Source organism: Flavobacterium sp. Sd200, from assembly GCF_009826935.1.
GTDB lineage: Bacteria > Bacteroidota > Bacteroidia > Flavobacteriales > Flavobacteriaceae > Flavobacterium.
This window is the reverse complement of sequence record NZ_WUMN01000009.1, coordinates 57,672-107,523: the sequence shown is the minus strand read 5'-3', so window position 1 is coordinate 107,523 and position 49,852 is coordinate 57,672. Positions and strand designations below refer to the sequence as shown.

The 49,852-nt window shown below is 40.1% G+C and carries 39 protein-coding genes (1 of these 39 running past the window's edge); 11 read left to right on the top strand and 28 right to left on the bottom strand.

The genetic code is table 11. From position 1 onward, the window contains the following. The 7 genes from GR160_RS17795 to pdxA form a co-directional block, all read right to left on the bottom strand. Window positions 1-1,626, bottom strand: a 1,626-nt coding sequence (locus tag GR160_RS17795) for a choice-of-anchor Q domain-containing protein (protein WP_305038396.1), incomplete at its 3' end; no start/stop codon positions are given. A gap of 384 nt (window positions 1,627-2,010) precedes the next feature. Further along, window positions 2,011-3,363, bottom strand: coding sequence for an acetyl-CoA carboxylase biotin carboxylase subunit (gene accC, locus GR160_RS17790; protein ID WP_160751251.1), 1,353 nt, complete (start codon window positions 3,361-3,363; stop codon window positions 2,011-2,013). Between the two features lie 91 nt (window positions 3,364-3,454). After that, entirely contained in the window at window positions 3,455-3,943 is a 489-nt protein-coding gene (accB, locus tag GR160_RS17785; RefSeq protein WP_160751250.1) for an acetyl-CoA carboxylase biotin carboxyl carrier protein, read from the bottom strand. 26 nt (window positions 3,944-3,969) lie between these two features. Then, on the bottom strand, window positions 3,970-4,968 hold the full coding sequence (locus tag GR160_RS17780) for a beta-ketoacyl-ACP synthase III (protein WP_160751249.1): 999 nt from the start codon (window positions 4,966-4,968) through the stop codon (window positions 3,970-3,972). Window positions 4,969-5,134: 166 nt separating this feature from the next. Continuing rightward, the gene (gene rpmF / locus GR160_RS17775) at window positions 5,135-5,329 is read right to left on the bottom strand and encodes a 50S ribosomal protein L32 (protein ID WP_160751248.1); all 195 of its coding nucleotides are present in this window, start codon (window positions 5,327-5,329) and stop codon (window positions 5,135-5,137) included. A gap of 9 nt (window positions 5,330-5,338) precedes the next feature. Next, window positions 5,339-5,881, bottom strand: coding sequence for a DUF177 domain-containing protein (locus GR160_RS17770; protein ID WP_160751247.1), 543 nt, complete (start codon window positions 5,879-5,881; stop codon window positions 5,339-5,341). 122 nt (window positions 5,882-6,003) lie between these two features. Next, on the bottom strand, window positions 6,004-7,071 hold the full coding sequence (gene pdxA / locus GR160_RS17765; protein ID WP_160751246.1) for a 4-hydroxythreonine-4-phosphate dehydrogenase PdxA: 1,068 nt from the start codon (window positions 7,069-7,071) through the stop codon (window positions 6,004-6,006). A 54-nt stretch (window positions 7,072-7,125) separates the two neighbouring features. Between pdxA and GR160_RS17760 the strand changes: the two genes are divergently transcribed. Next, the gene (locus tag GR160_RS17760) at window positions 7,126-7,716 is read left to right on the top strand and encodes a riboflavin synthase (protein WP_160751245.1); all 591 of its coding nucleotides are present in this window, start codon (window positions 7,126-7,128) and stop codon (window positions 7,714-7,716) included. Between the two features lie 516 nt (window positions 7,717-8,232). Here the strand turns inward: GR160_RS17760 and GR160_RS17755 are convergent. After that, window positions 8,233-17,409 carry a T9SS type B sorting domain-containing protein gene (locus GR160_RS17755; protein ID WP_160751244.1) on the bottom strand — a complete coding sequence of 3,059 codons (9,177 nt, stop codon included), beginning with the start codon at window positions 17,407-17,409 and terminating at the stop codon, window positions 8,233-8,235. Window positions 17,410-17,826: 417 nt separating this feature from the next. Here GR160_RS17755 and GR160_RS17750 point away from each other — a divergent pair, with 417 nt between their 5' ends. Together GR160_RS17750 and GR160_RS17745 are read left to right on the top strand one after the other, a co-directional pair. After that, window positions 17,827-19,089 carry a putative DNA modification/repair radical SAM protein gene (locus GR160_RS17750; protein WP_160751243.1) on the top strand — a complete coding sequence of 421 codons (1,263 nt, stop codon included), beginning with the start codon at window positions 17,827-17,829 and terminating at the stop codon, window positions 19,087-19,089. A 180-nt stretch (window positions 19,090-19,269) separates the two neighbouring features. After that, window positions 19,270-20,046, top strand: a complete 777-nt coding sequence (locus GR160_RS17745; protein ID WP_160751242.1) for a TIGR03915 family putative DNA repair protein — start codon at window positions 19,270-19,272, stop codon at window positions 20,044-20,046. A 4-nt stretch (window positions 20,047-20,050) separates the two neighbouring features. Here the strand turns inward: GR160_RS17745 and GR160_RS17740 are convergent, their stop codons facing one another. Continuing rightward, window positions 20,051-23,104 carry an RNA-directed DNA polymerase gene (locus GR160_RS17740; RefSeq protein WP_160751241.1) on the bottom strand — a complete coding sequence of 1,018 codons (3,054 nt, stop codon included), beginning with the start codon at window positions 23,102-23,104 and terminating at the stop codon, window positions 20,051-20,053. A 172-nt stretch (window positions 23,105-23,276) separates the two neighbouring features. On the opposite strand from GR160_RS17740, the gene GR160_RS17735 reads away from it, so the two are divergent. Together GR160_RS17735 and GR160_RS17730 are read left to right on the top strand one after the other, a co-directional pair. Continuing rightward, complete coding sequence (locus tag GR160_RS17735) at window positions 23,277-24,581, top strand: cytochrome ubiquinol oxidase subunit I (RefSeq protein ID WP_160751240.1); 1,305 nt, start codon at window positions 23,277-23,279, stop codon at window positions 24,579-24,581. A gap of 3 nt (window positions 24,582-24,584) precedes the next feature. Next, window positions 24,585-25,610: a cytochrome d ubiquinol oxidase subunit II gene (locus tag GR160_RS17730; protein WP_160751239.1), complete on the top strand. Its 1,026-nt coding sequence runs from the start codon at window positions 24,585-24,587 to the stop codon at window positions 25,608-25,610. Between the two features lie 166 nt (window positions 25,611-25,776). Here the strand turns inward: GR160_RS17730 and GR160_RS17725 are convergent, their stop codons facing one another. From GR160_RS17725 to GR160_RS17700, 6 genes are all read right to left on the bottom strand, one after another. Further along, window positions 25,777-26,193: a response regulator gene (locus GR160_RS17725; RefSeq protein WP_237421248.1), complete on the bottom strand. Its 417-nt coding sequence runs from the start codon at window positions 26,191-26,193 to the stop codon at window positions 25,777-25,779. Between the two features lie 183 nt (window positions 26,194-26,376). Further along, window positions 26,377-26,766 carry a hypothetical protein gene (locus GR160_RS17720; protein WP_160751237.1) on the bottom strand — a complete coding sequence of 130 codons (390 nt, stop codon included), beginning with the start codon at window positions 26,764-26,766 and terminating at the stop codon, window positions 26,377-26,379. A gap of 19 nt (window positions 26,767-26,785) precedes the next feature. After that, a complete protein-coding gene (locus GR160_RS17715; protein WP_160751236.1) occupies window positions 26,786-27,283 on the bottom strand; it encodes a hypothetical protein in 498 nt (165 codons plus the stop codon). Window positions 27,284-27,384: 101 nt separating this feature from the next. Then, window positions 27,385-27,951, bottom strand: a complete 567-nt coding sequence (gene pth, locus GR160_RS17710; protein WP_160751235.1) for an aminoacyl-tRNA hydrolase — start codon at window positions 27,949-27,951, stop codon at window positions 27,385-27,387. 468 nt (window positions 27,952-28,419) lie between these two features. Beyond that, complete coding sequence (locus GR160_RS17705; protein ID WP_160751234.1) at window positions 28,420-29,379, bottom strand: OmpA family protein; 960 nt, start codon at window positions 29,377-29,379, stop codon at window positions 28,420-28,422. Between the two features lie 35 nt (window positions 29,380-29,414). Further along, window positions 29,415-30,176, bottom strand: a complete 762-nt coding sequence (locus GR160_RS17700) for an exodeoxyribonuclease III (protein ID WP_160751233.1) — start codon at window positions 30,174-30,176, stop codon at window positions 29,415-29,417. 205 nt (window positions 30,177-30,381) lie between these two features. Between GR160_RS17700 and GR160_RS17695 the strand changes: the two genes are divergently transcribed. Beyond that, window positions 30,382-32,325: a M1 family aminopeptidase gene (locus GR160_RS17695; RefSeq protein WP_160751232.1), complete on the top strand. Its 1,944-nt coding sequence runs from the start codon at window positions 30,382-30,384 to the stop codon at window positions 32,323-32,325. Between the two features lie 14 nt (window positions 32,326-32,339). Here the strand turns inward: GR160_RS17695 and GR160_RS17690 are convergent, their stop codons facing one another. The 7 genes from GR160_RS17690 to GR160_RS17660 form a co-directional block, all read right to left on the bottom strand. After that, the gene (locus tag GR160_RS17690) at window positions 32,340-33,683 is read right to left on the bottom strand and encodes a deoxyguanosinetriphosphate triphosphohydrolase (RefSeq protein WP_160751253.1); all 1,344 of its coding nucleotides are present in this window, start codon (window positions 33,681-33,683) and stop codon (window positions 32,340-32,342) included. A gap of 122 nt (window positions 33,684-33,805) precedes the next feature. Further along, complete coding sequence (locus GR160_RS17685) at window positions 33,806-34,030, bottom strand: hypothetical protein (protein WP_160751231.1); 225 nt, start codon at window positions 34,028-34,030, stop codon at window positions 33,806-33,808. A 39-nt stretch (window positions 34,031-34,069) separates the two neighbouring features. Then, window positions 34,070-34,570, bottom strand: coding sequence for an RDD family protein (locus GR160_RS17680; RefSeq protein ID WP_160751230.1), 501 nt, complete (start codon window positions 34,568-34,570; stop codon window positions 34,070-34,072). A gap of 29 nt (window positions 34,571-34,599) precedes the next feature. Further along, window positions 34,600-35,112, bottom strand: a complete 513-nt coding sequence (locus GR160_RS17675) for an RDD family protein (RefSeq protein ID WP_160751229.1) — start codon at window positions 35,110-35,112, stop codon at window positions 34,600-34,602. An 80-nt stretch (window positions 35,113-35,192) separates the two neighbouring features. Continuing rightward, window positions 35,193-37,628 carry a ribonucleoside-diphosphate reductase subunit alpha gene (locus GR160_RS17670; RefSeq protein ID WP_160751228.1) on the bottom strand — a complete coding sequence of 812 codons (2,436 nt, stop codon included), beginning with the start codon at window positions 37,626-37,628 and terminating at the stop codon, window positions 35,193-35,195. A gap of 87 nt (window positions 37,629-37,715) precedes the next feature. Beyond that, window positions 37,716-38,693, bottom strand: coding sequence for a ribonucleotide-diphosphate reductase subunit beta (locus tag GR160_RS17665; RefSeq protein WP_160751227.1), 978 nt, complete (start codon window positions 38,691-38,693; stop codon window positions 37,716-37,718). Between the two features lie 367 nt (window positions 38,694-39,060). Continuing rightward, on the bottom strand, window positions 39,061-39,651 hold the full coding sequence (locus GR160_RS17660) for a DUF3109 family protein (protein WP_160751226.1): 591 nt from the start codon (window positions 39,649-39,651) through the stop codon (window positions 39,061-39,063). A gap of 296 nt (window positions 39,652-39,947) precedes the next feature. Between GR160_RS17660 and GR160_RS17655 the strand changes: the two genes are divergently transcribed. From GR160_RS17655 to GR160_RS17645, 3 genes are read left to right on the top strand one after another with little or no spacing between them, the layout of a single operon-like run. After that, the gene (locus GR160_RS17655; RefSeq protein WP_160751225.1) at window positions 39,948-40,541 is read left to right on the top strand and encodes a MarC family protein; all 594 of its coding nucleotides are present in this window, start codon (window positions 39,948-39,950) and stop codon (window positions 40,539-40,541) included. A gap of 60 nt (window positions 40,542-40,601) precedes the next feature. After that, complete coding sequence (locus tag GR160_RS17650) at window positions 40,602-40,802, top strand: hypothetical protein (RefSeq protein WP_160751224.1); 201 nt, start codon at window positions 40,602-40,604, stop codon at window positions 40,800-40,802. 4 nt (window positions 40,803-40,806) lie between these two features. After that, on the top strand, window positions 40,807-41,415 hold the full coding sequence (locus tag GR160_RS17645; RefSeq protein WP_160751223.1) for an FAD-dependent oxidoreductase: 609 nt from the start codon (window positions 40,807-40,809) through the stop codon (window positions 41,413-41,415). Between the two features lie 64 nt (window positions 41,416-41,479). Here the strand turns inward: GR160_RS17645 and GR160_RS17640 are convergent, their stop codons facing one another. After that, entirely contained in the window at window positions 41,480-42,406 is a 927-nt protein-coding gene (locus GR160_RS17640; RefSeq protein WP_160751222.1) for a magnesium transporter CorA family protein, read from the bottom strand. A gap of 262 nt (window positions 42,407-42,668) precedes the next feature. Between GR160_RS17640 and GR160_RS17635 the strand changes: the two genes are divergently transcribed. Together GR160_RS17635 and GR160_RS17630 are read left to right on the top strand one after the other, a co-directional pair. Then, window positions 42,669-44,438 carry a 1-deoxy-D-xylulose-5-phosphate synthase gene (locus GR160_RS17635; protein ID WP_160751221.1) on the top strand — a complete coding sequence of 590 codons (1,770 nt, stop codon included), beginning with the start codon at window positions 42,669-42,671 and terminating at the stop codon, window positions 44,436-44,438. 44 nt (window positions 44,439-44,482) lie between these two features. Beyond that, the gene (locus GR160_RS17630) at window positions 44,483-45,439 is read left to right on the top strand and encodes a DUF3078 domain-containing protein (protein WP_160751220.1); all 957 of its coding nucleotides are present in this window, start codon (window positions 44,483-44,485) and stop codon (window positions 45,437-45,439) included. A gap of 51 nt (window positions 45,440-45,490) precedes the next feature. Here the strand turns inward: GR160_RS17630 and mgtE are convergent, their stop codons facing one another. The 5 genes from mgtE to GR160_RS17605 all read right to left on the bottom strand — a co-directional run. Next, entirely contained in the window at window positions 45,491-46,843 is a 1,353-nt protein-coding gene (gene mgtE, locus GR160_RS17625) for a magnesium transporter (RefSeq protein ID WP_160751219.1), read from the bottom strand. Then, on the bottom strand, window positions 46,833-47,612 hold the full coding sequence (gene rsmA / locus GR160_RS17620) for a 16S rRNA (adenine(1518)-N(6)/adenine(1519)-N(6))-dimethyltransferase RsmA (protein WP_160751218.1): 780 nt from the start codon (window positions 47,610-47,612) through the stop codon (window positions 46,833-46,835). Before rsmA ends, mgtE begins: the two co-directional genes overlap by 11 nt. Window positions 47,613-47,663: 51 nt before the next feature. After that, window positions 47,664-47,984 (bottom strand): DUF4286 family protein, encoded by a 321-nt coding sequence (locus GR160_RS17615; protein ID WP_160751217.1) that lies wholly within the window; start codon window positions 47,982-47,984, stop codon window positions 47,664-47,666. A 22-nt stretch (window positions 47,985-48,006) separates the two neighbouring features. Next, window positions 48,007-49,098 (bottom strand): hypothetical protein, encoded by a 1,092-nt coding sequence (locus tag GR160_RS17610; RefSeq protein WP_160751216.1) that lies wholly within the window; start codon window positions 49,096-49,098, stop codon window positions 48,007-48,009. 198 nt (window positions 49,099-49,296) lie between these two features. After that, a protein-coding gene (locus GR160_RS17605) for a heavy-metal-associated domain-containing protein (RefSeq protein ID WP_160751215.1) crosses the window boundary here: on the bottom strand, window positions 49,297-49,852 show its 3' portion. The gene runs 14 nt beyond the window's last position; only the last 556 of its 570 coding nucleotides appear in the window; its start codon lies beyond the right edge, outside the window; its stop codon occupies window positions 49,297-49,299.

Here is a 49,852-nt window from a genome sequence, read left to right as displayed (position 1 = left end):
TAAATCTGTGCCCGTTGCGGTTAAGTTTGCAACTGTTGAACTACCGCAAAATATTTGTGCAGAAGCTGTAGGTGAAGAGGCTGAACACGGAGTACCTTGAACTTCATAAGCCCCGATGTCAACAGTTCCTTCAAAATTTCTTGAATCACCAGCCAGATCAGTAGTAATTTCTGAAAGATCTGGCGTTGCACCTACCTCATAGTAGGCATTGCTACCTGCATTTATTACAGAACTTGTACCCTGGGGCACATAATTACCTGTGGAAACATTAGTAAACAGTGGATCGGCATCTATATTATTACCTCCATTAGTACCTAAATTATTCCATCCTGAACTGCTGCCCTGTACCAAACTATAATTAAAAACAGGGGTTGAACCCGAATTATAAATATTTGTACCTGTAGTAGCAGTATTTCCATAAATGATGCTGTTCCTGACCTTTGGAGAAGAGCCTGTTTCATTATATAATCCACCTCCGCGACGGTAACCGGTTCCGTACCCGGAGCCACTAAATGTACCGTTATAAATAAGAGTTGTATTGGTAATTGTTGGAGAAGACTGATAATTATAAATACCTCCGCCATAGCCACTGCCTCCGGCAGAACCATCGCTATCGCCCATTCCATGATTATCAATTCCGTTCCCTCCTTCTGCATTGTTACCAGCTATAAGGCAATTGGTTATTACAGGTGAAGAAGCATCATTATAGATACCTCCGCCCAGACCATCTCCTCCTGAGTCATATTGGCTACCTTCATAACCAATTGCATTATTTCCGGTGATTACAGTACTGGTAACTAAGGCAGAGGAATTGTAATTGTTTATACCCCCACCAAACATTGCCGTATTTAATGAAACAGAACTATTTAAAATAGAAGGAGTAGAATTATAATTGCTTATTCCGCCCCCGGAGCCTGCTTTGTTATTTTGTAATGTACTTTTTATAATTAACGGAGACGATGATGAGTTATATAAACCTCCGCCGTCACCTGCAGAATTTAAAGTTATGATGATATTTGAAATAAGAGGGTTTGAATTATTAATACTTATACCCCCACCGGAGCCTCTTGAAACAGCAATACCATTAATAGCGAGTGAATTTGAGCCCGATGCATTGCCTCCTTTTACCGTAAAGCCATCTAATACGGTATTGTTATTTATTACACCGTTATTTCCTGCTATAACAACAACATGGTAAGCATTTTCCGATGTGCTGAGATATGCATAAGGATTATCGTTATCATTAAAATCTCCGCTCAAAACACTTTCATTGGCGGTGATGGTCAAATCCCGCTGGGTTATCGCATTTTCGGTTCCGGCAAATCCTCCATAAATTTTTACACCCTCTTTTAATACAAAAGCATTATCTCTGTTATTTAGCGTAACGGTATTTATATCGTTTGCCGCACGGTTTGGCTTATAAATTCCACCTGCAATCCAGATTTGGTCTCCTGATGATGAAATGTTGATCATAGCCTGCAAATCATTCCCGGCATTTGCCCAGCTTGTTCCATCAGCAGTGCCGAAGGCCGATTGTTTTACATATCTTATCGTTTGCCCAAAACCACTTATTCCTACAAAAAGGAATAAAATCAGTATTGCTGATCTAAGTAAATTTCGCTCCATACCCAATATCTTAAAAATTGATCTGCCCAAGATATTGGAACGTCTTACAAAAAAAAATACCTATATGTAGGTATTTTTTAGATATTTGAAACCCATTGTAAACCTTACGTGTTTACAAGTAATTTGCTAAAAATTATTGCTAATAAACTAGTTAAATAAAACACAATGTTATTTATTTTTTAAATAAAACCCAATATGATTTCGATATTCACAACAACCAAAAATAGCACACTTAATTCCTGTTAAAAATAAAAATTCTTAAACCGCATTTCGAGCTCAAAAAAGTGAGAAAAAACTCGGCCTTTTGAGTAGAGGTTAGGTTTCTAAATTTTACCGAACTTTATTAAAAAACCGAACCCGACCAAAAGGCCGGGTTCTTATATTTTATTCTTCTACGCGTTCGTTCATTTTAAACGACTCCATAAACTTAGTTGTGTAGTTTCCGGCAACATAATCCGGCTCATCCATCAATTGTCTGTGGAACGGTATTGTGGTTTTAATACCTTCAATTATAAACTCATCAAGTGCGCGTTTCATTTTGCTTATAGCTTCTTCCCTTGTTTGGGCAGTAGTAATAAGCTTAGCTATCATAGAGTCATAATTTGGCGGAATAGTATAGCCACTATATACGTGTGTATCAAGCCTTACACCATGACCACCCGGCATGTGCAGGGTTGTAATTTTGCCCGGCGATGGCCTAAAGTCGTTATAAGGGTCTTCCGCATTGATACGGCATTCTATAGAGTGCATTTGCGGCAGATAGTTTTTACCGCTAATAGGCACACCTGCTGCAACAAGTATCTGCTCACGGATCAAGTCATAATCAATAACCTGCTCTGTAATAGGATGTTCTACTTGTATACGGGTATTCATCTCCATAAAGTAGAAGTTTCTGTGCTTATCTACAAGAAACTCTACAGTACCGGCACCTTCATAAGCAATAAACTCAGCAGCTTTTACAGCAGCAGCCCCCATTGCATCACGAAGTTCATCGGTCATGAACGGAGACGGTGTTTCTTCAGTAAGTTTTTGGTGACGTCTCTGTACAGAACAATCCCTTTCAGACAGGTGACAGGCTTTTCCAAAAGAATCACCAACAACCTGAATCTCAATATGGCGTGGCTCTTCAATAAGCTTTTCCATATACATCCCATCGTTTCCAAAAGATGCAGCAGCTTCCTGTTTTGCACTGTCCCATGCTTTTCTAAGCTCTTCCTGTTTCCAAACGGCACGCATACCCTTACCCCCACCTCCGGCAGTAGCCTTTAGCATTACAGGGTAGCCAAACTCAGCCGCCAGGCTTTCTGCCTGCTCATAAGAATCAAGAAGACCGTCACTGCCCGGCACACAAGGCACTCCGGCAGCTTTCATGGTAGCTTTTGCAGTAGCCTTGTCGCCCATTTTATCGATCATTTCGGGCGAAGCACCAATAAATTTAATACCGTGCTCTTTACAAATACGGCTAAAACGTGCATTTTCAGATAAAAATCCGTAACCAGGGTGAATGGCATCGGCATTTGTTATCTCAGCAGCAGCTATAATGTTAGATATTTTTAAATAAGAAAGGTTGCTGGGCGGCGGGCCTATACATACAGCCTCATCGGCAAATTTTACGTGCAGGCTGTCGGCATCGGCAGTACTGTAAACCGCTACGGTTTTGATGCCCATCTCCCTACAGGTGCGAATTACGCGAAGCGCAATTTCTCCCCTGTTTGCAATTAATATTTTTTTAAACATCGGTCAGACTATTTTAAATTATAAATTTTGAATTTTAAATTATTTTAAACACTCACTTGTAAGCATTTAAAATTCATTAATTTAAAATAATTTACGATGGGTCTACAAGGAATAAAGGCTGGTCATATTCTACAGGAGATGCATCATCTACAAGTACTTTTACGATCTTACCAGACACTTCAGATTCTATTTCGTTAAAAAGCTTCATAGCCTCAATAACACAAACTACGTCTCCTTTAGATATAGTACTTCCAACCTCTACAAAAGTAGGTTTGTCCGGAGATGGTTTTCTATAAAGAGTACCAATGATTGGCGATTTGATAACCAGGAATTTAGAAGTATCTTCAGCAGCAGGAGCCTGTGGTGCAGCGGCTGCAGGTTGTGGTGCAGCAGCTATTGCAGGAGCTGCAGGCTGTGCAGATGGCAATTGCTGTATATATGTTGTAGTTGTAGCTTCGGCAGCACTTGCCTCCGTAGTAGTTTTTATGGTGATCTTAAAATCATCCATCTCTAATTTAACTTCTGTAGCACCGCTCTTGGCTACAAATTTTATTAGGTTTTGAATTTCTCTGATATCCATACTTCAGTTTTTATATTGTAGTTTGTTTAGTTCTTGTTATAGGCCCATTTAAGGTATATTGAGCCCCATGTAAAGCCACCGCCAAAAGATGCAAATATAATATTGTCGCCTTTTTTAAGCAGGTGTTCATAATCGCTAAGCAATAGTGGTAAAGTGGCACTTGTAGTATTGCCGTAGCGCTCTATATTTATAAGTACTTTGCTTTCATCTACTCCCATACGTTGGGCAGTAGCATCTATAATGCGCTTGTTAGCCTGGTGTGCAACAAGCCAGTTTACATCGTCGTGGGTCAGGTTGTTTTTTTGCATTATGCGCTCGCTTACATCGGCCATATTGCTAACAGCATATTTAAATACTGTTTTACCATCCTGAAAAACATAATGTTGTTTGTTATCAACCGTTTCGTGACTTGCAGGAAGTATAGACCCACCTGCCTCAATTTTAAGAAACTCACGACCAATTCCGTCGCTCCTTAATATTTCGTCCTGAAGGCCAAGCCCCTCTTCATTAGGCTCAAACAACACCGCTCCGGCACCATCGCCAAAAATAATACAGGTTGCCCTGTCTGTATAATCTATAATAGACGACATTTTATCTGCCCCTATTAAAAGTACTTTTTTATAACGGCCGCTTTGCACGTATGCAGCAGCAGTACTCATGCCATATAAAAAACTGGAACATGCCGCCTGCAAATCATAGGCAAAGGCATTTACAGCACCTATTTTGGTTGCCACATATACGGCAGTAGCCGCAACTGGCATATCTGGTGTGGCAGTTGCCACAAGAACAGCATCGATATCGGCCGGGTTTGTGCCTGATTTTTTTAGTAAATCCTCTGCTGCTTTTATAGCTAAAAATGAAGCTCCCTGATTTTCTTCTTTTAGAATGCGCCTCTCCTTTATACCTGTACGGGTGGTTATCCACTCGTCGTTAGTATCTACCATTGTTTCCAGCAACTTATTTGTAAGCACAAAATCCGGCACGTAGGCTCCAACGGCAGTAATGGCAGCTGTTATTTTACTCATAAAAATAGTATATCTATCCGTTTCGGGTCAAAAAAGCCCAAAAAGTGGTGGAAATTACAAAAAAATTACAATATACAGGCAATAAACCGTGGTAAATTGCAAAAAAGGGTATTTAACAAAAAAACTCCCACCAAGTGAGAGTTTTTACCCTTTACTTTCCGGTAAATTATGCCTCAGCTACTGCCTTGTCGATAACTACCTGACCACGATAGTACATTTTACCTTCATGCCAGTAAGCCCTGTGGTATAAATGCGCTTCTCCTGTTACAGGACATGTAGCAATTTGAGGTACAGCGGCTTTATAATGCGTCCTTCTCTTATCTCTTCTTGTTTTCGAGGTCTTTCTCTTAGGATGTGCCATTTTACTATATTATTTATTATCCGTTAATAGTTTTTTTAAACTGTCCCACCTAGGGTCAGTACTTTGTTCTTCGTTTTTATCTTTATTCTGCTCTTTTGGAGCCAGTTCTTCAAGCCTGTTTAAAACATCTGCATTATCACCGCTCTTTAAAGAAGGATTAATCCTTTTTAATGGAACAGAAAGCACGATCATCTCATATATATACTGAGATACATCTACCTGATACTCTCCATGAGGCAGTATAAGCATCTCATCATTATCATCATTAAACTCTTCACCAAACTTAACAATAAGATCAAGCTTGCCTTTAATAGGCAAATCAAAATCTTCATTGCTTATATCACAAGGCACATTAACCGTACCTTTATGCTTAAAGCTCAGCTCCATCATGGTGCTTTTTTTATCTAAAACCATTTTTACCTTAACGCTTACATCATTATAATCGTCAAAGTTAAAGGTCTCAAAGAACTTTTTATCAATATCAAACTCAAACTGGTGTTTTCCCTGCTTTAACCCCACAAAAGGGATTAAAAATTCCTTATTCACTTTCATCGCGATTCCAGTTATTTTAACCGTTATTTTTATTGCCTGCCGCAGTTATTACAACCGCAACTTGTTTTAGTACAACAGTTTTGAGCGTGCAAAGATATAAAATAATTGCAAACTACAGACTGTTATGAATATTTTTTTGATTCTTCCTGTTTTTCCCTTATTTTCAAAGGGTTCGCTGTTAGCTGGGCATACTCTGCGCGATTATGGTAAATATCTAAACCAAGGTACAACGCTTCTTTAAAAGAATTATGGTCCGCCTCGCCTTTCCCCGCAATATCATAGCCTGTTCCATGATCCGGAGAAGTACGTATTCCATCCAGCCCGGCAGTATAGTTTACGCCATTCCCAAAAGAAAGTGTTTTAAAAGGTATTAACCCCTGGTCATGATAAGCCGCTATAATAGCATCATAGTTTTCATATTGCCCACTTCCAAAAAAGCTATCTGCAGAAAATGGACCAAAAACCATTACCCCTTCCTCAAACAGTTTTTTAAGCGCCGGCTTCACCACCACATCATCTTCTTTACCGATAACACCATTATCACCACTGTGAGGATTTACGCCTAACACCGCTATCTTTGGTTTACTGATTTTAAAATCGCGCTTAAGCGAAGTATTTATGGTAAGTATCTTTTTTCGGATAAGGGCTTCTGTTAAATGTGCCGAAACCTCATTAACCGGAATATGATCTGTCAATAAACCAACCCGTAAATTATCTTGAACCATAAACATAAGTGCATCGCCTTTTAATTCCTGGTCTAAATAATCAGTATGTCCCGGAAATTTAAAATCTTCGCTTTGTATATTATACTTATTAATAGGCGCCGTTACCAACACATCTATCTTTTTCTCTTTTAGCGCAGCAACCGCTTCAGTAAATGACTTGATGGCATATTTGCCCACCGTCTCGTCATTTTGGCCAAAGCTAACATTAACCCCTTCCTTCCAAACATTAAGCACATTCAGCTTGCCCGGAACCAACTGGTCGAGCGCATCAATACCATGTAAATTAGCCGTTAGGTGCAACGCCTTTTTTATAAACGACAACACCTTTACATTGCCAAAAATTACGGGTGTGCAAAATTCGAGCATGCGGGGGTCTTCAAAAGTTTTAAGCAATACCTCCGGTCCAATGCCGTTAAGGTCGCCTATAGATATTCCCACAATTACATTTTCTGCCTGTTTTGTCATAATGCCTGTTTATTGCTTAATTTTGTACCCTACAAATTTAGTAAATTAATCAGCATGTTCACAGGAATAATCGAAACTGCCGCAAGCATTACACAAATAGAAAAAGATAACGAGAATATACATTTTACTTTAACCTGCCCCATTGTACAGGAACTTAAAATAGACCAAAGCCTGAGCCACGATGGTGTATGCTTAACAGTAGTTGCCCTTTCGCCCGACACCTATACTGTTACAGCTATCAAAGAAACCCTTGAAAAAACCAACCTTGGCAGTTGGTCTGTGGGTGGAGAGGTAAACCTTGAGCGCGCCATGAAACTGGGCGACCGTTTGGATGGACACATAGTACAGGGTCACGTAGACCAAACCGGAATCTGCCTCAGTGTAGAAGAAGCCGGAGGGAGCTGGTACTACACCTTTGGCTATGCCACCGCGCAAAATAACATTACCATAGAAAAGGGGTCGATAACCGTAAACGGTGTGAGCCTTACAGTAGTGAACAGCAAAGCAAACGAGTTTAGCGTTGCTATTATACCTTACACTTACGAGCATACAAACTTTAAACACATAAAAGCCGGAACAGTTGTAAACCTTGAGTTTGATGTAGTAGGCAAATATGTAGCCCGACTGCATGCCCTGCGCAACTAAACAACCTTTTACATACCAATTATAACCAAGCCTCACAATTGTGGGGCTTTTTCTATGGAGCTTCACCTAAGCGCATCTTTTAAACCATGTTCCTGCCATTGGCTATATCCTTTCGTTGCACTACAGGGATGCCGCCTCTGTCAGGGCTAAACAACCACTGTAGGCATTCACTATACTTTGGGAAACACTAAACGAGAAATAATGCCAATTATGATTATACTTTAGCCTGTCATGTTGATATTTAATTTCTCGCAAAGGCGCAGAGGCGCAAAGATGTAAGTTCGATTAAGGTTCTTAAGCGGCTTGACAGCCGCCTGGAATGAGAATATCACCACAGAACTTTGCGCCTCTGCGCCTTTGCGAGACAATTTAATCAGACTGTTTTATATCAATAAGTGTTATAACTACACAACAGATATGAAAAGCCCAAGCATTAAACAACAATAATCAACCATACTAAAAAAACAACAAGGGCAGCCGTTTGGCTGCCCTTGTCTATATAAATCAAAAACCTGATTATCGTTTCAACGCAAAGTGAGCTTTGTACTCTCTTGTTGTGTTTCCTTCAGGGAAGGTAACTGTAAACCAGTAGTCATCTGCAGGAAGCGGTGCACCGTTAAAGGTACCATCCCATCCTTCGCCTTCTTCAGGGTTACTTGCAGGGCTTAGCTGTTTGATCAGTTTACCAAACCTGTCGAAGATGAATATCTGAGATGACGGGAAGTTAGCAAGCCCCCTCACATTCCAGAAGTCATTATAACCATCTGCATTTGGTGTAAAGAACTTAGGATAGTCAATAGTACTTACATTTTCGATAGGGTCAGTAATACATGCATCTATACCGGCAGTAATATCACGGATATAAATCGTATGATAACCAATACCTACATTAGTAAATACGTTAGAGTTTTGCCAAGGGCCATTCTCATACATACTAAACTGATAGTCGCCAAAGCCTTCAACCAGCACAGTAATACTTTGGTTTTCAGCAAAAGCATTGCTCACCACATAACCATCATTAATTAAGCTTGCAGGACCAGACTTAGTAACTTCAAACCCAGGAGACGGTAGCGATGGACAGAAATTAGTACCAGGACCAACTACTTCAACTGTATATATACCGCTTTCAGTAACACTTAAAAACTCATTAGTTTCTCCCGGCATAGCTACACCATCAAGATACCATTGGAATGTATATCCATCAACCGACAAATATTGTGTTCTCATATCCACAGAGTTGTAAACAGCACCTGTAACAAAATCCACACAACTAATATTCCTACCATCAGCACTTGTTATAACCGGCTCTGGAAGCATTTCGATTATAATATCGAAGCCAACATAAGCAGGACATCCATAAGGATATTGGTTATTTCTTATCTCAGCCCATACATCTGTTACACTTGTTGTAGTAAACGGAATTGGGAATGCATTTGTACCCGCAAGAGCATCCAGTTCACTTGGATAAAGTGTAACATCATAGTTTCCAACAGGGCCCTGAGTGCCTACAATTTGTCCAGCTATAACCGCTAGGTCTGCAGCATCAATTACAGTCTCACCATCGTTATCACCATCTCTATCACATTTAGTATACAGATTATTATCTAACGGATTAGCAATTGTTTGTGGCTCTACCGAAAGTAACAGTACTCCTGTATTTACACAACCCGTAATAAGATTCTCTGCTTGTACGTATATAGGTTGACTAGGAACAACCGTATTAGTAAAACTATAAGACAAAGACGGATTTCCTATTCCCGGAGGCACCATATTAGGATCATCAGCATAATAACGCACTGTATAATCTGCAAGGTTTACACCAGTACCTAATATTACATAACGATAGTTGTCAAGGTCAAACGTAGCTATTCCTGTAAAGTTGGTTTGGCATATTCCATAAGGCTCTAACGGGTTAACAAATGGTAACGGGTTAACAATAAGTGGTAACTCTACCGTTTGGAAACATGTTGGGTCGTTAGGCTGTGTTGGAGCTATCTCTACACGTACACCTACCGTAGTAGTTCCACTCAAATAGTTTTGCGCTTCAGCAAGCGTTAGCTCGTTCTCATCATCATCGGCATCAGCTTTAGTTGGGTAATATCTAAGTATATAGTTGCCATTATCCCTTATATCTACAGCAGCCTCTGTAAGATCAAATACCTCTTCAAGGTCGCCCGGATTATTAATATCACACTTCTCTAACGCATCTGGTGTAAAGTTTGGCGTTGGCAGAGGGTTAACCCTTATAGTAAGCGTTGTAAAGCTTTCACAGCCAAATATTGTTGTTACCTTAACCTGTAATGTCTGAGGGTTAACAACGTTGGTATAAGTCTCTGGATTAGTAATCGGCGTGTTAGAGTTCAGGTCTGCAATGTTAGCGTAGTAAGTAACTACATTATCCTGCCCTTGTCCTGTTGCACCCAATATCTCCTCATCTTTATCTCTAAGATTAAATTCAGTTCTACCGTCATTTGGCAATGCTTCATCACACAATACTAGTGCAGTAGGACGAGCCACATCTACAGGAGTATCTACTCTTAGTTCAAAGCTTGTAATACTGTAACAGTCAAATCCAGGGTTTTCTATACGAACCCAAATAACCTGACCATTAAAGCCTCTAAACCTTTGTGGGGTTACAATAACCGGAGTACCGTCGTTAGCATACTGCTCGCTTGCAAAGTAGCGAATGATTATTGCAGGGTTCATACCCGGTTCGGCAAGTATAACAGCATTTTGTTGCGTTAGGTCAAACTCAGCAAAACCATCCTGATCGTCGCTGTCGTTATCATCACAATCCCTTAGATCATCAAGATCCGGCACCTGCGGAGCAGGAGTAACCACAAGGTCTAACCTGTACACAATAGATAAACAGCCCGTTCTTGTATCCTCTGCCCTCACCCATATAGTTTGAGCAAACGGATTTTGGTTGATATAATTAGCTGTATCTACTATTCTTGAATTAGGACTGTCATTTATAGCACCTACCTCTGTATGGTAGAAATGCACTACAATATTAGGACCACCCACACCAATCATGTCTGCAACAAGATCGTCAAGGTTAAAGTTACCATAGCCATTACCGTCCGTATCACATATTGTAAGATCGGCAGCAGTTGGCACTGTAAGGGTAGGCAATGCCTCCACACGAATGTCTAAAATCACAATTCTGTAACATCCGCTGTTTACATCAGTAACCCTTACAAAGATACTCTCAACACCCGGCGAAGTATTATTTCTATACGTTTCAGGATTGGTTATCTCATCTGTAGCCAGCTCATCGTCAGCACCAATAAATGTGTGGTAGAAGTTTACACGAACCCCGTTAGCACCACCTGTAATTTCGTCAATTTTGGTAGTAAGGTCAAATTCTTCTATCTCATCACCAGGAGCATTCTCATCACATACCGTTAAAGGCTGTGGTAAGTTAGCAACCGGCATTGGGTTAACAATAAGTTCAAGCACGGCAATATCATAACAGCCTGTTGTAACATTGGTAACCTTAACAAATACTGTTGTGCTTACTGTAGTAAACGTAGCAGGATTTGGTATTGGAGTGCCTGTTGCAGATTCAGCATCCGCACGCGATGTAAAGTAAGTTACATTATATTGTGGCGGAGCCTGGGTTGCACCCAACACATCAGCCTCAACAGATGTAAGGTTAAATACACCAATAAGATCGGTATCATCAACACCGTTATCACATACTTCCAATGGATCAAGGTCATTTGCAATAGGCCTTGGGTTCACTGTTAATTGCACCGGAGTAATGCTATAACAATCTACAGGAAGAGTCGAAGTCAACCTTATGTAAAGTGTTTGGTTTACTGCCGTAACATTTCTGTAATTAGTAATTTCTGCACCTGTAAGTGCCCTTACATTAAACTCAGCATCCTGTTGAGTTTCATGTATTGTTGCAGCAACATCAGGTTGCGTACCAAGAGCCTCGGCAATTGCTGCCGTAAGATCGAATTCACCCCAACGGCTATCATCATCTAAAGCACACACAACAACCGGAGAAGGCGTTATAGCCACAGGTCTGCGCACAACTATAAGCTCAAAACTTGTTTCGTCCTGGCATGCAGGTGTTGTACTCGTTTCACCGTTAATATAGATCCTTGATACCGAGTTTGTAAGTGGAGTACCTGGAGCAAGCATTGTACCTGTTCTTCCAGTACCTGTAAAGTATTCACCTAACGGCAATATAGGAAGTACATAAGTTTCGCATGCATAGGTAGGATCCTGGAATGTAGGAACCTCAATACTGTGAATATTCACGGTATAAGTATCTTCGCTAAAACACTGGTTGTTGCCGGTGTAAGCATACACATAGAACGTTTCTGTTCTTGTAGTATTACCAGTTGCTTCAAACCTGTCTCCTACGTTTAAAACAGTACCGCCTCCATTAGGTCCACCAGGGCGAGTATAATAATCGTAGGTAACATCTGTATCACCATGAGGCAATGCAGGCAGTGCAGGTAATGTATAATCAAAACATACCTCCTGATTAGGCACATCCGGCACAGCAGGAGTACGGTATATTGTTATAGGCACCACTACAACGCTTTCACATTGGAACCTACCGGTAAGCTGTTGATATATGTAAACATTAACCGTTTTTTGGTTTATGTTATCATCGGCAGGAGAGGTAAAGTTTACGGTATAACCTGCAGGCAGGAAATTACCGGTATTACCTGTACCGCTCGGATCAGTTAAATAATAATGCTGTATAAAAGTAGGACCATTCTGGTCAATTGGATTACCCGAAGCACCATTAGCAGGCAGGGTAAAACTGTCACATGCTGTGATTCCAGGCTGACCAGGCTGTAGTATAGTATCTGCATTAGCAGAATATATATTAATAGTAAAACTACTCTCACTAAAACATGTCGGCTCGTTAGCGTTAGGAGACGGCGCATAGATATAAACAGTTTGGCTGCCAGAGCTAAACGTTGTACCTACAGGTATAACACTTCCACCACCATTAGCTTGGCTATCCGACTGATAAGTAACACCCGGCAATAATGCACCAAGAGTATAGCTATCACAAGTTTCTACGTTAGAGAAACTGTTTATAGCTGGAGGACCGGTAACAACAACATCAAAAGTTGCCTGGGCAGCACAATTTGGCAATGTACCGGTTTCAGCATACACATAAACTGTTTTTGTAACCACAGTACCAGCAGGAGCTGTTATAGGGAAATTGATATCTATAGGAGTACCGGCACCATTAGGTTGCTCATAGTATGCACCAACAGTAAGAGCTGGAAGATAGTATTCCTCACACACACTTATATTGCTAACCGAAGCCAATACAGGAGTATTGTTTATGGTTACCGTAAAGAACGTATTTGCAGTACATGCCGCTGCAGAAGTAATATAGAAATATACATCCTGCGTAGCATTAATAGGTGTACCCGGCATTATTTCTGTATTGCCTGCACCCGGACCTCCGGCAGCAGTATAATAGTGCTGACCCGGCAATAGTGCAGGAAGTATATATTCGTCACACTCTGTAACGTCAACCGGAGCATCCGGGTTAACAGTTATCTGGAATGGAATTTCAGTACTACAGTTAACTGCACCACCAGTTTGAGCATATATGTATATTAACTGGGTTGCATTTATTACAGTAGTTGCAGGTATTGGCACACCCTGACCGTCTGGCTGTGGATAATAAGCACCAGGACCGGTAAGCGCAGGAAGCGTATAGCTGGTACAGCTGTAGGCCTGAGCTACGCCATTAGTATCTACAGGTTCCGGAGCAATAACATTAGGAGCCGGAGCTATTATTACATCAAAGAATTTCTCGTCAGAACAAATAGGTGATGTACCCGGTATTTCTGCATAAACATATATTCTTTGAGCTGTATCTATAAGAGTACCTACAGCCATTTCTACGGCACCGTTACGAGGCCCGCCAGACCTATCATAATACTTACCTGTTGTTAATTGAGGTAGTACATAACCAACATTCTCACAAACCGTCTGATCGGTAACATTGTCAACATGAACCTGGTTAATGGTAACCACGAACGATCTTTGAGAAGGACATTGTGTATTATTGTTATGTACAAATATTGTAGTAGTCCTGTCCACAACATAACCCGCACTAATCGGTGTCTGTCCTCCGGCAGGTCCTCCGGTAAGCAGATAGTAATCTCCACTAAAACCAGCAGGCAATGAAGGCAAAACATAACTGTTACAAGCAGTTACAGGAGGAAATACGTTTGGAACTATAGCAAACGGAGTTATATTAACCATAAAGCTGTTATTAGCAGTACAGTTTGGCCCTTCGGTAGGAACATACACATAAACCCTCTGAGTAGCTGTGATTGCATTATTTGTATTTATAGGATCTACACCATTTGGCTGATTAAAATATCTGCCTACAGGTAATGCAGGCAACCTGTAGCTACCACAAGTAGTAACATCTCCAGGAGCCAGGCTAACGTTAGGATCTAATATTGTGACCTTAAACTGTTCATCTGCTGTACAGTTAGGAGTAGTACCAACACCACCCGTTTCTACATGAAGATATATATCCTGAGTAGTTGTTATTACCTCATTATCTCCCAATAGATTACCAGTACCGTCAGCACCTGTATAATAGTGCCCTCCGGCCTGTGGTGTAGGAAGCGTATAAGGTCCACATGAATAAAGGTCATCAATAGGAGTAATAACCGGTAATGGGAAAATATTTACCTCAAAGAAATCCTGAGCCGAACATGTTCCATTAGATGCATATACATAAATACGTGTATTTTGTGTAATTGCAGTACCGGCATTGATCCTGTCTACACCATTTGGCTGCCTGTAATAGTTACCTGTAGGTAACGCAGGCAATATGTAGCGTTCACATTGGTTTTGATCCGGACCGGCATCAATAGTAGTATCGATAATTGTAACTCTGAAAGATGTGGTAGCTCTACAGCCGCTGGCATTAGGAGCCGTTGTAGCGTATAAGGTAACACTTTGAGTTATTACGTCAGTTGGCTGGTATTCAATACCTGTTGCATCGGCAGTTGTAAAATAAGTTATGCCAGGACCAAGATTCGGCAATGTATAGCTAAGGCAATAATCGCCCGGGGCTATAACCGGAGCCGCTGGTAATGGGTTTATAGTTACCTGAAAGTTTGCTTCATTTGTACATGCCGGATTTCCAGGCAGTGAAGCATAAACATAAATACGTTGTGAAGAAGTAATTTGTGTGCCAGCCGCAATTGCACCAACCCCACCAGTATTGCTAAAATACCCTCCTGTGGTAAGCGCCGGAAGCGTATATGGACCACATGAAGTTATAGGCCCCACAGGATCTAAGGTAGTATTAGTTACTACAACCCTAAACCTGTTTTCTGCAAAACATGATCCGTCAGGATTTGCCTGATAAACCCATATATCCTGTGTAGCAGCAATAGGTGTACTTACAGCAATTGGCGTACCCGTTCCATCTGGGCCATCTGCCGCAGTGTAATATTCGCCGCCTCCAGTTATAGCAGGAAGCACATAAGGGCTACAAACGTTTATCTGCCCGGCAACAACATCTGCCGGAACGTTTGCACTAATTATAGTAACATCAAAACTTGTATTAGCCGTACAGCCTGAAGCTGCAGGAATATAAAAATAAACAGTTTGAGACTGGGTTAAAGTAGTACCACCTGCAATCTCACCCCCGGAAGCTGACGGCCCATTATAATAATGCTGCCCGGAAGGAAGGAAAGGAAGTGTATAATCTGTACACGCTGTAACATCAGCTGGCACATTTGCAGGCGAAACAATATTTACCATAAAGGTAGCCTCACTCGCACATGCCGGCGTAGAAGTAGATTGTGCATATACATAGATGCGCTGTGAAGTTGTTATAGGTGTATTCACAGCTATAGGCGAACCTAAACCACCCGGCTGGCTATAATAAGCACCTCCATCAGGCAACGCAGGCAGGATAAAATCTGTACATACGTTTTGGTCTGTAGGAACAGGACCAATATTAGGACGGGCCAATACATCTATATTAAAAGATGTTGTTGCATAACACAACGGGCTAAAGTTGCTTTGTACCCTTACATAAACAATACCGTCTGCAGAGTTATATGTACCCGGAGAAGTTATAATATTCGTATTAGTATCTGCGCCGTTTTGATCTGTGTGATATGACACTGTAAAATCAGCCGACGCCTGGCTACCCAATATAATAGACCTGAATTGTGTAAGATTGAAGTTTGCAGTACCACCTCCAAGAGTAGTTTCACATACAGCATAAGGAGCCGGAGCAGTTGCAGTTGGCGTAGGAACCGTTAGCAACTGGAAAGACACTACAGCATAACAGCTACTGTTATGACTCTGTACACGTGCCCAGATAGTCTGTCCGCCCGTACTGTTATAGTTTGTATTAAGCGGTGGGTTATTTTGCTCCGCATCGGTCTGGCTTGCATGGTAGGTAACTGTAGTAGCTGCATCCAACCCTTGTTTTAGTACAGGAGTATTTTGAGAAAGGTCATAAACATAACTACCTGATGGATTAGCGCAGGCATACAGGTTTCGCGGTGTTCCGCCCGGAGTAATGCCCGGACTGAATTCAACAACTATTTCCTGAGTATTAACACAACCCGAAACAGGATCTGATATCCTCAACACATAAGTACCCGATTGACTTACCTGTATAGACGAAACATCTCCGGCAAAAGCCTGACCATTGTTCCATGTCCAGCTAAGATCATAAGAAGCTGCATTTAAATGAGAATCTATCGTATAAGTTTGCCCTGTACAAAGAGCATCACCATTATTAAGAGTAAGGTCTTCACCTAAAACTATTTGGCCAAGGTTAAATGCTCCGTCAGGGAAAAATACCGCAGAGTCAAATTTACCGTCATTACCATTTAAGTTATTAGGATTACCATTACCATCATCGGCAATTACTATTTTGATATGGTATGTTGTTCCCGGAACAAGTGCAGAAGAAGCATTCATCACAACAGTCTGCCCCTCGTAGTTAATAGGCGATTCTAAAGGAGCAGCACCCGAACCACCATTAAACCTGCCAAAAAACTCAGGGTTTACAGATAAACATCCGGCAATAGGATTACTTATGTTTGCATTATTGCGTATGGTTGAAACCGACACAGGCTGACCTGTAGTAGGAACAGTAGCAATATTGCGGTAAGCACCTCCGCTCGCCTCTCTTAAAAGTATAGCAAAACCATCTTTAGAATGACACTGCCACTGGCCGTATTCTTCAGAAGCAAAAATATAATCTATAGAAAGATTGTTTGTTGCTGCAACAAAATCAAATTCAAGCACTGTAGCATTCATAGACTGAATAGTAATACCGCCAGCCGCAAAAGCAGCTTCCAAATCGGCATCACCTGTCCACGCAGCATTTTCATCACTTGAGGTACTGGTATTAGGCCCCGGTGCATTAGATACACGACCGGTACTAAGCACGACACCCCTTGAAAAGGCAAAGTTAGGATTGGTATTAGTAAAAGATCCAACACCCTCATAACCATAGTCAAGCCCTGTAGTTTTGTTTACGTTTGAGGTACGCACCAAACAGGAGTTTGTAACCAAATTGCTATTAACCCATTGGTTAATAACAGCCCCGGATACTTGCGCAGGCCCGGGCGTAACCGTAATTGGATTTTGCGAAAATCCCTTTATTGCGAATAAAAGGAGTAAAAAGAGTAAATTTTTTTTCATAATTCCAAAACTAAAATGCAATCTTCAACTTTAGGCGTAAACATTAAAAACTTAATATACAGTATTTTAATTATTGCAGGCAAATATATAATAAATGTTTAACCGTTTATAAAATTTTGTAACAATTTTCCGTTACCATCCGCAATTATTTAACGTTTAAGTATTTTCAGGTAATTTAACAAAAAACATCCCCCACACGAGGCACTTATGCAATAACGTTAAAATAATCTCAAATATTACCCAAATAATCCTAAACAATAAAATGGCAAAAATACACGAATTTTTGATTTATAAAAACTTAATGCAACTTAATATCCAACTATAACAGTTTAGCAACAAAATCCCCTAACTATTTAACGTTTGTTGAAGTATTTAAAACAATTCCATAATTTATTTTTGTAAAATACACCTATATATATGTACGACAGGATTAGGGAAAAGCTAAACATTTTAGCCGATGCAGCAAAATATGACGTTTCCTGCTCAAGCAGCGGCGGAAACCGCAAAAACGACAATAAAGGTATTGGCGACAGCAGCGCCAGCGGCATATGCCACACCTATACCGAAGACGGTCGTTGTGTATCGTTACTAAAAATTTTGCTTACCAACCATTGTATTTACGACTGTGCCTTTTGTGTATCGCGCAAAAGCAACGATATTAAGCGCGCTGCCTTTACTGTAGACGAAGTAGTAGAACTCACCATGAGCTTTTACCGCCGTAACTATATCGAGGGATTATTTCTTAGCTCAGGCATTTTTAAAGATGCCGATTTTACAATGGAGCGTCTGCTGCGCATTGTAAAAAAGTTAAGACTCGAAGAGCGGTTTAATGGCTATATACACTTAAAGACTATTCCCGGTGCAAGTCAGGAAATGCTGACCGAAGCAGGACTGTATGCCGACAGGATGAGTATTAACCTTGAAATGCCTACTGAAGCCGGACTTAAATTACTTGCCCCCGATAAATCACACGAAGAAGTTAAAAAGCCCCTCGCCTTTATTCAAAGCGGTATTACACAATATAAAGACGAGAAGAAAACCGGGCTTATAAAAAGCGTACCTAAATTTGTGCCTGCCGGGCAAAGTACCCAAATGGTTATTGGCGCCACCCCCGAAACCGATATGGAGATTATGCACACCGCTGCGAAATACTACAAAGATTTCTCGCTTAAACGCGTATATTATTCAGGCTATATACCTATTAGTTATGACGAGCGCATGCCGATTATAGGGAGTCAGCCGCCGCTACTGCGTGAAAACAGATTGTATCAAACCGACTGGCTGATGCGTTTTTATGGGTTCAATGTAAACGAACTTCTTAATAGTAAGAATCCACATCTTGATACCGATATGGATCCTAAGCTGAGTTGGGCGTTGCGAAACCTGGATCAGTTTCCGGTAGATATAAATACGGCAGACTATCGCATGATATTACGCGTACCTGGCATTGGGGTACAATCGGCAAAAAAGATAGTACAGGCCCGAAAATTTGGCAGGCTGCGCAGCGACCAACTGCAAAAAATTGGCATAGCCTACAACCGTTCCAAACATTTTATTCGTTGTGCCGACAGCCCGATACTATTAAATGAACCCGACGCACCCCAACTTAAAAATATTATACTGGCCGACAGCAGCAGCAAATACCTTAAAGTGCCGCAAAACCAACTGAGTTTGTTTTAAATTATGGAACGCGGATGACGCGGATGCTTCGCAATCGCGGATTTACACGGATTTTTTCATCGGCATGAGTGAATCTGTTCCCTTCTTGAGAGGATTAGGGTGTGTTGTGTAAAATTACGATATTAGAAGCCCGCCAACTCTGCAATCCTACAACTTTCAAACTTTCGACTTTACAACTTTATGACTATCTATATTTTCGACGGTTCTTTTGAAGGTTTACTTACCGCGCTTTTCGAGTTTTACAACCGAAAAGAAACCGCGGTACAACTGGTTTGGGATAAACTTTACCAGCCTGTGATGTTGCAGGAAACCCTCGAAATTATAAACGATGAAACGAAGGCCAAACGTGTATGGGCAGGGCTGCAAAAAAAGCTAAGCCCGGAATGGCAGCGTATGTTCTATAAAACCTACCTTATAGAAAATGCACAGGCCTTTATGGATATGTTTAATTTTGCCCGCTATATTTTTGACAGCGCACCGGGTGCCGAGAAAAATTTTGGCAACCCGCACGTTATAGCCATTAGCCAATGGAACAAAAAAGCAAGTCGTGAAAGCCACCGCATGAAAGCGTTTATACGTTTTCAGCAAACGGCAGATGGCATGTACTACTGCCCCATAGAACCCGATTTTAATGTACTGCCCCTTATTGCCTACTTTTTTAAGAACCGCTATGCCGACCAGCAATGGATTATTTATGACGTGAAGCGGCACTACGGCCTGTACTACAACACCCACACCGTGGAAGAAATTACCTATGAGTTTGTTGCCGATATTGACACTAAAAAAATAAACCTGCCCCCTGCCCTGCTTGACCCTAAGGAAGAACTGGCTTCTATTTTATGGAAGGACTATTTTAACAGCACTAACATTCCAGCCCGCAAAAACATGAAACTGCACATTCAGCATGTACCAAAACGGTATTGGAAATATTTGAACGAGAAGGAGGGTAAGAATTAAACTCTTACAAACCTTTTAATCTTTTTTCAGCTTTATCATGATCATAATCAGGCGGAGTATTTTTGAAACGCATCACATTTTGACCTGGTATTCTTGTAGATTGAAAACTTCTTAAGGATTTTAAATCCAATTCAGCACATAAGATTACATTATTTGTTCCCCCTTTTAATCGCAATATATCTTTTGTTTCTGTCCGTGACGGTCTAGTAATCCTGGAATCACCAAAGTCGGATGAATTCGCTTGAATAAAATAACAGTGCACATCTCGAGTAACAGTATCAACAATATTAGAAAAATAATTTATATCCCGATTATATTCTGACGCAAATAACAAATCAACCTCCGATCTGAAAATTGTCCTATGAGTTATATCTGCCAATTCATAACAGTTATATACAGAAAAATGAATCTTATTCCAGATAAATTTATTATAGGTACTTGGATTTGATCTCGGAACAATTTTACCACTATTTTTAATCACACTTTCTTCGTGTGGTGAATAATGATTTTTAAGTCGTAAAACTAAAATGGTATCCTTAATACCACTAACATTCATTGGTAATAGAGTTATAGTAAAATTATAACACACTCTATTTATTGTTATATGCTCTAATCCAGCAATAATTACTCTGTCTTTCCTTCTTGATTCATCTGCCAAGAGAGGAGACCAACGATGTGGCACACTTACTTCTGGTAGAATCAGAAAATCTACCTTATTTCTTTCAGCATCATTTAAAATACTTAAAAATTCTTTACGTCTTTCTTTAGAGGTATTTGGTGCGCCAAAAAATGATTTTTGTAAATTTTCTTGCTCGACTTTAATATTTGCAACTGCTATTTTTACACTATTTTTCAAGTTACTATTAGAAACCTCTAAATAATCATAAATTATTTTTTCATGTCGATTCTCTTTTTCAATACTGTTAAAATACCTGCGTTTTAATTTTTTAAACTTTTCTACCTTTATTTTTTCATCAGTATATTTTTGAGGATTTCTTAAGAGATAATTTGCCTCAAAAAAAGTTTCAAATGATTTGTCTAAAACAACATTATTTGTAAAGTTTTCTTCACTAATCAAAAATAAATCTTTAATTAAAACTTGGTTACCGTTTTCAGACTTTAAAGTATTTTCCGTTAAACTCACAATTTTCTGAAATGAATAATAATGTGTGAATTCGTACAAATAAATAAATCTTGGCGAATACTCTAATTTCATTAAATCAAAAACATGATGTTTGTAATTTGAAATATCATATTTTACAAAATCCATATACTTATCGCTATCGGTGTTTATAAAATTCATTAGAGGATGAACAATATAACTATGCCTTAGTAAATTAGTTTTTCTGTAAGTAAAAACTCGGATTTCAATATCTTTATATATATTATGTGGGTACCAATTTAATTTCACTACATCAAGTGTTTCTTTCAAATAACCTAAGAAATTTGGATTTAAAGATACAGCTAAAGAAATACTATTTATTAAAAACAAAATTTGGCTCTTCTTTATTTCATCAAGCTCATCTACATTTTGATATGTTATTTTGTCAATACATTTTATAGTCTCTTTTACAAAAAAACAAAATGATTTTTGATCATTCGTTATTAAAAAATAAGTCAAAACCTTTTCCCATATGGAACTGAACTCTAAATTCATTCTTCCCTTAAAAAAGGTAAGAATTTGGTCTGTTGTTTTTTCATCTTTTTGATTATCTGAAAGTAAGCTTATTTTTATTTTTTTTGCTAAAAAAACAGAAGCACCATATTTACTTTGCTTGATTTCAGAAATACTTCTAAGCTTATTGATAGTATCTGTGTATGATAATTCATATACACTTTCATCAAAATCATCATTGATTTGATTTTCATTTGGAAGTAGCCAAAAAGCACTGCTATTTTTCTGAATATTTTTTTTGAATTTTTCAAGTATAGCTTTTGATTCTCTACTATTAAAAGAATGTACTGAAACTTTTGATTTCTGAATTTGAATATTCTCATTTGATCTCCAACAATAGCTCGTTTCATTATTCTTTAAATGTACCTTTGGAGATTTACTCGTAAAAATTTTTCTATCTTCAAAAAACTTCTTTAAAACTCTTGCTATTGGGCTTTTAACTTCCCCAGTAGTAGTTGCACTTGGAATAGTTGCATTAGATAAAACTAATACAATATCGTCTACATATCTACCGTAGTACGATGGCGACAAGTTATCAATTATTTGACGATCCAAATCTTTTAAAAACCAGTTTGCTAAAATTCCTGAAGATAGTAAACCAATTGGGATTGATGATGCTTTCTTATCTTGTGGTAAACATTTTGCATAAACACCATTTATTTTAAAGATTATGTTAGTCAGAAATATCGAATTTTCATGTTTCTTAATTTTCTTTAACTGAATCGCATCTACTAACTTTTGCCTTTTAGTATCATTAAATTTAATATTATAAAAATATTCCTTGATATCCAAACCAATTATTAGAACATCTGTGTCTTCATTTAAAAATTGTTGAGCAGAATTAATTGCATTATCTCTCCATTTTTGGTATTGCTCAAAATAAGGTTTAAACATTCTTAGACCATCAACCACTCGATTTGTATTATGATCGATTTCAAGGGAGTAGGCATAATTATGTTTTGAAAAATCATGTGCCAAAATATACCCCTCTTCTAATATCCACAATACAGATATAATATGAATTTCGACAGGAGCATTTATCAAATAATTTACTTTTTCAATCTCGTATTGATCTTGAAAAAAATCATTCGATATAACAAAATCCTCTTCATCGGATTTCAAATTTTTGTACCTCTTTGGTATTATATGTGACGAAATTTGTTTAAATAACGTATTTATATAATTCCCGTTTTCATCAGGATTATTTAAATAATTTAATAGAGCTTCAAATTTATTTTCAAAGTCATCACTAGATTCGAACTGAGCAATTTTCTCTCTGAGGTAAACAAAAAAATTATCGTAATAAATATAACTTTTAAGTTTTCTATAAGCATTTTTAATATCATTTATATCATATGTGCTATCAGTCATTGTTTGGCTCATTTGTTATAAGTAAGGTTGATTGTGTAAATATAATATTGTCAAACGATTGTGAGACTATTATGAGTAATTTAATTTAAAACTATCACTTACTCAACACATAAATCCACGCCAACTCCTCCCTCCGCATCCCTTTATCCCTTACCTTTACTACTCCAAACAAAGAGACTTGTAAATGGATAATTTAGATGCCGCACGAATGCAAATGGCATTCACGCTTATATTTCATATTGTGTTTGCCTGTATAGGAATGGTAATGCCATTTTTTATGGTAATAAGCCACTACAAATGGCTCAAAACCCGAAAGCCTGTTTTTTTAACCCTAACCAAATCGTGGCAAAAAGGCGTAGCCATATTTTTTGTAACCGGTGCGGTGTCGGGCACGGCACTGTCGTTTGAGCTGGGTCTGTTGTGGCCCAACTTTATGAAATATGCCGGGCCCATTATAGGTATGCCGTTTTCGCTGGAAGGTGCCGCCTTTTTTATTGAAGCTGTAGCATTGGGCTTTTACCTCTATGGATGGAACAAAATACCGGAACGCTTTCACTTGTTTACAGGTATTATTGTTGGGGTTTCGGGCATACTGTCGGGAATCCTCGTAGTATCGGCAAACAGCTGGATGAATGCTCCTTCGGGCTTCGATTATATCAACGGGCAGTTTACCAACATAGACCCGGTAAAGGCGTTCCTTAACGAGGCATGGTTCAGCCAGGCACTTCACATGACGCTTGCAGCCTTTGCCGCCACATCGTTTGCCGTAGCAGGAATACACGCCTGGCAGATATACAAAAAACGTTCGGTTGAAGTACACAAACCAGCCTTTAACATTGCTATACTGTTTGGCGCCATAGCTGCACTGCTGCAACCCATTAGTGGCGACCTGTCTGCCAAAGACATTGCCGACCGCCAGCCAGTTAAACTTGCTGCACTCGAAGCACATTACGAAACCGAGAAAGGTGCCCCGCTATATATTGGCGGAATTGTAAATAACGAAACAGGAGAGGTTACCCATAAAATAGAAATTCCTAAAGCGTTGTCATTTCTTGCCTTTGGAGATTTTGATGCCGAAGTAAAAGGCCTAAACGATTTCCCTAAAGAAGACCGGCCTAATGTTGCCATTACACATTATGCTTTTCAGGTTATGGTAAGTTTAGGCATGTTGTTAATGCTTGCTGCCGTTATTTACTTTATTAGCCTTAAAAAGAAAAACTGGCAGCTAAGCCCACGCTACTGGCTGTATTTTGCCTTAATGGCTCCTATTGGTTTCCTTGCTCTTGAAGCAGGGTGGATAGTAACCGAAGTAGGGCGCCAACCGTGGATCATCCATAACGTTATGCGCACTAAAGATGCCGTAACCCCTATGCCGGGCATGGTTTACAGTTTTTATATGTATGTGGTTCTGTACACCGTGCTTACCATATCAGTAACATGGCTAATGGCAAGGCAAATTAAAGTTCTTAACACCACCCAAAACTCATAGGTTATGCTGTATGTAGTGTTGTTTTTTGTAGTGCTCTCCTTCTTTTTATACGTATTGCTTGGCGGTGCCGATTTTGGCGCGGGCATATTGGAACTCTTTTCATCGGCCGATCATAAAAAGTCGATAAAGAAAACAGTTTATAGTATCATTGGCCCTGTTTGGGAAGCCAACCATATTTGGATCATCATTCTTATTGTAATATTATGGATTGCATTCCCTGAATTTTATAATATCGTAATTATTTACCTTCATATACCGCTTACGTTAGTTTTGTTAGGCATTACGTTGCGTGGAGTAGCTTTTGTTTTCAGACATTATGATGCTGTAAAAGACAAATCGCAGGACTTATACGACCGCATGTTTGAATTCTCCTGTCTGGTTACTCCAATATTTTTAGGGATGACCTTTGGCGGACTCATTGGCGGTGATATTATACTGCTTGAAGACAACTCCCATGCAGGCTTTGCCGAAGTATATATACACCCCTGGCTACAGCCTTTCCCTATACTTACAGGTTTCTTTTTTAGTGCGCTGTGCGTGTTCCTTGCGGCTACGTTTTTAATAGGCGAAGCTAAAAATTATGAAAAACGTATGTACATGCGCAAAGCTGCCATTGCTATTGTTGCCGTGGTAGTTATTGGCTTTGCAACGCTTGTGGCAGGTTACCTTGCCAACAATAAATTTACCCACGATTTTCTGAATAATTATTATGCCCTTGGCGCTGTGACCCTCTCGGGCATATTACTGTACCCATTATGGCGGGTTATACAAATAGGCAGGATAATATGGTGCCGCTTTTGGGCAGGCACACAGGTGTTACTCATACTTTTTGCCGCTATTGGTGCACATTTCCCTAACCTGATTATTGCCAAAAGCGGACAAATAAGCCTGCTCGACGGCCATGCTCCGGACAAGGTAATCAGCATACTCGGCATCTCACTGATCATTGGTGGATTGCTTATCATTCCGGGTTTGATACACCTTTTAAAATCGTTCAGGATGATAAAGGTCTTGGAGGAAAGGGAATAGAGGAAAGATAATAGATAAAAAAAATGGAACGCGGATGACACGGATGCTGCGCAATCACGGATTTACACGGATTAGCTTCTAAACTATCTGAGAAAACACACAATGCAAAGTCGTATTACCTGCGTTCCATAAACTTGTAATTCGTAATTTCAAATTCGTAATTGAATCAGTAGCTCAATATAAAATTATCACGGTTAAAACCATCGGTAGTGTATAGCCAGCTAAGACTTAATACTTCTTCCATGATTTTTTTGAAAGCCGTAAAGCTTGCCGGTTTTTTAATATAGATGTTTGCTCCTGCAATAAAGGTATTCTCTTCGTCGTCGTTATTAGAAAGTGTATTGTAAATAGCGATAACAAGATTTTGCAATTTTTTAACCGCCCTTATTTCTTTGATGCATTGCAACACCGAACGTTCGGGCATGTTGACATCTAAGAACACTAAATGAGGTACCACTTTGGTTTCCATAAGGTATGCCATGAGCTGATGACAGTCTTTAAATACGTTTAGCTCGTGTTTAACCCTTATCTCTTTAAAAACTTTTTTAAAAGAGAACTGTACATCTTTATGTTCGTCTGCCATTGCTATATATAATTTGCCCCTGTACATAGCCTGAAAATTTAAGGTTAATGAAAAGCCGCTATTGAGTGACTTCTTATTAAAGTTACTCACTTTAATAGGTTAAACCTTATGCTTTTACAATACTATAACAGTAAAACAGCAATTATAACAAGTCTTTAAGAATTGACCAATGGTTTAGATTTTCTAAAAATCATGACCTTTTTTGATAAAATGACTATCGGCATCATCATGCAAAGGAATATAAAGGCGATGCCAAGCAGTGTCCTCAATAAGCCTCCAGGTATGCCCTAATCCAAGAACATCTTCGGCTAATAAAAGCACTCCGGGCTCTATAATAAATGCATCTCCGTTGGTAACTTCAAATCGTAGCGTGCCTTTAAGCGTAACCACATATTGCCTTCGGGGTGCCGGGTGGGCTACTCTTTGATAAGGCTCGATTTGGGTTTGGGCAAAAAAGCCTTTGTTTTCTATAGTGGTGGCATTAGGCAAAAATCCTTCTTCAAAAGAACAGTCACCGTTAGGTAAATTAAAAAGGCGTATGGCTTTGATATAATCGGTATCGGATAAACTCATTGCGGGTAAGGGGAAAATATTAATTGAACGAAACAACTATTTGTTGTGTAAACTGATTGTCTACAATTTGCGGTATTGTTAGAGAAAGTTTGTTATTATTGAGAGTAGCTTTTGCTCCATCAACTTTATAGGTACCCATCTTGCCACGGCAAAAACACAGCACTTTAAAATACATATCGGGTGAGGCACCATTTCTAAAATCAGACAGGTTCTCATCAGATTCAAAAGCGATTTCTTCGCTGTAAAAATCGTCCTGATACTCGCTTTTCCTTGTTTTGGTGTAAGTGTAAGTAACCACTACCCTATCTGGTGCATCTTCGATTTCATAGTAAGTCTGTCCAATATCGCTGGTCTTAATTACAAGCTTTTTGTTTTTGTGCACTACCGCAATACAATCGCCTTTGGGCGGGCATTCGCTTTCTACAGTAGTATTGTTGTTAACTAAGGCTTTACTGCTTTTTGAAGAAGCGCAGGACAGTAACAAAAAACAAAACAGAAATGCAGCTATATTTTTCATGTATGCGATTTTGGACTAAAGTACAAATTTAACGCCAAAGTTTATTCTTCTGCTAACTCATTGATCTAGCTATCAAATATTCAAAAGTTCGGTTATCTAAATTACTTTCCGTTAAAATTACTCATGGTATCGGCAATACCTGCAAGCGCAAATGACTTTATGGCTTCTACCGATTTGTCCAGCCTTTCCGGCAGCTTATTATTTTCATCTTCGCTCCATTCACCTAAAACATAATCAACCTGCTTTCCTTTTTTAAACTCGTCGCTAATCCCAAACCTAAAACGTGGATACTCGGAAGTATTGAGTAGCTGTTGTATGCTTTTAAGTCCGTTATGTCCACCATCGCTGCCTTTAGCTTTAAGACGCAGTGCCCCAAACGGAATGTTAAGATCGTCGGTTACCACAAGCAGGTTTTCTTTAGGAATATTTTCTTTATCAAGCCAGTATTTAACTGCTTTGCCGCTAAGATTCATGTAAGTATTTGGCTTAAGCAAAATAAGCGTGCGCCCTTTAATTTTATATTCTGTTACCGCACCCAATTTAGCAGTTTCCCAACTAAGCCCCTCCTGCTGCACCAAACGGTCTAAAACTTTAAAACCAATATTGTGTCGGGTATTTACATATTCGGCACCGATGTTGCCCAGTCCGGCAATAAGAAATTTTTTCATGGGATCTGTAGTTTCTGCTTTTGGGGTTGCAAATAGTTGCGTAAGCCATTTCATGGTGCAAAAATAGGGTTTCTTTACATATTATGAAATTCGGATGATATGGATTGGGCAGATGTAAATAGATTTTGGCACTATTACACAAAGCCACACAAGGGAGCGCAAAGATTCACAAAGAAAGTAATTTACACCATTGGTGAGGGAACACAAATCGTAATGGCTTATTGTAGGGTATGACAAAGGCATAAACTAAATTGTTACTGTAAATATTTTTGCCTTTGCGAATCTTTGCGGCAGAATCCACGAACTTTAACAAAGAGCTCCAAAGGAGACGGAAGTACATCACTTGCCGTAAAACTCCCAAAAAGAAAATCTGTGGTCATCTGCCCAATCCGTGTCATCCGTGTTCCAAAAACAAAAAAAGCCCGCTGTCTTTTAAAACAACGGGCTCTATATTATTTACACTAACCATTAAAGGTCGTTTAGCAATTTCGATATTTCATCCAGCTTAGGAGTAAGGATAATTTCAATCCTCCTGTTTTTGCTCTTACCTTCGGCTGTGTCGTTGCTTGCCACAGGAGCAAATTCTCCACGACCTGCAGCGGTAAGGTTTCTTGGATCTACCTTTTTGTTGTCTTTAATAATGGCTACGATGGCTGTAGCACGTTTGGTGCTCAAATCCCAGTTGTTGCTAATTTGATCATTGCCCGCATAAGGAACATTATCGGTATGCCCTTCAATAAGCACTGTAATTTCCGGGTTATCAGCAAGTACTTTAGCTACCTCAGTAACCGCCTTTTTACCTTCTGCCCCAACGATCCAGCTGCCAGAGCCGAACAAAAGCTTATTCTCCATAGACACATAAACTTTACCGTTCTTTTGCTCTACAGTAAGACCTTTGCCTTCAAAGCTGTTAAGGGCTTTGCTCAGTTTATCTTTAAGGGCTGTAAGTCCCGCCTCCTGAGCAGCTATTTTGCTTTCAAGCTCGTTAACACGGGCACTCCTATCCTGCAACTCGGTTTTAAGTTTGTTAAGTCTTTCCTGCTCGGCAGCAAGAGCCTTTTCTTTAGCCTCAAGCTGGGCAAGCAGTTCGCGATTCTTTTTAACGTTAGCGTCAAGTGCGCTGCTGCTGTCTTTTTCTAACGCAGCATACGATTTCTTTAAATTATCAAGTGTAGACTGCGTTGCAGCATAGTCTGCCGCCAGTTTATCGCGTTCAGCTTTGGTTTTATCCAACTCAGCCTGCAGGTTTTTACCCTGTAGGTCAAGCTTATTTTTCTCTGCCGTAAGAGCCGCATTTTCATCGGCCATTGTACGGTTCTCTTTTTTAAGGTTGGCATATTTATCTTCAAGGTCTTTAAAAACCTTTTTAGACACACACGATGTAGCAAGTGCCATTACAAGCAGGGCTACAGATACTCTTTTGATCATTTTTGTAGTTGTTTTATTTTATTTGGATGAAATGCTTATTCAAATTCTACCACAATCGGGCAATGGTCACTGTGCTTGGCTTCGGGTAAAATAACCGCACGGGTCAGGCGTTGCCTCATCGGCTCTGTAACCAGCGCATAATCTATACGCCAGCCTTTGTTATTGCCCCGCGCCCCGGCACGGTAGCTCCACCAACTGTAATTGTGAGGTTCTTTATTAAAATGACGGAACGTATCTATAAAACCGTTCTTTATAAATGCATCGAGCCAGGCTCTTTCTTCCGGTAGGAATCCTGATACTTTTGCGTTGCGAATAGGGTCGTGAATATCTATTGCCTCATGACAAATATTATAATCACCGCAAATTATAAGGTTCGGATGCTCCAGTTTCAGTGCGTTGATGTACTCCTGGAAATCATGCATATATTTAAACTTATGATCTAAACGGTCTATATTGGTTCCCGACGGTAAATACAGGCTCATTACAGAAAAAGTATCGAAATCAAGGCGAAGATTGCGACCTTCAAAATCCATGTGTTCTATCCCTGTTCCATATACAACATTGTTAGGCTTATGCTTACTAAATATAGCAACACCACTATAGCCTTTTTTTTGTGCCGAAAACCAGTAATGATATGGGTATCCGGCCTCTTCAATCTCGTTGATGGCCACCTGGTCAAACGTTGCCTTGATTTCCTGCAGGCATATAATATCCGGATCGGCCTGTTTTAGCCATTCCATAAAACCTTTTGTAAAAGCTGCACGAATGCCGTTTACGTTATAAGAAATAATCCTCATTAGTATAATTTGATTTCCAAAAATAGCATTTTTTAGTTCTTTTTTGGCATTTACTTAACAAAGATTTTTTGATCAGACACTTTATTGAAGTCTTATTTTCAATAGAAGATATGTTAAATTCAATACCGATTTTTAAAACCATTAGCGTGCAACAGGCAATCCAACAATGTTTTATATTTACATTTGAGAAAAATTTTGCCTGATAATGAAAAACTATACCCTCATACTGGTTTCCCTTTTAAATATAAGTGCGCTTTTCGCCCAGCACACGCCTGTATCTGCTTCCAACAACAGTTTGATTGAAAGTATTTCTGAAAGCGAAATGAAAGCAGCTTACCGCACTATCAACACCGTAGCAAACCTAAACACCGGCAACTATGATGTTACACATCAAACGCTTAATGTTACAGTAGACCCGGCTGTGCAATATATTGCAGGGAGTGTTACCACAACGTTTACAGCCACGCAGGATATGGCTTCCATTACCTTCGACCTTACTAATTTCCTTACGGTAAACTCGGCAACCATAAATGGCACCGAGCTTAATTTTACGCAAAATACAGAAGAAGTGGTTATTACCCTTCCACAAACTCTATCTGCCGGAGAAGAAGCTACCATTGTTGTTACCTATGAAGGTGCCCCTTTGGCAAGTGGGCTGGATTCTTTTGTTACCAGTACCCACAACGGGTCGCCTATACTATGGACGCTCTCTGAGCCTTATGGTGCAAAAGACTGGTGGCCCTGCAAGCAGGACCTTAATGATAAAATTGAAAGTATAGATGTGTTTATTACAGCACCATCGCAATATGTGAGCGTAAGCAACGGCTTAGAGCAATCGGCTATAGACAATGGCAACGGCACCAAAACAACCCATTTTCAGCACAACTACCCAATTCCGGCTTACCTGGTAGCTATTGCTGTGACCAATTACAGTGTTTATACCCAAACGGCCGGAACAGCACCAAACACTTTCCCTATTGTAAATTATGTATATCCTGAAAGCCTCACGTCAGCTCAGACCCAAACACAACAAACAGTTCCTATAATGAACTTCTTTGAAGAAAGGTTTGAAACATACCCTTTCCACACCGAAAAATACGGGCATGCACAGTGCGGTTTTGGAGGCGGTATGGAGCATACTACCGTGTCTTTTATGGGAGGGTTTAATCGTGAACTTATTGCCCACGAACTGGCACACCAGTGGTTTGGCGACAAAATTACCTGCGGGTCGTGGCAGGATATTTGGCTAAACGAAGGTTTTGCTACCTATCTTACCGGACTTATGATTGAGCACATAGACGGCAACAATAACTTTGCGTTGTGGAAGCGTAATAACGTGGAAAATATTACCTCATTGCCTTACGGAAGTGTATACATCCCTGCCGCCGACACGCTTTCGGTAGGACGTGTTTTTGCCAGCAGGCTAACTTATAATAAAGGTGCTATGGTATTGCACATGCTTAGATTTAAACTGGGTGACGAGCAGTTTTTTGAAGGCGTAGGAAATTATCTTGCCGACCCTGCACTGGCATACGGATATGCCAAAACCCCTGACTTTATTGCGCACATGGAAACTGCCAGCGGATTAGACCTTACAGACTTTTTTGCCGACTGGATATATGGTGAGGGATACCCTACATACAGCATTACTGTAAACCACGGAACTGCAAACCATGCAGTGGTTACAATAAACCAAACGCAAACCCAAGGTGGTGCCTCTTTTTATGAGTTGCCTGTCCCGTTGCGTTTTATGGGGACGAATGGAGAAGTATTTGACACCGTTGTAGACAATACCGTTAACCATCAGCAGTTTGATGTAGAACTGCCTTTCGCTGCCTTTAATAATGTTATTTTTAATATTAAAAGCGACATTATATCTGCCGGCAGCAGCGTTACCCTTAGCAACAAGCCCTTTAGCCTTTTAAACAGCATTAGCCTTTACCCTAACCCGGCCGGAAATATGCTTAATATTTCTGTCCCAAAGGGTGTTGACATAAACCAAGTAGCCATTTACAATGCTTTAGGGCAAAAGGTATTGCAAGCCAGCAACACTACAGGTATAAACATAGCCAGTTTAGCCAATGGTATACACTTTGTTACATTGGTTACCAATGCAGGCACAACACAGCTAAAGTTTGTAAAAGAATAATAAAAAAGCGGTTATTATTTCAGGCTGCCCGTAATAGTATTATAAAGTAGTAGTGCATTGCCATCGGTAAGAGTGCTAACAAAGTGGCAAATGTGCAGCAGGCGGTCGTATAGATCCATCTTTTCAGTAACAAACCTTTCAGGCAGGAGCTTAAGCACCAGCTTGTCGTAGTTGCTTTCGCGACCTTCAAACTTATTGTTGTAGGCCGTGCAAAATGTATCTAACAATGTGTTGATAATACGGTAGCCAATAACCTCTTTTTCTACCACCTCTCGGCTTTGGTAAATGTTTTTAATACTAAGGTTTATAATATCTTTCATTTGGGCGGTATACTGTCCCTGATCTGTTAAGGCATACGGATATTGCCCTGCAAGTATCTTTTCTTCATTAGCAAGAAAAACATTCACAGCATCGTTTATAAGGGTCCCAATAGCGAGTGCACGCAGGTAGCTAATGCGGTCTTCTTTAGTGGTAAGTGTTTTATATTTTTCTACCTGAACATTATCCTTAACCAGCTTTATAAGATACTCCAAAGCATAATCTTCGCTGATAAGCCCAAGGTTAATACCGTCTTCAAAATCTATAATAGTATAGCAAATATCGTCGGCAGCCTCCACAAGGTAGGCCAGCGGATGGCGCTCGTAGCCCATATCATCGCCTGTTTTGTTAGGTATCAGTCCAAGGTCTTTAGCTACATCCTGAAAAAACACTTTATCACACTGAAAAAATCCATATTTCTTATCGGCAATGTTAGAGGTAGGTTTCTTAGGTAGCGACTCTTTTGGGTATTTCATAAAAGCGCCCAGCGTAGCATAGGATATACGAAGGCCTCCCTCAATACCCGGTCTTGAAGCCGTGAGTAAATTGAAACCGTTTGCATTTCCCTCAAAATCTATAAGGTCCTGCCATTGTTTAGCGGTTAGTTGCTCTTTATATTGTTGACCGTTTCCGGTCTTAAAATATTCGCCTATAGCTTTTTCGCCACTGTGCCCAAAAGGTGGGTTACCTATATCGTGTGCCAAGGCAGCCGCAGCCACGATAGCTCCAAAGTCGTTAATCTCAAAACCATGAATGTTGTGCAGATAAGGGTGCTTTTCCAGTATTTTTTTACCTACAAGCCTACCCAAACTCCTGCCTACCACACTAACCTCAAGGCTATGCGTAAGGCGTGTGTGCACAAAATCGGTTTTGCTGAGCGGAATTACCTGTGTTTTATCCTGAAGGCTACGAAAAGCCGACGAAAATATTATACGGTCATAATCTACCTCAAAGCCCAGACGTGTATCGTCCTGCTCTTTGCGTAACCTTTTACTTGTATCGCCCTGTTTTTTTAACGACAGGAGCTGTTCCCATTGCATCATTTTAATTTAGAATTGAGATGTTAGAATTGAGATGACAGATGGTAGAATTGAGATGACAGGCTTAGGAAAACTAATACTTCTAAATCACGACTAACAGCCGACAACTATCAACCAAAAAACTACTTTTTGAGGTTAAACAAAAAGAAATCGCGGGACTTCTTGTTATATTGTTCGTAGCTTTTATCGCTGGGGTTCTCTATAACCGATTTGATGGTTATTTTGTCTCCCTCTTTAAAATTTGCCTGTACCTGTTGATAGTCTAATAAATATTCACCGCAAAAATAGTTGCCGTTATCGTCCTTTTCTATCACTCCGCTATAAACGCCTTTTTTATCGTTTGCCATGTTCTTGTTTGTTTAAGTAAGCCTTAACAAGGCTATTGCTTATTCTGTTGTTGCGCCAATTTCCTCAAACGAGTTTTTTAACTGCAAAGCCTGATTGTATTTTTTTATATCAATAACATATGTTTGCGATATGCTGTCGTGCCATCCTTTATCCGGCTCGCCTAAAAAAGAAAACTCATTAAAAGGTATCATCCTGCAAAGTGTGCGCTTTACAATATCTCCAAATGAAGGTTTACTCCCATCAAACGTAACCACTTTTGTGCCTGTAATAAACTTTGCAGGGCTGCGTTGCAATGTTGCTTCAAACAAAATGTAGTAAAAAAACAATATAACATAGCCCAGCAAAAACTCTTCTATTTTGTTCATGTTAGTTACCCAATAATAAGGGCCAACAATATCAAAATACTGATATAACAAACCGGAAATTATGCCTATTGCAGCGGCAATTAAAAACTTAATGATAAAATCTATAATGTAGTTTGCAAAACGCTGCCCTTTAGTGGCCAGCAGGTTGTGTGTCAATTCAAGTGTCTGCTCCATTGTTTTATTGGTTGGTTGGCATAAATATACTAACCTCCTGGATTATTAACATTTTTAGAAGCATTTTTTTTTCGCAATGCTCGTTCATATTCATAAATATCAACCACCAGCGTTTTGCTAAAACCATCGTGCCATCCCACAGGCGCAGCACCTAAAAACGTAATAGCCTCAAAAGGTATAAGCCTGCACAGCGTGCGCCAAAAGATTGCTGTTTGCGTGGGTTTCTCTCCGTTGAACATTACTACTTTTGTACCTGTAATATATTTGCCCGGGGTACGCAAACTTACCGTTTCGAACAAGCCATAAAAAACTACCGAAAGCACAGAATGCAATAAATTGAATTTTATTGCATTTACCTCTATATTGCCAATAGCAAGCCCGTTAAAGCCATAGGTATCATAAAGCCAATTGCCTAAAATGCCTACCAAAAAGGTTAGCACATAGCATATAATACTGTCCATTAAAAAGTTTACAAAGCGTTTACCTCTATCGGCCAGCATGTTGTAGGTTACTTCTACTTTCCCAAAATTATCTGTGGGCATTGTGTATAGTTTAGGGGTGTAAAAATAGCAAAAAAAGGAGCATTGCTGCCCCTTTTCTTGTTTATATAATTGTGTTTGTATTAAGATCCGCACATTTCGCAGTCATCCGGCTCTGCAGCACGCGAGCGCTCTATCATGGCCTGGAATTCGCTTAGCTCTACAGCAGATACTTCTACCGCCTCTGCAGCTGCCTTTGGTTTTACAGCACCTACACCCGGCGCAGCTTCTGCTACAGGCTCTGCTTTTTTATCGTTATTAAGTGTAAACTTAATAGCATCTACCGCACTCTTAGTCCTTAAATAATACATACCCGTTTTCAGGCCGCTTTGCCATGCATAAAAATGCATGGAAGTAAGCTTAGAATAAGTAGCATTCTCCATGAACAGGTTAAGCGACTGAGACTGGTCCACAAAGTAACCACGCTGGCGGCTCATGTCTATAATATCCTTCATACTCATTTCCCATACGGTTTTGTAAAGGTCTTTTATATCCTGAGGAATGATATCTATATGCTGTATCGATCCGTTAGCCCTCATAACTTCCTGCTTAAGGCTTTCGTTCCACAGGCCAAGGTTTACAAGATCCTGCAACAGGTGCTTGTTCACCACGATGAACTCGCCCGAAAGCACCCTGCGTGTATAAATATTAGAGGTATACGGCTCAAACGCTTCATTGTTTCCAAGAATTTGCGATGTACTTGCTGTAGGCATAGGTGCCATAAGCAGTGAGTTGCGCACACCATGCTCCATAACCTCGGTGCGAAGCGATGCCCAGTCCCAACGTCCACTAAGATCGCTGTCTTTAAGCCCCCACAGATTGTACTGAAACTCGCCCTGAGATATTGGCGAACCCGGGAATGATGAATAATGCCCTTCTTCTTTAGCCAGCTCCATAGAAGCGGTAACGGCAGCAAAGTATATGGTTTCGAATATTTCCTGGTTAAGCTGTTTAGCCTCATCGCTTGTAAATGGCAGGCGAAGCAATATGAAAGCATCTGCAAGCCCCTGAACACCTAACCCCACCGGGCGGTGACGCATGTTGCTGTTCTCAGCTTCCTTAACAGGATAATAGTTCCTGTCGATTACTTTATTAAGATTTTTGGTAACACGCTTGGTTACGTTATATAAAAACTCGTGATTAAACACACCGTTCTCTACAAACATTGGCAGCGATATAGAGGCAAGGTTACACACTGCGATTTCATCGGCAGATGTAAACTCCATGATCTCTGTACACAGGTTTGAAGAACGGATGGTACCCAGGTTTTTCTGGTTTGATTTTCTGTTAGCCGCATCTTTATACAGCATGTATGGTAAACCGGTCTCTATTTGAGATTCTAATATTTTTTCCCAAAGCTCGCGAGCCTTAACCGTTTTACGGCCTTTGTTGGCTGCTTCGTAGCTTAAGTAAAGCGCGTCAAACTCATCGCTGTGCACGTTGTACAAGTTAGGGCATTCGTTAGGGCACATTAGCGTCCAGGTACTGTCTTCCTGAACACGTTTCATGAACAGATCCGGAATCCACATGGCAAGGAAAAGATCGCGCGCACGCATTTCTTCTTTACCATGGTTTTTTCTCAGGTCAAGAAAGTCAAAAATATCGGCATGCCATGGCTCAATATACACGGCAAAGCTTCCTTTACGTTTACCTCCACCCTGGTCTACATAGCGGGCAGTATCATTAAACACTCTAAGCATTGGCACAATACCGTTACTTGTACCGTTAGTGCCGCGAATGTAAGAACCTGTAGCCCTAACATTATGTATAGATAAACCGATACCTCCGGCCGACTGCGATATTTTAGCAGTACTCCTCAGCGTGTCATAAATACCGTCAATACTGTCGTCTTTCATAGAAAGAAGGAAACATGACGACATTTGTGGCTTAGGGGTACCCGAATTAAACAAAGTAGGCGTAGCGTGCGTAAAGAACTTTTTAGACATAAGTTCATACGTTTCTATAGCTGCTGCAATATCGTCAAGGTGAATACCTACCGATACACGCATAAGCATGTGCTGTGGGCGCTCTACAATTTGACCGTTTATTTTTAGCAGGTACGAACGCTCAAGGGTTTTAAATCCAAAATAGTCGTAGTTAAAATCCCTGTTGTATATAATTTTAGAGTCCAGTTCCTCGGCATTAGCCATAATAACATTATATACCTCGTCGCTTAGAAGCGGTGCTTCCTGATTAGTGCGCGGGTTAACATAATGATACATATCGCTCATGGTTTCCGAGAACGACTTTTTAGTGTTCTTGTGCAGGTTGCTCACGGCAATACGCGCAGCAAGCTGTGCATAATCAGGGTGCGACACCGTCATAGAAGCAGCGGTCTCGGCTGCAAGGTTGTCCAATTCAGATGTGGTTACACCCTCATAAAGTCCTTCAATAACGCGCATTGCCACCTTAACCGGATCTACAAGATCGTTAAGTCCATAGCAAAGCATTCTTACCCTGTCAGTAATCTTGTCAAACATTACAGGCTCTCTCCTGCCGTCTCTTTTTACTACATACATAAGCACAAATATTTTAAAGTTGTAAAGGCATCGCCGTGCGGCGCAGCCCCAGAATAATTTAGTTGGTCCGCTCTCTAAAAAAACCGATTAAAAATCAGCGTCGAAGCTAATTTTGTTGGCATCTTCGCCGTTATTGATAACACCTGCCTTTTGGTATTCAGACACTCTTTTTTCGAAGAAGTTGGTCTTGCCCTGCAGCGATATCATATCCATAAAGTCAAAAGGATTACCCACATTAAATTGCCTTTCGCAACCCAGCTCTACCAAAAGCCTGTCGGCCACAAATTCAAGATACTGTATCATCAGAGTGGCATTCATACCTATAAGGCTAACCGGCAACGACTCTGTAATAAACTCACGCTCTATATTAAGTGCATTAATGATGATCTCTTTGATCCTGTCTTTAGGCACCTGGTTAACAAGGTGGTGGTTATGCAAATGCACCGCAAAGTCGCAGTGCACACCCTCATCTCTCGAAATAAGCTCGTTAGAGAATGTTAAGCCCGGCATAAGCCCACGCTTTTTAAGCCAGAAGATAGAACAGAAAGCCCCACTGAAAAAGATACCTTCTACCGCAGCAAAAGCAATAAGCCTTTCGGCAAACGACTCGCTTTCGATCCATTTAAGCGCCCAGTCGGCTTTCTTTTTAATAGCAGGAAACACCTCTATAGCATGAAAAAGTTGGTTTTTCTCTGCCTCATCTTTTACATAAGTATCAATAAGTAAAGAATAGGTTTCACTATGAATGTTCTCCATCATGATCTGGAAACCATAAAAGAATTTAGCTTCCGGATACTGCACTTCGTTTACAAAATTCTCCGCAAGGTTTTCGTTCACGATACCGTCAGACGCAGCAAAAAACGCAAGAATGTGTTTTATAAAATATTTTTCGTCGTTTGTAAGCTTATTGTTCCAATCGTGAAGATCCTGGTGCAAATCTATCTCTTCAGCCGTCCAAAAGCTCGCTTCCATTTTTTTGTACCAATCCCAAATATCATGGTGTTTGATAGGAAAAATCACAAAGCGGTTCTTGTTCTCCTGAAGTATAGGCTCGATTGCAGACATAGTATATTGACGTTTATGGTATTATAAAAATGATGTTTATTTCTCTCGCGGAATACAAAGATTGGCATTTGAAACTATAAATCAAAAGCATAGTTTTCCACAATTTTGTATAGTTTTTAACAACGTTAAAAAAATGCCAAAATATGTTTTGAATTTTGTATTTTACTGAAAAACAACTATATATAAATTTGAATAATTCTTAATAAGCAACACGTAAACACCAGTAAACACAGGGGATTAAAGCCATTAATTGACATAGGCATTTTAAAGACGGAGATGCTTAAATATTTTTTTGTTGGATATTAAATTCGGCAAGGCAGTTTACTATTTTGAAAATAGCAGATAATAATTACGGATGCTATTACCTCTATCTCCTCCTGCCCTGCAAAGGATTATCTTTAAGTTCAACAGCTACCTTTTCAAGTTCAATGTACCAGTCAATACCAAAGCGGCGGATAAGTGCTTCTTTCACGAATTTATATATAGGAACTTCGAGTTCCTTACCCAAAGAACAGGCAGGACTGCAAATATCCCAACGGTCGTAGTTTACCGCCGAAAATTCTGAAAAATCTTTTACACGAATAGGATACAAATGGCAAGACACCGGCTTTTTCCAATCCACTATACCCTGATTGTAGGCCTGTTCAATACCACACAGAGCGGTTTTTCCGTCAAAAATAACATAAGCGCAATCCTTATTATCAATAAGCGGGGTTTCAAGGTCGCCATCAGTACCATTTACCCAGGCACCCTGCGCTTCAATAGCTGCAATTCCCTCTTTCCTGAGAAAAGGCTTCACCTTGGGATATATCTCCTCCAATATTTTGGTTTCCTCTTCATTAAGCGGCGCACCCGCATCACCATCTACACAGCAACCTCCATGGCAGGCCAAAAGGTTGCACACAAAATCTTTTTCTAAAATGTCTTCGGAGACAATTGTTTTACCCAGTTGAAACATGCTGCAAAGATAAATCAAAGTTGACACATTACAATTAAACCCTGCCCTACTTAACACTATTTGAAATGAGTATAAAAAGCCCGTTTTGCTCTTTTAAAATACAGAACAAACACGAGGGTTTTCTAAAACAATGATGCAACTAAACAAAACAGTCTGCTTACAACAAACACTACACCTTAAATTTCAACACCTTAAGCTTTACAAGCGTACAGCATTTTGGTTAAAATTTTTTAACGCCATTTTATACATATATGCTTTATTTATAGGTACTTTTGCACCCACAAAAAATGTAAGGTATGCAGTACGACTTAATTGGCGGATTTGATTTTAAACAGGTGTTCACCATAAGCATGGTGCTTTTTGCGGTTATAGACATTGTAGGCAGCGTGCCTATAATTGTAGACCTGCGCAACAAACTTGGACACATACAATCTGAAAAAGCATCGGTAGTAGCTCTTATTATCATGGTAGCGTTTTTATTTGTAGGCGAAGAAATACTGAAGCTTATTGGCATAGACGCCAGTTCTTTTGCAGTAGCAGGTTCGTTTGTGCTGTTCTTTTTAGCCCTGGAAATGATTCTGGGCATACGCCTTTATAAAGACGATAACCCAAGCACAGCTTCTATAGTACCCATAGCTTTCCCAATTATTGCAGGCGCAGGCACCATGACCACCTTGCTTTCGCTGCGCGCAGAATACGACAAGATTAACATTATAGTCGCCATACTTATAAATATTATATTGGTGTATGCCGTACTAAAATCATCAGCTAAAATAGAAAAAGTATTAGGCAATAACGGTCTTGGCGTGATACGTAAAGTGTTTGGTGTGATACTTTTAGCCATAGCTGTTAAATTATTTGCATCTAACGTTAAACAATTGTTCATATAACACTTATAATTCTTAATTTTGGTGTCCCAGATACTTTGTATCCCATTAAAAACTACCGTAATGAAAATTTTTGTTTACACGCTTGCAGTGCTTGCACTGGGCATAATTATCTTTAATATTACTCAACTTAATTTTGACAGCCCGTTTGAAGGTGACAGTGTTATTGCCTTAATTGGCATAGCTGCGTCATTATGTGCCATATGCATTTTAATGATCTTTAGGAGTGCAAAATTAATTGAACAAAAAACCTCACGTCGATAATATTATGTTTGATGTACTTATAGTTGGCGGAGGCGTATCGGGCGTTTCGTGCGCACTGATTATTGGGTCTGCCCTTAAAAGACCTTATGCCGAAGGGAAAAAGGTAGGGATATTTACCCATCAAAAAGCATCATCGCTGCAAAACGGCGTCTATAACAATGCTTATGGCATTGCCCCGGGCACTTTAGGCAGTACCCTAATGGAAACCAGCCTGCAACACCTTAGCACTGCTTATCCTGCTGTTGAGCAAATTGCTAACGAAAAAGTTTTAAACGTGGAAGGCTCTGCCGGAAACTTTACCGTAACTACAAATAAAGGCTCCTATAATGCAAAAATTGTGGTTATGGCTTTGGGCAGCGCAGGCAATTTTGACCTTGAAGGACTAATGCAGTATGTTATACCGAACAAAAAAGCATTACCGGAGAAAAACCGTATTCAGCTTACAAACGATGATCATTTAGTTGCCGAAGGCCTGTATGTTGCAGGAACCCTTGCCGGGCAACGCAGCCAGCTTTCTATTGCAGCGGGCAGTGGAGCATCTGTAGGAACAGACATTCTTAGCCTGTGGAACAATGGCCTGCCAACGCAATATCATGACAGCATACCTAAATAATTTTAGGATCAAGACAAAACTATATAACCCCATCCTCTGTTGAGCGATGGGGTTTTTAATTTATTTAAAACAGGTTTTTCTTTTTAAACATAATTACTCCGGCTGCCGATATTATAAACGATACCAATGCTATAATATAAAAGCCATTATGGTTTTCCTGTAATGAGTTAGGCACATTCATGCCATAAAAACTGGCTACAAGCGTGGGTATCATTAATATGATAGATATAGAGGTAAGCCGCTTCATAATAACATTAAGGTTGTTGGATATAACAGAAGCGTAAGCATCCATGGTCCCCGTAAGGATATCGCTGTAAATATTTGTAGTATCCTGGGCCTGGCGTAGTTCTATTTCCACATCCTCTACAAGGTCTGCATCGTATAGCTCTTTTTGAGTTTTAAGGTTGCGAAGACGGTAAAAAAGCATCTCATTGCCTTTTAGCGATGTAATAAAGAATACCAAACATTTTTCTATTTGTAAAAGTGCCTGCAGATCTTCGTTACGAATAGATTTCTCAAGATTGTTTTCAGCAAGCTTAATAAGCTGGTTAATTTGCTTTAAATATTTCTGAAACCAGATGCTTGATGACAGTAGCAGCCTTAGCACAAGATCAAAGTGCCCCTGCACCTCAATTTGCTTGCGCTGTGTAAACGCTATAAAATCGTTGGTAAGCTCAGTCTCTGCAAAGCTTATCGATACAAACACATCATCTTTAAACACCAATCCCAGCGGCACGGTAGTGTACGGCAGCCTTACATCATTGCTTTTATATGGAATGCGGATTATTATAATGTGCCAGCCATCCTCAGTCTCTATACGCGGGCGCTCGTCAATATCCTCAATATCGTTGTAAAACGCTTCGGGTATTTTTAAGTCGTTAAGTAGAAAATCTTTTTCTTTGGCTGTAGGGCAAACAACGCTTATCCAGTTTGCTTCTTCACGGTTTTGGGCATGTGTTAGCCCGCTTTGGTTTTTGTAGTACGTTACCATTGCAATTCCCTCAAATTAAATAACAGGGAATTAGCCAAAATGCTATCCCTGTAAGGTTATTAGTATTTTCTTCCGGTCGTCGTCCATTTTGATCACAAAATTTTTGCAAAGGTAAACAATTATAATGCCACAAAAATATAAGCCAGAGGTTTTACTTTATTCATTATTAATTCAAGCATGATAAAATCTGCAATTATGCAATAAAATGGTTATTGATACCCACATTTTAAAGCATTACATATAATGTTGTAAATTTGCCCATATGCAAAGCAAATTACTCAACTCCATACAAACTCCGCTCGACCTGCGTAAACTTGCGCCCGAACAACTGCCGCAACTGGCACAGGAACTGCGTGAATTTATTATAGATGTGGTATCGGTAAAAGAGGGGCATCTTGGTGCAAGCCTTGGTGTTACAGAACTTACTATTGCGTTGCATTATGTTTTTAACACCCCAAAAGACCAATTGGTATGGGATGTAGGGCATCAGGCCTACGGGCATAAAATATTAACCGGACGCAAAGATATTTTCGACACCAACCGTCAGCTAAACGGTATTAGCGGTTTTCCGAAACGCAGCGAAAGCGAATATGATACTTTTGGCACCGGGCACAGCAGCACTTCGATATCAGCAGCATTAGGAATGGCTATTGCCTCCCAGCTTAAGGGAGAAGAAGGCAAACATCATATTGCTGTTATTGGCGATGCCAGCATAGCATCGGGTATGGCATTCGAGGGGCTCAACCATGCAGGAGTTACCAACGCAAACCTGCTTGTAATACTTAACGACAACGCCATTGGCATAGACCCAAGCGTTGGGGCATTAAAAAATTATCTGACACAGGTTAAGGAGGGTAAAAATCCGCGGCAGAACAACATGATCAAGTCGCTTAATTTTGACTATACCGGACCAATAGACGGCCATAATTTACCCCAGCTTATTAAAGAACTCAACAGGCTTAAGGATAAGAAAGGCCCTAAGTTTTTACACATTATCACCACGAAAGGCAAAGGACTGAAACAGGCCGAAGAAGACCAGGTTAAATACCACGCCCCCGGCAAATTTGATAAGCTTACAGGCGAACTGCTTGCCGTTGCCGATGGCAACCTGCCACCAAAATATCAGGATGTTTTTGGCCTTACACTGGTAGAGCTGGCACAGGAAAACCCTAAAATAATTGGCATTACGCCGGCCATGCCATCGGGTAGTTCTATGAAGTTTATGATGGAGGCTTTCCCGGAAAGGGCTATAGATGTAGGCATTGCAGAGCAACACGCCGTTACGCTTGCAGCAGGGATGGCAACGCAGGGCATGGTGGTTTTTTGCAATATATATTCTACTTTTTTACAACGTGCCTACGACCAGCTTATACACGACGTGGCACTGCAAAACCTACCCGTCATATTTTGCCTGGACCGAGCAGGATTAGTAGGCGAAGACGGTGCTACCCATCATGGGGTTTTTGATATAGCCTACTTAAACTGCATTCCCAATCTTATAATTTTTGCACCGCTAAACGAGGCTGATCTTCGCAATATACTCTATACAGCACAGCTTGGCCTGCCACACCCTATTGCCATTCGCTACCCTCGTGGCAGGGCACAAAATGTGCAGTGGCAATTACCTTTTAAAGCATTGCCTGTTGGAAAGGCAACTGAGCTAAAAAGCGGAAACAGCGTTGCAATACTTTCTACAGGAACCATTGGCAATAATGTTACCAAAGCTTTATCAGCTACAAAAAACAGCAACTTGTTCTCTCACTATCATTTTGGGTTTATAAAACCTCTTGATGAAGACATACTGCATAAAGCATTTAAAGAGCACAAAGAAATTATTACTATAGAAGACGGTACAATAACCGGAGGGTTTGGCAGCGCAATAGTAGCTTTTGCGTCAAAAAAGCATTACACCCTAAAAATAAGAACATTAGGCGTTCCGGATGCATTTATTGAGCAGGGTAGCATAGCTGAGTTACAACATTTATGCGCAATAGACGTTAATTCTTTAATAGATATTTTTTCGGCTTACTAAAAAACACGATTTTTGCAGCCGAATCACTTACTAAAACGTTTTACATGAGAATCAGGAATTGCCTAATTGCATTGTCGTTGCTTTTCATCACCTTTACTCAAACTACCTGCTCCCAGGTGCTTATTACTACTACCCTGCCCGACACTATCAGTCATTGGGAATCTACCAATACTATAGGGACCGACATTAACCAGATTGCTTTTGTAAACTGGGCCGTGGGGGGTAATAACTCAGTAAGCATCCTTACCAAAGGACAGTTTATCCGTAAATATGTTTACAAGAACATAAGCTGGCATAACGAGCTTATATTAAAATACGGGCTTAACAGTCAGGAAGGTCAGGAAGTACGCAAAACCGACGACCAGATACAGATAAACTCCACGTTTGGCTACCGTAGGGATACGGTTTCTAATTGGTATTATGCAGGCAAGTTTAACTTTAATACCCAGTTTGCCAATGGTTATGCCTATCCGAACACTACTACCGAGATTTCGGCACCATTTGCTCCTGCCACTATATTTTTAGGGGTTGGTGCTGAGTATAACCGTAAAGACCTTGGCCTTAACGCATATTTCTCTCCGGTTACCGATAAAACCACTTTGGTATTGAACCAAATGCTTGCCGATAAAGGTTCTTTTGGGGTTGAAAAAGCCATTTATGACGAGGAAGGCAACCTGATAAGACACGGTAAAAAATCACGTACCGAGGTAGGTATACTAATAACCAACCAGTTTAAAAGACAGGTATTTAAAAATATTATGCTCGACCAGCGCATGACGCTTTATACCGATTATCTGAACAATTTTGGTAATATAGACGTTAACTTTCAGCTACAGTTAGACATGACGGTTAATCAATATGTAAAAGCAAATATTGGCACTAACATTATTTATGATGACGATATTAACTCTACCAAAGAGGTTGACGGTGCCGTGGTTCAGGCAGGCCCAAAAATTCAGCTGAAACAAATGTTGGGCGTTGGTCTTAGCTATACGTTTTAGATTATTACTCTAAAACCGTGCACACTGAATTTTCATACATACCTTAATCGCCTAAAAACCAAGTATTACTTTGGCGATGGTAAAGTAAATAAGAATACCGCAAATATCGTTACTGGTAGTAATAAACGGCCCGGTGGCAAGTGCCGGGTCGAAACCCATTTTGTTTAGCAATATAGGCACAAAAGTACCTATTAGCGATGCTATTATAATTACCGAAACCAACGATATACTTACTGTTAAGCCCACCTCATAACTCACTCCCAATAAAAAGTGACTGCCTGCTATTAATATAGCAGCAAGTATGGCTCCGTTTAAAAGGCTTAGCAATACTTCTTTTATAAGACGGTTCCACAATGAACCCGAAATACTGTTATTGGCAAGACCCTGTACAATAATTGCCGATGATTGTACACCAACATTTCCCGCCATCGCGGCAATAAGCGGTGTAAAAAAGAAAAGCTCTTTATGGTCGTTCATGGCACCGCTAAAACTATTTAGCAATCTAACACTTACAAAGCCTCCCAAAAGGGCAAGCACCAACCACGGCAGGCGCGCACGTGTAAGGTCTATAATACTGTCATCGGCCTCTACATCCTGAGAGATACCCGCAGCAAGCTGGTAATCTTTATCAGCCTCTTCTTTAATAACGTCTACAATGTCGTCTATGGTAATACGTCCCACAAGGCGTCCAAGCTCATCTACCACCGGTATGGCCTCAAGGTCATACCTTTGCATTATACGAGCCACCTCAACATCAGGTGTATTCACTTTTACAAAATCTACTTTACGAATGTAAACATCACTTATGGGAGTTTTAGTACTGGTAACTAATAAATCCTTTAAAGACAAGCGTCCTTTAAGTCGGTTCTCGTCATCTACCACATAAATAGAGTGTACGCGCTGCACATTAACAGCCTGCTCGCGCATTTCGCGCACGCAGGTGAGAACGCTCCAGTTTTCATTAACCTTTACAAGCTCCTTACCCATCAAACCACCCGCCGTGTCTTCGTCATACCTAAGCAGGTCTACAATGTCTTTGGCGTGTTCAACGTCTAATATCTCGCTAATAACCTCCTCCTTCATGTCGGCAGGAAGCTCGGCAATAATATCGGCAGCGTCGTCGGTACTTAACTCATCCAGCTCTTCGGCAATTTCTTTTGGCGATAAGCCACGAAGAATTTTCTCCCTTACCTCTTCATCAAGCTCAAGAAGTATCTCGGCCGTTTTTTCGCTGTCAAGAATATGGAATATATAAATAGCATCAGCATCATCCAGTTCGCCCATTATCTCGGCAATATCCGCATAGTGAACATCAGCAAGAAGACTCTGTAATTCTTTCTCCTTGTTTTCGCTAACGTATTGCTCTATTTGTACAATGAAATCCCTGCTGATCTTAAACTCCATAGGCGACTATTTTTTTTGTAAGGTCTATAAACTGTTCTACCGAAAGTTGCTCCGGACGGAGGTCAAATATACTATCTTCCTTTAAATCCTGCGAGTGCAGGTATGTTTTTAAACTGTTACGAAGTGTTTTTCTTCTTTGGTTAAAGGCGTCTTTTACCACCCTGAAAAACAGTTTTTCGTCTACCGGAAGATGGTAATTTTCTTTTCGCCTTAAACGCAAAACACCGCTTTTTACTTTTGGAGGCGGGTTAAATACGTTTTCATCTACCGTAAAAAGATATTCGGCATCATAAAAAGCCTGCGTTAAAACCGATAATATACCATAGGTCTTACTGCCTTTTTTTTCGCAAATGCGTTCTGCTACTTCCTTTTGGAACATCCCTGCAAATTCGGGTATGCGGTCGCGGAGTTCAAGTGTCCTGAATACTATTTGCGAAGATATATTATACGGAAAGTTACCGATTATAGCCAACGGCTCTACCCCAAAATCTTCAGACACATCATATTTTAAAAAATCTTTAGATATGATATGTCCATGCAGTTTTGGGTAATGCGCATTAAGATATTCTACCGATTCGGTATCGATCTCAATAACAAAAGTTTCTGTATCTTTTTGTAGAAGATATTTGGTAAGCACTCCCATGCCGGGGCCTATTTCCAATACTTTACTATACCCTTCTAACGAGAGCGTATCGGCAATATCGCGGGCTATACCTTCATCCTTTAAAAAATGCTGCCCAAGGTGTTTTTTGGCTTTAACTTTATCCATGCTGCAAATATCGCTGTTATTGCACAATAACGGCAATAAGCAGCCCTAATTTTAAATCATTTTAAACTCCTGTATAATTTCCAGCTCAGTCCTGAACTGTAAAATCTTGTCTCCAAAAAGCTGTCTTAGCTCAGCACGGAATTCAGGAGCATGATCACGGTAATATTCGTCGAGCTTTTCGCGGCTGTCAGCAGAATACTGCACCGAATAAGTAACGCCGCCGTGTTGTTCGTCTCCCAGCACTTTTACAATTTTAATTTTGTAAAACTTACCGGTCTCCATAATTTTTGGTATGTGCTTTTCCATCATCCACGCCATCCATTTGTCGTGTATGCTGTCGTCTACATTAGAGGTAACGTTGTAAATTATCATTTTTGTTTTTGGTTTGGCTTCTTTATTTCAGGCTGTTGTGCTGCTGCTGCACTCCAATAAGCTTATACCCGTTTGGTGTATATAAAAAGTAAAAACGCGGTGCATCGGCATTTGCCCTGCCTGTTCTGGTCGTTATACTCATTACAGGATACTGCCAGTATTTTATCTCGTTACAATTGTTGTAATATTCGCTATAGCTTTCTGGCTCAAATATATGCTTCACGATGATCTCGGTTGTAACCATATAGTTTTTAGGGTTTGTACCAAGGTCTGCAAGACCACGTTTAACGTTTTCAAAATTACGGTTTATAAAGCTATTTTTATCTTCTAACACCCATTCTTTTTCTTTACCAAAATCAGAATATTTTATAGTATCAAAAGTATTTAATATCAGGCACTCTTCGGTAAGTTCTTTAAGAAGGTCGTTGCTTACCCACGCCTTAAGGTCTTCCTCAAAATCAGTAAACGAATAATACTTGCCATCCTGTCCTTTAAAATAACGCCTTGCACTGTCGCTACCTTTTGTATTGGAAACCTTAAGCGAATAAAAATTTAAATGCCCGCTGTTATCCAAACTGTCTACCAGCACTTTGTTGTTGGTATTTAAAAGTTGCTTTTTGCCGCCTTTCCAAAAAAAGCTACCGGCAGTCGTTTCTTTTTCAGCTCCTTTAAGACCAACCATCATGCCGTTATATACGCGGCTAAGATCGTTATAAATGGCTGGCACCACTACCTTTCCGTTACCGTTAAACATACCCACGTTTCCTGTCTCAGGGTCTTTGTATCTTATGTGTCCCTCACTCTCGCAATCAAACGTATAGTCCAACATATAAATACTGTCTTTTATAACCGCACCCGTTTTGGTTATATAAACAGGGTCCGTATAGCGGTTGCTTACAAACTCCATTGCACAAATAATGTTATCAAATTTTCTCGCAACCGTGCGACCTGTAAACACGGGTGGTATTTTTACCACCCCTCTGTTGTCTTTAAAGCCTGTATAGGTAAGATCTCCTGCAATAGTATCAAATGCCGTCCATGTATCAACGCTGTCCTGTGCAAATAGCCCTCCGCTAAAAAGTGCCAAAATGCAGGTAATAACTGTTCTTATCATGATTAAGGGTATTAAATTAGTTAGTTGTATGCTCTCCCCAACAAAGATAAACCACCCTTAAAAGCGCGTTTTATAATGTTTTTGTAAATTTTACAACCCAAACACCCTTAAATTCACAAAATATTAAGACCATTCCCTGCAACCACAAAAAAAGCAGCCCTAAGAGCTGCTTACTATTTTTTGAGTGTCTGTTAGAAATTACAGACTGCCTCCTTTAGTTTCGTGGCACGATTTTTTAGCCTCTGCACCTGCAGCACAACACCCACCTTTTTTGCCTTCAGCTGCGCAAGCAGCCTTAGCTTCTTTAGTTTCGGCTTTGGCAGCTTTAGCTTTTTTCTTTTTCTTTTTGTCTTTATCGTGGCTCGCAGCATTGTAGTATGCTTTATCGCCCGATGATTTTACATCAGAAACTTTGTAGGCACCATCGGCAATTTTTTCTACCGTTTGTACAAATGTCTCGGCAGTTTGCTTAGCAGGGTCGAAAGATATAGTAGCTGTTTTGCTGTCAAAATCAACTTTGGCACTTTCTACGCCATCCATCTTAGACAGTTTTTGCTCTATAGTGGCAGCGCATCCCATTGGGCAGGTCATTCCGTCTATTTTAAAGGTAGCAGTTTCGAGGTTGGCTGCGGTTTCTTTATTTTGTGTGCTGTCGGTCACCACACCTTCGGCAGGCGTTTCAAGGTTTCCGTCTTTAGAAGTATCTTTACAGGCTGCAAACACCAGGGCTGCAACAGCCATTATAGAAAGTTTT

Bases quoted from the DNA above. Each gene is read 5' to 3' on its own strand.
- GR160_RS17680 (WP_160751230.1), bottom strand. From the start codon at position 34,570: ATGGAGCAGACACTTGAATTGACACACAACCTGCTGGCCACTAAAGGG.
- GR160_RS17645 (WP_160751223.1), top strand. From the start codon at position 40,807: ATGTTTGATGTACTTATAGTTGGCGGAGGCGTATCGGGCGTTTCGTGC.
- pdxA (WP_160751246.1), bottom strand. From the start codon at position 7,071: ATGACAAAACAGGCAGAAAATGTAATTGTGGGAATATCTATAGGCGAC.
- pth (WP_160751235.1), bottom strand. From the start codon at position 27,951: ATGAAAAAATTTCTTATTGCCGGACTGGGCAACATCGGTGCCGAATAT.
- rpmF (WP_160751248.1), bottom strand. From the start codon at position 5,329: ATGGCACATCCTAAGAGAAAGACCTCGAAAACAAGAAGAGATAAGAGA.
- GR160_RS17755 (WP_160751244.1), bottom strand. From the start codon at position 17,409: ATGAAAAAAAATTTACTCTTTTTACTCCTTTTATTCGCAATAAAGGGA.
- GR160_RS17720 (WP_160751237.1), bottom strand. From the start codon at position 26,766: ATGAGTTTATCCGATACCGATTATATCAAAGCCATACGCCTTTTTAAT.
- GR160_RS17715 (WP_160751236.1), bottom strand. From the start codon at position 27,283: ATGAAAAATATAGCTGCATTTCTGTTTTGTTTTTTGTTACTGTCCTGC.
- GR160_RS17615 (WP_160751217.1), bottom strand. From the start codon at position 47,984: ATGATAATTTACAACGTTACCTCTAATGTAGACGACAGCATACACGAC.
- GR160_RS17770 (WP_160751247.1), bottom strand. From the start codon at position 5,881: ATGAAAGTGAATAAGGAATTTTTAATCCCTTTTGTGGGGTTAAAGCAG.
- GR160_RS17735 (WP_160751240.1), top strand. From the start codon at position 23,277: ATGGATAATTTAGATGCCGCACGAATGCAAATGGCATTCACGCTTATA.
- GR160_RS17670 (WP_160751228.1), bottom strand. From the start codon at position 37,628: ATGTATGTAGTAAAAAGAGACGGCAGGAGAGAGCCTGTAATGTTTGAC.
- GR160_RS17740 (WP_160751241.1), bottom strand. From the start codon at position 23,104: ATGAGCCAAACAATGACTGATAGCACATATGATATAAATGATATTAAA.
- GR160_RS17660 (WP_160751226.1), bottom strand. From the start codon at position 39,651: ATGTTTCAACTGGGTAAAACAATTGTCTCCGAAGACATTTTAGAAAAA.
- accB (WP_160751250.1), bottom strand. From the start codon at position 3,943: ATGGATATCAGAGAAATTCAAAACCTAATAAAATTTGTAGCCAAGAGC.
- GR160_RS17695 (WP_160751232.1), top strand. From the start codon at position 30,382: ATGAAAAACTATACCCTCATACTGGTTTCCCTTTTAAATATAAGTGCG.
- GR160_RS17630 (WP_160751220.1), top strand. From the start codon at position 44,483: ATGAGAATCAGGAATTGCCTAATTGCATTGTCGTTGCTTTTCATCACC.
- GR160_RS17705 (WP_160751234.1), bottom strand. From the start codon at position 29,379: ATGATCAAAAGAGTATCTGTAGCCCTGCTTGTAATGGCACTTGCTACA.
- rsmA (WP_160751218.1), bottom strand. From the start codon at position 47,612: ATGGATAAAGTTAAAGCCAAAAAACACCTTGGGCAGCATTTTTTAAAG.
- GR160_RS17675 (WP_160751229.1), bottom strand. From the start codon at position 35,112: ATGCCCACAGATAATTTTGGGAAAGTAGAAGTAACCTACAACATGCTG.
- GR160_RS17700 (WP_160751233.1), bottom strand. From the start codon at position 30,176: ATGAGGATTATTTCTTATAACGTAAACGGCATTCGTGCAGCTTTTACA.
- GR160_RS17725 (WP_237421248.1), bottom strand. From the start codon at position 26,193: ATGGCAGACGAACATAAAGATGTACAGTTCTCTTTTAAAAAAGTTTTT.
- GR160_RS17650 (WP_160751224.1), top strand. From the start codon at position 40,602: ATGAAAATTTTTGTTTACACGCTTGCAGTGCTTGCACTGGGCATAATT.
- GR160_RS17760 (WP_160751245.1), top strand. From the start codon at position 7,126: ATGTTCACAGGAATAATCGAAACTGCCGCAAGCATTACACAAATAGAA.
- mgtE (WP_160751219.1), bottom strand. From the start codon at position 46,843: ATGGAGTTTAAGATCAGCAGGGATTTCATTGTACAAATAGAGCAATAC.
- GR160_RS17730 (WP_160751239.1), top strand. From the start codon at position 24,585: ATGCTGTATGTAGTGTTGTTTTTTGTAGTGCTCTCCTTCTTTTTATAC.
- GR160_RS17750 (WP_160751243.1), top strand. From the start codon at position 17,827: ATGTACGACAGGATTAGGGAAAAGCTAAACATTTTAGCCGATGCAGCA.
- GR160_RS17635 (WP_160751221.1), top strand. From the start codon at position 42,669: ATGCAAAGCAAATTACTCAACTCCATACAAACTCCGCTCGACCTGCGT.
- GR160_RS17780 (WP_160751249.1), bottom strand. From the start codon at position 4,968: ATGAGTAAAATAACAGCTGCCATTACTGCCGTTGGAGCCTACGTGCCG.
- GR160_RS17685 (WP_160751231.1), bottom strand. From the start codon at position 34,030: ATGGCAAACGATAAAAAAGGCGTTTATAGCGGAGTGATAGAAAAGGAC.
- GR160_RS17665 (WP_160751227.1), bottom strand. From the start codon at position 38,693: ATGTCTGCAATCGAGCCTATACTTCAGGAGAACAAGAACCGCTTTGTG.
- GR160_RS17745 (WP_160751242.1), top strand. From the start codon at position 19,270: ATGACTATCTATATTTTCGACGGTTCTTTTGAAGGTTTACTTACCGCG.
- GR160_RS17655 (WP_160751225.1), top strand. From the start codon at position 39,948: ATGCAGTACGACTTAATTGGCGGATTTGATTTTAAACAGGTGTTCACC.
- GR160_RS17610 (WP_160751216.1), bottom strand. From the start codon at position 49,098: ATGATAAGAACAGTTATTACCTGCATTTTGGCACTTTTTAGCGGAGGG.
- accC (WP_160751251.1), bottom strand. From the start codon at position 3,363: ATGTTTAAAAAAATATTAATTGCAAACAGGGGAGAAATTGCGCTTCGC.
- GR160_RS17690 (WP_160751253.1), bottom strand. From the start codon at position 33,683: ATGCAATGGGAACAGCTCCTGTCGTTAAAAAAACAGGGCGATACAAGT.
- GR160_RS17640 (WP_160751222.1), bottom strand. From the start codon at position 42,406: ATGGTAACGTACTACAAAAACCAAAGCGGGCTAACACATGCCCAAAAC.